Genomic DNA, 41,513 nt, shown 5'->3' with positions numbered 1-41,513 from the left:
TTTTGATGCAAAACAGAATTGGAAGCGGTTCGTCGAGAAATATGGAAAACGGATTCGACCTGTTGTTCGCAAAGAGGTAAAAAAATTTGAACATTGTGGAGATCCCAAACAGGGATTTAAGCTTTTTGTTTGTGAAGGTTGCCATGATGTAAAAATAGTGGCCTACCGATGTCGAAGCCGATTTTGCACAAGCTGTTCAAGCGGAGAAGCAGAAGAATGGAGTCGTGTACTAAGCCATGATGCCTATCAGGTAATGCACCGGCATGTTGTTTTTACGATAGATGAAGAATTGCGACCAATTTTTGCAAAACACCGGTATCTGCTAAAAGAACTAATGGATCGGTCAGTAAAATTGGTGCAAGAATTTTTCCAACGGAAAAGCAAGGTGATGCCAGGAATAATTGCAGGCCTGCACACATTCGGAGCCAAAGCCCAATTCAATCCCCATGTACACATGATGGTGACGATGGGAGGAATGACGGCAAAAGGAGAATGGAAACAATACGACTTTTTGCCGTTTGAAATGCTAAGGAAACAATGGCAGACAGTAGTATTGAAGATGTTGAGAGAGAAATTAAGTCGGGAAGAAATCAAACGGATACAGCCGATATTGCAACAAGCGTGGAATAATCACCAGAATGGTTTTTATGTGTATGCGCCAAAACAAAAAGGGAATATAAAAGAACAATTACGATATATTGGGCGTTATTTAAGGCACCCAGCCATTGGGGTATCTCGTATCATTGCTTACGATGGAGAAAGCGTCAGTTTTCGGTATAAAGATAAAAAAGATGGCCAAGAGAAAGTAGAAACACTTAGTGTAGAAGAATTTATAGGGCGGTTAATCCAACATATACCAGAAGAATACTTTAAACTTATTCGGCATTATGGAATTTATGGACGAAGAATCCGGAGTATATGCAGGAAGATCCTGGGACAGTGGCAAGAGAGAGTAAAGCGATGGATTATAAAAATGAACCGTATAAAACGGAGGAACTGGAGTCAAAGGCAAAAAGAGCAGAATGGTCAAGACCCAGCAATCTGCAGACGATGCGGCAATCATTATGAATACAAGGGAGAAGTCTGCCTGGAGAACGGGCGATTAGTCATCCGATATACAACAGATCTCATGGCAAGAAAATACTTGGAGAGGATGATAGGCTATCAATCGGGGAATGCAAAAAAAGAAGAAAAAGCCAGGAAAACCAACCCCACCGCGCCCCAGTACAGTGCTCTACATTTGTTTGGGTTGTGAAAAACAAGAAGAAATCCCCTACCAAGTGGTAAGGGACTTTGATAAACAAGATGATACAAGGGATTTAAGCTACCCACCGCAGTTTAGCTGTGAATCTTGTGGCGGGGTAATGCATCCACGTTACTATAAAGGGGTCCATGGATTTGAGTACCGACTTTCGGATGTGCTCAATACCAAAGGACCGCGTTAGCGGTTTTTCTTATAGAGCGCGAACATCCGCGATTATCCACTCATGGCCTGAAGTTCGCTCCAATAATACGTTATATAGTTTTCCGGTGTCATAACTGCGCACTTCAACGAGAGCTCTCTGACTGGAAACGGTGAGAAGTGAAAAAGAATCACGGGAAGAATCAAAACCATAGCTAGCAGCGTTATCTTTTACATAATCTACAGGACTACTACTCAAGTAGGCATAGTTATTATCGTACCGCTGATTGTTATTGTCACTCCGATAATAAATCTTCCCGTCCTGGTACCAGGCTTGGTTTTCATCAGGGCTGTTGGTGCCAACCACGGCCTGGTTGGAGAGGATCTTTATTAGCTTGTAGCGACTGTTCGGTTTGCACAGGAGATAGATTTGAGGGTGTTTCCGCAGCAAGGGCTTTAGTGGCTGGGATACCAGATAATACTGCTCCTGTCATGATTGCGGCGCCCATCAAAGCGGCGGTGCGGCGTTTTAATTTGAGTCTTAATTGCCTGCGCTTGACTGCGTTTTTCCCCTCATTTTCCCTCCTTGTGCTACTTAATTATAGTATTTCGGATTTAGCAGATCATAATTCTAGGTAAATATAGCAACAGGCAGACTTCGTTATGCCACTTTTGTAGATAATCAATACTGCGATTTTCTGAGCAATGGTGGAATACACTGAAGATTCTGGTAGACTATCATAAAAAAATGTAATATAATTGGAAAAAAGGTGTATAGATGACTAGTTAACTAATTAACAGTAGAATATTTAGGCATACTTGTCGAAAGGCAAGGACGCAAAGCCATGGGTCTAAAGGCCGTTAACGCCAATGATTGCCAGGTTGCACATTTGATTTTTACAAATCAAAGATGACAGACCTGCTATAGATAGGTCTGTCATCTTTGCATGGGCGCCTTTTATGCCCTACTATGAAATCACTGTCATAGCTGCAATCCAAATACAGAAGAATAGATCTTTACAAAGTGTATTGATGGGGTCAAGGGCGAGAGCGGCGGAGCTCAAGGGGGTATTTGTCTGTAACTATGGTTGAAAAACGTGTGTGCTGTAAGTTTTGACGTAACATTGAATGGAGAGTTGATTGTGAAAAGTTTAAGAGCAAAGCTTTCGGTAATAGTCATTGCTTTATTTGTGGTTTCGCTTGGCGTGCTGGCTGGGTTAAACTATTGGCAATCACAAAAAATGCTAACACAGGATGTTGAAAAAGAAATTGCCCTCGTGGCACAAACCAATGGCGAAGCAGTTGGCATGTGGCTTGCAGGAAAGAAAATCGAATTAGAGGCGATCTCGCGGTCGCCGATTTTGACCAGTGGTAATCGCGAAGCCATGGTGTCTTATATTACCTCAGAAATAAACAATAATAAGTTTTACGAAAACATTTTTTGGACTGATGCTAAAGGTAACTACATTGATACACGCGGTCTAGCCGGGAACTCAGTGAACAGACCCTACTTTGCAAGTGCAATTGCGGGGAATACCTTCATCACAGATCCGATAGTATCTCCGGCTAGCGGCAAGCTCGTCGTAGTTATCGCTACCCCGATCAAGGCTGAGGGGCGCATTATTGGGATTTTAGCAGGAGCAATCAATATAGAAGAGGTGGAAAAACGCGTCCTTGGCATCAAGGTGGCCCAGACGGGTTACGCTTACGTTTTGCGGACTGATGGCACAATAATCGTTCATCCGAATAAAGAATTAATGAACAAAGCCAATTTTAACAACGACCCTAATGCAACCCCTGCTCTGAAGGCAGCCGCTGAAAAGATGCTGAAAGGTGAAAAAGGGATTGCCGATTATCAATATATGGGAGTGGAAAAATATTTAGCGTATGCGCCGATTACAGGAACTTCCTGGTCCATTGGTGTAACTGTGCCTACTAGTGAAGCAAGGGCGCAGCTGCGAACCTTTGCCTGGACTTCATTAATTACTATTGGTGCAGTACTTATTTTAGCTAGTATCGTTATCGTAGTTGTAGCCGCACGTATCGCGAAACCGCTGCAGACACTAGAAGGAGTGGCTGGCCGGATTGCAGGCGGCGATCTGAGCATAACTAACATTAATGTAAACTCACAGGACGAGCTTGGGCGTTTAGCACGGGCCTTTGAAACAATGGTAGGCAATCTACGTAACCTTGTGCGTGAGATTGACACTTCTTCAGAGTTGGTAGCTGCATCGGCCGAGGAATTGACCGCTAGTGCCCACCAGTCATCTCAAGCGGCAAATCAGGTGGCGAGTTCTATTGCCGATGTGTCTAAAGGTATGGAAGAACAATCGACTGTAGCCAATGATACTTCGGCTGTGGTACAACAAATGTCAGCCAGCATCCAGCAGATTGCTGCCAATATTAATGAAGTAGCAGCGCAATCGGCGCAGGCTTCGGTTAAGGCCAATGAAGGTAACAAATCAGTTGATAGAGCGGTAAGTCAAATGGCCAGTATTGAACAGACTGTTATTAGTTCAGCTGGGGTTGTAGCCAATTTAGGCGAACGTTCTAAGGAAATAGGACAGATTGTGGATACTATCTCTGGTATTGCCGGACAAACCAACCTATTGGCGCTCAATGCTGCCATTGAAGCAGCCCGGGCAGGTGAACAGGGACGCGGTTTTGCCGTAGTGGCAGAAGAAGTCCGTAAATTAGCCGAGCAGTCGCAGGAAGCAGCCAAGAAAATCGCAGTATTGATTAGTGAAATTCAGGGTGATACTAATAAAGCTGTAATAGCCATGGACGAAGGAACTAGAGAAGTGAAGCTGGGAGCAGACGTGGTCAATGCTTCTGGACAAGCCTTTCTGGAAATCACTACTCTGGTAACCCAGGTATCAGGTCAGATAAGTGAAATTTCCTCAGCCATTGAGCAGATGGCTATTGGCAGTCAGCAAATTGTTGGTTCAGTAAAGCGGATTGATGATTTGAGTAAAAATGTATCAGGGGAAGCTCAGACGGTGTCGGCGGCGACCGAAGAACAATCAGCATCTATGGAAGAAATCGCATCTTCAAGTCAAGTACTAGCCAAACTGGCAATGGACCTCAGGGAAGCAGTTAATAAATTCGAGGTTTAAAGGAATAATGTAAAAGAAGATAAACAACACTAGTTGCAGTTATTTGGCAATTAGTGTTGTTTATTCTTGGGATTTATTACTATTCAGTAGTCCTGCTTAGTGGCAGGCGGTGCCAGGGGGACGGGGTTGTTGACAACATTGCGTTATACTGGGGGACGTTCCTTACTTGCCGCTCTATCTGTCAGAGTAAACGGACTACTAGTGAGTTTGGGGCTCGCAAGCGACCGCAAGCCCTATGATTTCAGAAAGGAACCATGGTATAACCCCTGTAACTATAACATAATGGTAAGCATATTATGTAATAGTTCTACCATCAAACTCTGAAAGGTGATGCTTCAATGTCTACTTATCGTGAATGGGAATATCCTGAAATAGAAAATTACATGGAAAATGATAATTACCAATGTAAACTACGGCAATATAGTCCTCGCATATGTTTACCTTTTCAATGCGCTCCAAGGAAGTGTTCTCCAGAGTACTGTCGTCCGTTTAGTTGCTATCCTAAAGATTGCTATCCTAATCACCAGTGTTATCCAGTACAATGCTATCCTATATGGCCATGTACCCCAAATATATGTTTTCCACGTTAATGGGACAGGGGGCAGGGACTTTGTGTGTGTCAAGCGCGCATTGTATGGCAAAGACCAGGTTAATTGTCCCGCAAAATAAAGGTTGCTATACTTGATGTAGCAGTGATAAAAAACAACCTGTACCGTTTGGTACAAGTTGTTTTTTATCACCCCCAGAGCATGGGGGCATAACTGAGCTGCCGGTAAAAGTAATTGAAATTAGCAATAGTGTGATTGTGATTAGTATGAAGTAAATGCTTCAGAATTTGAAACTCCTGTCCAGAAGTCATGTATCGCAGGTAGAAGCTCGTTTGTTTCATGAAATCATTAATAGAGATGAGCTTGGATATAATAGGTCACTTTCTTAAGTTACTACTACAATGCCCGAGTCTGTGACCACATACCCTTTTTGTATATCCTCTTCATGATTATAGCCAATTTCCGTGCCATCGGGGATTTTTACGTTCTCATCGATTATTGCTTTTTTGATCTTTACGTGTCTGCCAATTTCAACATTTTCAAACAGGATCGAATCTTCAACCAAGCTATAACTATTAATCTTGCAGCAAGGTCCTAGTATGGAGCGTCGTACTGTACCACCACTGATGATACAACCGCCGCATATATATGAGTTGAGATTTTGTCCACGTCTGCCTTCCTCATCAAAAACCGTTTTTGCAGGAGGTAAGTTACCTTGATTGGTTAGGATTGGCCACCTATAGTTATAGAGATTCAATTGCGGGACCACGTTTATCAGATCCATATTTGCTTCATAATAGGAGTCGATTGTCCCAACATCTTTCCAGTAGCCTTTTTCTCCCGGCCCCATTCTGGGAATCAAATTATCAATAAAATTATAGGCAAAGACTCGATCACCTTTTTCGAGCATCATTGGAATCACATGTTTGCCAAAGTCAAGATCTGCATGTTGCTTCCTGCCTTCTTTCAGTACTTCAATAAGCTTTTTTGTAGAAAAAATATAATTGCCCATTGATGCAAAACAAGTCGAACGATCTGGAATTGTTACCGGATCTCTGGGCTTTTCTGCAAATGCAGTTACCCTACAATTTTCATCTACCGAAAAAATACCAAACCGACTGGCTTCGTCAAGAGGTACCTCGAGAGCCGCCAAAGTAATATCGGCTTTATTCATAATATGATAGCTTATCATCTGACTGACATCCATCTTGTAAATATGGTCGCCGCCGAAGATTGCAATATAATCTGCATCTGTAGATTCAAGAATTCTCATAAACTGAAATATCGCATCAGCAGTCCCCTTAAACCATTCCTCACCTATGTTGGTAGTCTCGGGAGATATCGTGTCATAAAACTCTCCGAGTCCAACCCATTTTGACCATGATTCTTTGATGTGTTTATTTAAGGAATAAGCCCTGTATTGTGTTAGAATGTATACGTTTTTGATGCCTGAATTAAATAGGTTACTCAATACAAAATCTACGATTTTATATTTTCCGCCAAAAGGAACATAAGGTTTGGGTCTGTTTAATGTAATGGGGTTCAGTCGTTCACCCTTGCCACCTGCCAAAACCATTGCGATGGTATTTCTCGCAAAATTACTCAATACAGCAGTATACATTCTGTTCCCTCCCTTATTAAATTTCTCTTAATAAGCCTCTGGTTGATACAATAGCTTAACATTGGACATTATTAAGCATTCAGAGAAAAGATACTATATTATATTTAAATATTCTGACAATAAGTACAGATTTCCTGCTATATTACAATTTTCTTTACTAATTGAAGGGACCTTATAAAAAAAGAAAGGCAACAAAGTGGTGTCACCTTGTTGCAGCGGTCCTCGTATTCATCTCTCTGCATTATTTGTTTTCATCAATGGCAAAATTTAATCTCATACCGCCTATTGATGTGTGCAACGGAATTGTTAACGTTTGCTCTGTACCAAGAGCAGAAGAACTACTCTCCCTAATAACAATTTGCGGTGGCAGTATATCGCAATGATAATTTGCCTGGGAAAGGTATGTAACGGCATTACCGCTAATGATATTAGATACCTCTCCTAACGCCGAAGTTACAAAACTGTCTAATTTATGTAGTTCCATTCCAGACATTATTTTCACGATTTCCAGCGTAGTGCTCTCAGGGAAACTGAAAAGTACAGAACCAGAAATATCTCCAGTCAGCTTAATGGCTACAGTCACTTCGTTTTCCGATACCAAATCCTTCTTTGCGTTTAATGTGTTTTTGGTAATCTCTAAATCCAACATTAGTTTAAATACTTCTTTAAGTGCTTGAAAAAAAGGATTTACATACTCTGCTTTCATGACTTGCCAGCCTCCTGACCGATGTATTGTGCCATTTTTAGATCATCGGCCACTACGTGATTGATTAACCACGCCATTAGTTTCCCACCCAATTGCTGCACTAACTCTTCATTATAGCCTTCTGTTGCAAAGGTTTCAGCATACTTACCGATCTCTCGCTTAAAATCTTCATGGATTTTCCGGTGTCCTTCATGGTTAGGATAGTTAATTTCTTTTTGATATGCTTCCTCATAGTCAAAATGAATAATAACATAACTTTGCATAAATTCCATGGTTTCTTTTATCTGGCTGAGTTTCTCTTGCCACGGATCTTCCTGGTGGAGTAATTTTACAAACTTTGATACCCTGTAAAAAAGTTCTTCATGTTGTTCGTCTATTATTTGAATTCCTATTTTGTACTTTTCTTTCCACATCATTAATTTATTCTCCCTCCTCTAATAAACACTGTTATAATTATTTGTTAATAATTATAACAGTGTTTATTAACAATGTCTAACTGAAATAGTAAATAAAGGATAAATGAGTCATAATATCAAATAATTTAGTAAAGTCCAATGATTTACAAAATTTAGCAGGATAGTTTATGCACTATGGAGAAGATGCCAATATTAAGAAAATAGGTTACTGACATCTTAATTTATGGAGGTGTGCTGTCGTCGTGATGTTATATAAATATCTTGCTCCGGGGAGAATCGACGTTTTACAGAAGTGTTTGCTTCGGTACACACAACCTGGGGCATTCAACGATCCGTTTGAAGTTAAGCCATATATAAGCAAGCTGGCTGATAAAACGGATGCTCAATCTATACTTGAAGATACAGCGCGAGAAGCAATTCGCAAGGTTTATGAGGAGATTCCAGCAGCGCAGCGAGCAGCTGTACCGTACGACCAGTTTCAGGAATTTGCCAAACAAAAAATCGTCGAGAGCTCAGATATCATTTTGGGGATGATGGAATTTGTTACGCCAGCGATTCGGAAAATCTTCGACGATAAGTTTAACGAAACGCTTGGGATCTTATCTTTAGCGGAAAAGCCGGATAATCTGCTCATGTGGGCTCATTACGCGCTTAGCCATGAAGGCTATGTGATTGGCTTTGACTCCATGCATCCCTATTTCCACGAACAGAAGGGTCCAGACGATGAACTTCGTTATCTGCGAAAAGTTGAGTATCGTGAGATTCGGCCTGTTTTCCCAATGGTAGAGATGTCGGGAGTAGAGGTTTTCCTGGTAAAGAGTACTCAGTGGGCATATGAACAGGAATGGAGAATTGCACGTCCTCTCCAAGAGGCGGATAAGATTATTGACGCGCAACCCTTTTCAGTTTATCTTTTTCAGTTTCCTGCTGCAGCAATCCAGGAGGTCATTCTTGGATGTAGAATGCAAGATGAGGTAAAGAAAGAAATTATTGCGACCCTAACAGCTTCACCTCAGTTTCAGCATGTCCGATTATTTCAAGTAGCGCCTGATGAAATGGGCTTTAAATTGCGTTTTAATCAGGTGCGGTAATCGCCAATAAGGCTTCGCCAGTGTCCTGCAAATGGAAGCATTACTGCCTGTATGCAAGGCCTATGCTTCCATTTAGTTTAGGTAAGGTTAAGGCCCCTAAGGGCTGGTGTCTCGACCAGTTATTGACTCTCACTAAGTGATAGAGGGTTCAGCAGGAAAGCGAATCTAAGATAACGAATGGAGAGGTAAAGAAACTGCTATGAACTGGTTTGTTCCTGATTAAGCAAGCAGATAGGCAAGTGAGTCACGGGCAAAGGGGCTGGGTAACTTGTGAAAACAAAGTGTATGAAAGACTTAGAGATTTTCTCGGCGTTAACCTCGGCTGAACGGGAAGAAGTCGGAAAGTTAGCGATTAAAAAAATTTATAAAAAGAATGAGTTTGTTTTCCGGGAGGGCGAAGCGGCAGATAGTATTTATTTAATCAAATCCGGACGAGTGAGGGTGTTTAAAACTTCTGAGGACGGTAAAGAGCTTACTCTGGATTTCTTCAAGTCGGAAGATATTCTAGGTGAATCAATGTTTTTTGAGAACGCTTTACATACTATGAATGCCAGGGCCTTAGAAGATACGTTTATTTGTTGTTGTACTAAAGAACTATTTTCTGTGCTTTTACAAAACCCGGAAGCTTCTTTAACAATTATTCAACATTTGGTCCAAAAAGCAAATAACTATACAGAGCATTTGTCGCGCATTGCCTTTATGGATGTTAGAGGCCGTATTATGGATCTCTTATACAGACTGGCTGAAAAATACGGTACTCCGACACCAGCAGGTTCAACGATTTGTATTGATTTAACTCACCAGGATATTGGCAGTCTTGTTAATGCCTCAAGAGTTATGGTCACTAATGTTTTGAGCGAACTACGCAAGGAGAAGCTGGTGCATATTAATGGACACCGTATTACGATTCTTAATCAAACCTCGGCAATGTAATTACTTGTCTTATATGTAAAACAGTTTACAGAGTTTTGCGTCCTTCTAAGATAAAATGATGGTGAACGGTTCAATATCATTTTATGGGAGGTATTCAGATGTCGGTTCGTCAAATTATTAAAGGTCAGATTCTTTCAGCGTTAACAGACGCCAAGTTTCCCATTAATACTCCTGAACTATTGTTAAATGCCTTTCCCCAAGGGGCAAATACCACCTGCAAAGCAGGCGATCTTGAAGTAACTGCCGGTCAAGCGGGCAATCTGCTGAATGCCAATGACTTTCCATTCAAAAGTGCCGAGGACGTTGCTGAAACTATTGTCAGCAGAGCCGGTTTATCTGATGAATAAGTCGCTCTACAACACCTAACTTCTATTAAAGTGGGGGTTGAGTTCTAAGTCCTGGAAGTTGGTCGACTAAGTAAAGTAGCCTGCCTAACAATGAGGCAGGCTACTTTTAGTTAATCAAGATTAGCGAAAAGCAACTTTTTGAGGTTATCCAGTTCAATGGGGATAATCTCAATGGGCACTTGCGTATACTCAAAAAACTCTAATATCTGTTCATCTTCTAATGGGATTAGGCCAGTATCAAGTAAAAGAATACGGTCGTAAAATCCAAAGTTTTGGCGAGCGTCAATACTATCCCATTTAAGCTGTTCAATAAATATTTTGCGCCAGTTTTCAAGCCAGCCACTTGTAATATAAAATGTCCGTGATTGGGCATCCAACTCTTTTAACTTATCGCCGAGCAGCATTTCGATACAGTTTTTTGCCTGCAACGTGTTTTTGCCATAGTTAGCCGCGAGGAGCTCCATCTCTGGATGACACATTGTTCCGAAACCTAATAATACATCATTATTGTTGCCCATGTTTTCTAAGCCAGTTTTGATAGCGTGCTCCAGTTTTTTTAAATCTGCGTGCAAACCAGCTTCCAGGTATTGAATCTCAACGGTTTTCTCTTTTAAAAGTTGTTCAATTTCAGTGCGTAATATTTCGCAGCACAGAAGTTTATTCGCCATTTAGTTTACCTCCCTACTTTATGCGCAGCTTAGTATCTAGCTTTTAAAAATGACATTACCCTCCTTTTTATAAGATTTTGCAGCTTGTGTAATTTTAAGGAATATTCATTGTTTTCTTTGATTCCAATTATATATTTTGTTTGCAGCTAAGGATGTAAACCATTTAACAGGGCCGAAAAAATAGTTGAATAGATTAATCGACTCGCAATTATGTTGAAAAGAATAGTAAATAGTGAGGTTCGAACGTGTTTTATGAATAACAAGGGATATTTATGTTTACGCGATAATGCACTGTTTTCCGGGTTAAGTATGGAGTTTTTTAGGCATATCTGTTGGGCTGCTAATAAACAACACATGAGAAAAGGGCACATTTTGTTCCAACAAGGAGAAGCTGTAGATAGTGTTTATGTTATCAAAGAAGGACGCTTTAAATTACTGCGGATGACTGAAGACGGCAATGAAACAATTTTGCAGATCGTGGGGCCTGGCGAGATGCTGGGAGAAACAGCATTGTTTCGCCAGGATGCCATTCAAGTGGCAACCGCGATCTCATTGGAAGAAGCTAAAGTCTGCAGTATTGATCGGTGTACATTTGAAAAAGTAGTTAAAAAGGAACCAGACCTGGCGTTAGAAATTATTAGAAATCTTAATGATCGCCTTTATCACGTATGGGAGCAAGTGTCCGAAGCAAACAGGCAGTCAACACAGGAGAAAATACTGGGATTGATGATACGTTTGGCGCGTGAACAGGGTGAGGCTTGTGCTGATGGGTCCCGTATCACGATTCCTTTAACCCAGCAAGAGATTGCTGCATTGGTGGGGGCATCAAGAGTAATGGTTTCGCAGTCGATCAAAGAGCTGACTGCTAAGAACTATCTTTGCCGGGAGAAAAGACACTATATTCTAAAAAATAGATGTTTTTAAATCTGAAAATGTTAAATAGTTAATAGCTTATCCTTATTTTAAGAAGTACGCTAGTATTAGTTCTCCCAGAAAGAAAGTATAACTTTCCCTGGATAAGGGCAACATCGGCTTCCGCTTTCGCCAAAGGCTCGGCGCAAGCCGTGTTTACTTTATAAATAACTTAAAATGAGGAGTGATCAACGTGAGTAATGAGTTGAGAGAAACCAATGGGCTTGCCATACTTACTGCCGAGATGAAGGAGGTAATTTTAGCATCCCCCTTTATTGCCTTAGCATCTGTGTCAAAGAAGGGTGAGCCCCATTTGATCGTAGTGGGAAAAGTAAAGCAGATAACAGATGATAGTCATTTGGTTTTTGGTGTATATAAGATGGAGAAAACGCGAGAGAATCTGGCCGAAACCGGTTGCCTGCAAGTAGTTGTAGTTTCGGGGAAGATTGGATATCGCTTTACCGGCAAAGCTGTGGCTCAAAACGAGGAAGTCAGATTTTCGATTCAGGAAGTGGCGGCACTACTGTAATTTTGCTTTAAAGGAGTAATCATGTTGAAAATCATTGGTATAAACGGTGCTCCAAACAAAGGTGGTACAGTAGATCAGTTGGTAAGCTTCATTATGAATAGTATTGATAGTGAACAGAAAGAAACAGTTTTCTTAAGAGAGCAGCGAATAAATTGCTGTTTAGGCTGTTTAAACTGTATTCAGACCAATCGCTGCGTTCAACAGGATGACTGGGATTCTATCCAAAGCAAATTAATGGATGCTGATGTATTGGTATTAGGAGCACCAACCTATTTTTCAGGAGCTTTAGGTATAAATGCGTTAACCCATCTCTTTTTAGAAAGATGGTTTGCCTTACGGCATCTGGGAGTAAAGCTAAAGTTGAAAAAAATTGTATTGGCTCTAGCTAGCGCTAACGGTGTTGTGGAGCCGGCAGTAAACGGTTTAAGGACCTTCTTCGAGGTTTATCATGGACTGCCAGAGGTAGAAATAGTCATTGCGCAGGGTACGATGCCCTGTATGGTTTGCGGGGTGGGAGAAACTTGCCAAATAAGTGGTTTCATTCGTCATTATGGTGAAGGCGCGAAGATTACATCAGATGTATTGCCTGCTCTTAGCAAGCAGATGGAGGTTATAAGTCAGGCCAGGACCATTGCCACAAACATAATGTAGAAGAAAATGCTTTTACCCAATAAGTGAAAATACATAACTAGGCCCGCTTGGAGCGTTTCCAAGCGGGTCTTTTATTTGCAGACTGCGGAATAAATCAAGCCTGACACTGAAACCAGAATGGGTTATTTTACGAGCTTTATTGGTTGCAAATTTGATATAATAACAGGTGAAAACGAAAGTTTACGATAGTACAACCTAAAGGATGGCGATGGAAGATGCCGGAATACATAATTCAAATTGATTTTGTAGATTGTCCAGGCTTAGGCTATGAAATATTTAAGCTTACGGAAAAAAATAGCATTGATAAAATAGCGATGGAAGTGCTCCCGCAACACGGGATGATCATTCAGTTTCAATGTGATTCGGACAATCAAGCTCAAAAATTAGTGCATGACCTAAAAGCAGTGACGAATGTAAAATCAGTCACATTCCGCAGCCAGATGCCTTATAAAGAAAGAGAACACGAATTACGAACCATCCTTGATTCTGTTAGCGAGGGTGTTCTGGCTATTGATAAAGCTGGTAAGATATCACATATTAATGAAGTTGCTTGTAAAATATTTAGCTGTACCCCTCAAGCAGTCATGGGTCTAGGGGTGGAAGACTTACTGGGGGCAAACCCGCTGCTGCTTGAAACATTACGGAGCGGTCTCATTTACAGACTGAAAGAACAGAAGATCAAAAAAGATGGAAAAACGATTCAGTTTCTAACCAGCAGTCTACCGGTTCGAGATGATACGGGAAAAATCATCGGAGCTGTCTCGACGATTCAAGACTTCCATCAAGTAGAAAAAGCAATATTACAGGCCGATAAAATGCGGCGATTAACTACTTTCTCAGATATTGTTTATCAAAGCCGCGAAATGGCCCGGGTTATAGCAGCTGCCCGAACCGTGGCAAAGAGTAGTTCTACCATTTTACTTCGTGGGGAAAGCGGCACAGGCAAAGAATTATTTGCAACTGCTATTCACACTGAGGGGCTGCGCTATAAAGCTCCCTTTGTTCCAATAAACTGCACTGCCTTGCCTGATACTCTTTTGGAAAGTGAGTTGTTCGGTTATGAGGAAGGTTCTTTTACCGGTGCTGCTAAAGGGGGCAAGAAAGGGCTTTTCGAACAGGCTAACGGTGGTACGTTGTTTCTGGATGAAGTAGGCGATATTCCGCCGCGCCTGCAAGTACAGCTGCTTCGTGTTCTGCAACAGGGGACAATACGCAGAGTGGGAGGAAATAAAGAAATCGGGATAGATGTACGCATTATAGCTGCAACACATCGCAATCTGGAAGTAATGATTCGTAATGGGGAATTCCGGGAGGATTTGTATTATCGGCTTAATGTAATCCCGCTAACTATTTTACCACTACGGGAAAGAAAAGAAGATATTCCATTGCTTGCTCAACATTTAATCCGGAAAATTTGTGCAAAGCTAGAAAAACCCGAGGTTCATTTATCAAGAGAAAGTGTCGAACTTTTAATGGTTCAAGCATGGCCAGGTAATGTCCGACAGTTAGAAAATACCCTGGAGCGCTTGATCAATTTAATTGATACCATTGAAATTACGCCTGCCCATCTTTTTGACTGGACAGACATAATTGACTTTAAAAATAATGTTAAGAATATTTCACGAACTGAGCAAACCTTGCAGGTTGAAATTCCAGTCGATGGTGAATGGCCTCAGTTAAAGGATATTGTTGCCGGGGTAGAAAAAGAAGTGATCTTGAGGGTCTTAGCAAAGTATCCATCATCTAGGTTAGCGGGGCAGGTATTAGGAGTATCCAATACCACTATATTAAATAAAATCCGGGCATATGGAATTTAGTAATCATAGCTGATAAGTATTCTTTTCAACTGACAAGAAAACTTGACAAGATAATTTATCACAACTGCAATTTTTCTTATTTTTCCTCCTTATCGGTTTGGCATGATAGTTGCATCCTATAAGTATATGACTCACTTACTATATACTAGGAGGCATTACTATGTTTAGAAAAGCTGAACCTTATCGCATTAAAATGGTCGAACCACTACGTATGATCTCGAAAGAAGAAAGAATCAGCGCCCTGAAGGAAGCAGGCTATAATCCTTTTGCTCTGAAGGCGGAAGATGTGTATATTGACCTTTTGACTGATAGTGGTACTGGCGCAATGAGTGATCAACAATGGTCTGCTCTGATGCTAGGAGACGAATCATATGCTGGTAGTAAATCTTTTTATAAAGTCAAAGATGCCGTTAAGGATATTTTTGACTACAATTATGTAATCCCTACGCACCAAGGCCGGGGTGCAGAGCAAGTTCTCTTTCCGCACTTAATTAAGCAAAAGGGTCAGTATGTCTTAGGCAATATGCACTTTGATACAACGATGGCCTGGATCGAACTAAATGGAGCGGTGCCTGTAAATTTGGTTATTCAAGAGGCTTTTGATACCGATAAGGAACATCCCTTCAAAGGTAATATTGATCTTGAACAATTAGAGCGTTTTATCATAGATAAGGGTGTAGAGAACATCGCGTTTATTAACATTACTGTCACCTGTAATTCTGCTGGCGGCCAGCCTGTTTCCATGGAAAATGTCCGGGGGGTAAAACAAATTGCCGTAAAATATGGTATCAAAATTAATTTTGATTCAGCCCGCTTTGCGGAAAACGCATACTTCATAAACCAACGTGAAGCAGGGTATGCCAATAAGAGTATTAAAGAGATAGTAAGAGAAATGTACGCAATGGGTGATTTCCTTACAATGAGCGCCAAGAAGGATGCGATTGTCAACATGGGCGGGCTGATTGCCATGAAAGAGGATGCCGATCTTTATGCTGATGCCTGCGCGTCGTGTGTTCCGATGGAAGGGTTCGTTACCTATGGTGGATTATCAGGCCGTGATATGGAATGCTTGGCCGTCGGGCTTCAAGAGGGATTGGATGTTGACTACCTGGAAAGCCGGATTGGTCAAGTTGAATATCTAGGGGAAGAACTGCGTAAGCGCGGAATCTCAATTCAATGGCCGGTAGGTGGGCATGCCGTATTTGTTGATGCCGGCAAGTTTCTTCCCCACATCCCGGCAGAGCAATTCCCTGCTCAAGCACTTTGCAATGAACTTTACATTGAATCAGGGGTTCGCCCGGTAGAAGTTGGTTCATTACTTTTGGGTCGTGACCCTGAGACTGGGATTCAGAAAAAGGCCGATGTCGAATTTATGAGACTAGCAATTCCACGTAGAGTATATACTGACCGCCATATGGATGTGGTGATAGATGCCTTGGCTAAAATTTGGGAGCGCCGCGACCAAATAAAAGGGTTAGAGTTTACCTACGAACCCAAAGTACTTCGTCACTTCCTTTGCCGCTTGAAGCCAATAGGAGAATAACTCAGAATTACCGCTTGTTGGTTAGGAAATATGTTTAAGGCTCAAATCGGCTAAAAGATGCTTGAAAGAAAAAGATATGATAATTTGGCATGTACTAAATATCATATTGAATGTTAGCTAGGTAAAGAGTATAATGTTTGTAATAATTTGATTTATTTCTGCTTGCTCCTCTTAGAGGTGCGAAAATATAAAAAACGTTAAAAAAAGGCTTTATTTGTCAATCGCGGCAAATAGGGCCTTTTGGGTATACATGTATGTAACTGAAAAAAGAACTATGTACTGCAAGCAGAGACTCAACACAAAGGAGCGGGAAATATGCCTATAAAAATTCCTAATAATTTGCCGGCTGTCAACATCCTCGAAAAGGAAAATATTTTTGCAATGGACGAGGATCGCGCCTATGCGCAAGACATACGTCCGCTTCGTATATTGCTATTAAATCTGATGCCCACAAAAATAGTCACAGAAACGCAATTGCTCCGGTTGTTGGGGAATTCTCCGCTGCAGGTAGAGTTTGATTTCATGTACACAGCAACATATGAACCGAAGAATACTCCGCAGGAGCACTTGGTTAAATTTTATGAAACCTTTAATGAAGTGAAAAACCGTAAATATGATGGCATGATTATTACCGGGGCGCCAGTGGAGCAAATCCCTTTTGAAGAAGTCGTTTATTGGAATGAGTTATGTGAAATTATGGAGTGGAGCAGACGAAATGTGTATTCGACGCTCCATATTTGTTGGGGAGCTCAAGCGGCCTTGTATCATCACTACGGTATTCCTAAATATGACATACCGAAGAAAATGTTTGGTGTATTTCCACACACGGTAAATATCAAAGAAAAAATGTTGTTTCGCGGTTTTGATGATGTTTTCTACGTGCCTCACTCCCGTCATACAGAAATAAGACGAGAAGACATTGAGAAGGTATCGCAACTTTGCATACTCTCGGAATCGACAGAAGCGGGTATTTATGCAGTAACAGACAAAAAGTACCGGCATGTATTTATCACTGGTCATTCCGAGTATGATCCACTGACGCTCAAAGCTGAATATGACAGGGATGTTGCGCAAGGGCTGCCAATCAATATTCCGGCTAATTATTACCCTAACGACGATCCGCAGCAAACGCCGGTGGTTCGCTGGCGGAGTGCAGCTAATCTACTGTTTTCTAACTGGCTTAATTATTATGTATATCAAGGAACACCATTTGATCTTGATAAACTGACTGATTCAGATGATTTAAGCGGGCTTTACGGGGATGGAATTTAGAAAAAATTAAATTTTCCCTATTTTCTTATTTATAGTAATATGGTATGCTGATGGTATAATGTATTCAAAAAACATATTTGTACGGAAGGTAAGGGGATACCCTAACCTCAAGTGCTTAAACAAACAATTAAGACTACAGCCATTTGCGAATAACAAATGGTTATAATGGTCTGGATTCCAGGTTTGTTTTGTCGCGAGACAGAATAACCTGGTTTTTTTATTTGTTTGTTGAGCGGTTCGCAGATATGAATTTGAAGAGGAGGCGGTATTGTGGAATGGTCAATGTTATTTAGTGTTGTGACAATTAATCTGCTGCTTTCTAGTGATAACGCGTTAGCCATCGCCATGGCTAGCAGACGTCTTGCACCTGAGTACCGGCAAAGAGCTGTCCGCTGGGGAAGTCTTTGTGCGGTAGTTTTGCAGATCGGTCTTACGTACATGGCTTCTTTACTCCTTAGTATACAATACTTAAAAATTGTCGGTGGAGTTGTGCTAGCTTTGATCGCAGCAAAAATGATCAGCAGTGATGACTGCGGCGACAGCGTTGGTGCAATAGAAAGTCAGTGTGGGAACATATGGTCTGCTATCAGATTAATTGCAGTAGCTAACCTGGTTATGTGCCTGGATAACACGCTGGCCGTTGCCGCTGTTGCCGGTAACAATGCTATACTGTTGAGCCTAGGAATATTGGTGAGTTTCCCCATAATTATGTGGGGTAGCAGCCTTGTTGCCAGTCTGCTTGAGCGGTTTCCGGTCCTTATCTGGATAGGTTCAGTTTTTTTAGGTTGGACAGCAGGTGGCATCATTGCGTCAGATTCAAGCGTAGTACCATTATTAGGATACTTGGGCATCAGCCATACCGGTATATCGGCTTTCATCGCGCTGGGTATTTCTTTCAAGGCTTGGAGAGAAGCGATGACAAAATCCCGCGTTGATGAAAGGGGCCAGAGTGAGCAGTAAGGCCGGAGAGTAAGGCAGAGAACATAGAAAGATTTATAGCACTGAGGCGTTATGCTTCAGTGCTATATCTATGGTCTTTCGGACTTAAATATTTGAAGATGATCCACCCGTGGTTTCCCTTGTGTTCGACTTCCCAATAGTATCCGTCTGGGGATTTTTGATATACCTTAACTACATCGCCTAATCTTAAAACCTCTATAATAGTGCTAGCCGGTCTTGGTTCGGAAAACATTTTTATTTGGTCGGTATTGGTTACTGCTGTAAAGACAAATAAAACAATAATTCCTAACATGAATTTTATTTTTTTCATAATGCCTCCAGACTGCAAAATGGTGATGCTCTATAGAATTCAACAAATTAAACCTTAAGTCCTATCTGAGCTGTCATAGTTTTGTCACATTTAGTGGATAGAATTAACAAAAAGGAGGTCGGTAGCAATGAAAAAAATGGTGCTTTTGCTTCTGGCGATTTTTGTATTGGCGATGTCTTCCACAGCAAGTGCTAAGGAACGTCATCACGACTGGTCAGAATCGCAATTTAATAATGGCAGATGGCAACAATCCTACTCTGTATCAGAGCGGTCTTTGCCGTTTAAATGGCACGAACGCCGTGACAGAGATAGGGCTTCAAGGCATAACATGGAACGCATTTATGATCACAGACTAAGTGATCGCTTTCCCGGATTACACGCTTATAAATGGCGGGATGAAGACGGTAGAGGTTTCTTTTATAATGGCAAACGCGTAAGAAACGCTATATTATTTTACAACGACTCAGATGAGTTAGTGAGTGTCGGCTTTATGCGTAACGGAAAATTTATGTTTATTCGCGATGACTACAGAAGCTATGAAACCCATGACGACTTCTTTGTTTCGTGGTTGAAAGTATTAATAATTAGCGAGATAGTTAGAAGCTAGAATAGATACCCTTACCCTTACAGTCTAAATGATGCTGTAAGGGTATTTTTCTGTCCAATAATTTATTTGTTGGACAGCATAGTATGTAGGGATTTCGTAATTAGGTGCGAATACATAAGTATAAGCAGGCTGAGAAGCTCATTGAGCTATCAATGAGAGAAAGGCAGGGAGCCTATGACAGATCCGATAGAAGATTATAAGTATTTGCTGGCCCTCCATTTGCGAGATATTAGCAAGCGCTATGGAATACTCTATTATGATGTGCTTAGGGGTAAAATGCCGGAGGAGGTTCAGGGGGTGTATGCCGAGGGGCTGGCCCGTGTATTTGACTACATGAGTATTCGGCACGGTTTGGAGATGTCTGATATTATGGCAGTTCATGAGACTGTGATGGAAACCGCGCTTACTGAATTTGTTGCTGTGGCATTACATAATTCTGTGGTGGATAACCCTCAGGCTTTGCATTGATTTATTAGCAAGGGATATTATTAAACGATAAGATGTCATGCTATTAAAATAGATGTAAGGAGGCAGGAATTTGCATACTAACTTGGCCTATACAACACGAATCGCGATTCTAGCCAGTGCTGCCGCGATCTTGATGGTACTAGAGCTTCCGGTTATCTTTATGCCTGGTTTTTTGAAACTCGATTTTAGTGAAATACCGGCCATCATTGGCGCTTTTGCGCTTGGACCGCTCGCTGGCTGCCTGATTGTGCTGCTAAAAAACCTGATTCATTTGAGCAGTACACAGACGGCGGGGATTGGTGAGATGGCAAATTTTTTCGTGGGAACGTTTCTGGTTGTGCCAGCTGCTTTCATTTATAAGGGTAAAAAGAATCGGACAGGGGCGATAATTGCGCTTACGGTTGGAACGATGTCTATGACGCTGGCGGCAGCAGCCCTAAATTACTGGGTGTTAATACCGTTATATCAAGCTGCGCTACACCTTCCGCCTGAGGCCATCGTCAGTATGGGAAGATTGGCGAACCCGCTAATTATTGATTTAAAAACGTTTATCGTTTTTGCCATAGTGCCATTTAACCTATTCAAAGGAATCGTTGTTTCGGCAATTACGATGCTGGTATACAAAAAAGTATCGCCTGTTTTACACTAACAGGGATTTGAGGAGGCTATACTATGACTGAATCAAAGCCGGACAAAATAAAACCCGGTATTTACCGGCATTATAAGGGAAAGCAGTACCAAGTGATTGGTGAGGCTGCGCATAGCGAAAACCTTGAACCGATGGTGGTTTACCGGGCATTGTATGGAGAATATGGTCTGTGGGTAAGACCAAAGGCAATGTTTTGTGAAAGCATTATAGTTGAAGGTAAGGAAGTTCCCCGGTTTGCTCTCGTGCTAGAAATTGACTGATAAATACCGAAAAGAAAGGCCGCCTTGGCGGCCTTTCTTATTTATTAAACAATTTTGGGGTTAGGTGTTAACGTGCCAATAATCGCCAGTATCTGGCGTACGGCTACCTCCAGTGAACCGGTGTTTTTTACTACATAGTTGGCTGTTTGCCAGTTGTTAAACTCGCCAGTACTGTTGGCATACTCTATACGGCGGTTAATCAGGTCGTGATTATCGCCGCGTTCCAGCATACGGCTAAGAACTGTATCATAGTCAACCATAATGAATATCGATTCAACCCGGTTGGCAAGTAGCTTTTTCATCTGGGAAAAGCCTTGTGCTTCAACAGCTACCGTGCTTACCGGGTGCCGATTGACCCTGTCTAATACCTCTGCCTTACTTAGTCCGTACAAACTGCCCGAGTATTCAACCCGTTCGATAATCTCGGTTTTTTGGAATTCCTCTTTACTCACAAAGTAGTAGTGGATGCCATGCTGCTCGCCAGCCCTGGGTTTCCGTGTGGTATGGCTAAGTATTTCGGGAATTCCATATTGTGCAAGCTCTTTCTGGATACTGGTCTTTCCAGAAGCTGGCGGACCTATAAGCGCATATATTTTATTCATAAATCCTGCACTTTCTAAATAGTTAGTTTTGTCGGTGAAAGAGAGTGGGGTACAAAAAAGCTTCTGGTTTATCCAGAAGCTTTCCGGCTCAAGCTACGCAGAAATATCGATACTGTTGCCTAAATGGGGCGGTGAGATACGGGAAGCTGTTGCCGGGAGCAGCTCAATTAGGCCTTGGTTTTGCGTGGTAGCAGTGTCCATGACCTTTTTCATGACCAAAAGACTGGCTTGATTACTAACACTCGCTTGCGAGACTGCTGCGGAAAGCGCTGCAATATCCATATTAGTTGCCTCCGTTACTATTATATGTAAATTATACCCCTGCGGGGGAGCGTAAGTCAATGCCGGAAAAGATGCTGTGACTTTAGGTTACCTGCAGTATGTATATTTTTATTGCTATCATGCCAAAATGAAGCAGGAATATTTAAAAAAATAGCTAATATAAGCAATTATTAGCTTAGTAAACCGGTTTCCTAAACCGATTTACATGAAGGAAGGATGATTCATATGATACCAAAATTAAATGTGCTGCAAAAAATCATGGACTCTGGCGTAGTCGCTGTTGTTCGTGCTGAGACCTCCGAACAGGCTGTAAAAATTGCTGATGCTTGCCTCAAAGGTGGAGTTGCTGCGATTGAGATTACCTTTACTGTACCTGGTGCTGCTGAAGTAATTAAGGATCTTGCCGCTACTTATAAAAATGGTGAAATAATTATTGGTGCAGGCACTGTACTTGATCCAGAGACTGCCCGTGTCGCCATTCTGGCAGGCGCTCAGTATATTGTCAGCCCGTCGTTTAACCTTGAAACCGTTAAACTGTGTAATCGCTACCAAGTTCCCATCATGGCAGGATGCATGACGATTAAAGAAGTCGTTGAAGCCATGGAAGCAGGTACTGATATTATTAAATTATTCCCTGGTGAAGCTTTGGGCGCATCGTTCGTAAAAGCGCTTAAGGGACCGTTGCCTCAGGCTCCGGTTATGCCAACAGGTGGTGTTAGCCTTGACAACGTGCAAGACTGGATTAAAGCAGGTTGTGTAGCTGTCGGTGTTGGCGGCAATCTGACTGCTGGCGCCAAAAAAGGCGATTATGAGTCGATTACTGAGATTGGCAAGCAGTTTATTGAAAAAGTCCGTCAGGCTCGTGGCAAGTAATTATATAACTACATTTTAAGAGGTGTATATTGTGAAGAAAGTAGTATGTTTTGGTGAGATTATGCTCCGTTTGGCTCCTGTTGGCTACCAGCGTTTTGAACAAACCCCCAGTTTTGAAGCCGTTTATGGCGGCGGCGAAGCTAATGTATGCGTATCGTTGGCTAACTATGGCGAAAACGCTGTATTTGTAACCAAGGTTCCTGAGAATCCTATCGGCCAGGCTGCTGTTAACGAAATGCGCCGTTATGGTGTTGACACCCGTCACATGATTAGAGGCGGCGAGCGTCTGGGCATCTACTTCTGCGAAAAAGGAGCTTCCCAACGTCCCTCCAAGGTAGTGTATGATCGTGCGCACTCTTCCATTTCGGGCGCGAAGAAGGAAGACTTCGACTGGAAAAAAATCTTTGAAGGCGCTACCTGGTTCCACTTTACCGGCATTACTCCAGCTCTCGGCGACGATGTTGCTGAATGTGTGTTGGACGCTTGTAAAGCCGCTAAAGAAGCTGGGCTGACTACTAGCTGTGATCTCAACTTCCGCAAAAACCTGTGGACAAGCGAAAAAGCCGGTAAGGTTATGGCTCAGTTCATGCCTTACGTTGACGTGTGCATTGCCAACGAAGAAGACGCTGAAAAAGTGTTTGGCATTAAAGCCGACAATACCGATATTACCGGCGGCAAGCTCAGCCATGAAGGCTATAAAGATGTTGCCAAGAAGCTCAAAGAACGGTTTGGTTTTAAAGCCGTAGCCATTACCCTGCGCGGTAGCATCTCGGCTTCTGACAACAACTGGGCGGCTATGCTGTATAAAGATGACGAATTCTATTTCTCCCGTAATTATGCCATCCACATAGTTGATCGCGTAGGCGGCGGCGACTCGTTCGGCGGCGGCTTAATCTATGCGCTTATGAACAACTACTCTAATGGTGACGCACTTGAGTTTGCTGTAGCTGCTTCCTGCCTCAAGCATACTATCGAAGGCGACCATAACCATGTAACAGTCAGCGAAGTGAAAGCGCTGATGGGTGGCGACGGTTCAGGACGCGTACAGCGGTAACCGGAAATGCCTGTAACTATTGCTGAGGTTGCCAGGAGATCAGGTGTCTCCAAAAGTACGGTATCCAGATATTTAAACGGTTTGTACGACCATATGGGAGTAGACACCCGGGACCGTATTGCCCAGGTTATAGCCGAACTTGATTATCGGCCCAATGCGTTGGCCCGTAGCCTCAAGCAAAAACGTACCCATACAGTAGGAGCGATTGTCGCCAACATCTTAAATCCCTTCTCTACCAGTATCATCCGGGGGATTGAAGATACGCTGCAAGAAGCGGGCTTTAATCTTATCCTGTGCAATGCCGACGACGACCCAGTCAAAGAGCGCGACTATGTCAACATGCTTGTAGATAAGCAGATTGACGGGTTAATTGTGAATACTACCGGCTGCAATAATAGCCTTATCGCTCAAGTAAATCAACACACTCCGGTTGTTCTGATTGACAGGAAGGCTCCGGAAATTGGCGTAGATACTGTGACCGTCGATAGCGCCAGCGGCGTTCGGCAGGCTATCGACCATATGGTTGCATTGGGTCACCGCCGGATTGCCATGTTTACTCTGCCGTACGATCATGTCAGCCCTCGCCTGGAACGGGTGCAAGCGTATCAAGCCGCTTTGGCTGGCCACGGGTTGCCTGTCCGGGAGGAATGGCTGATACGCACTGGTATTGCAGAGGCGGATATTGCAGCTAAACTGCAGGAACTGGTTGGAGCAGGGGACAGCGATGCAAAACCGACAGCAATCTTCTGCGCCAATAATCTGATTACTATGTCAGTGGTTAGAGCCCTGAAAAAGATGGGACTGGCCATACCTGACAAAGTCAGCGTGCTTGGCTTTGATGACTGGGATTGGGCTGAACTTATTGAGCCGCCAATTACTGTTGTTGCCCAGCCAGTGTATGACATGGGCAATAAAGCTGCTACAATGCTGATAAAACGCCTGAAAGCCGCGCGACCGCCTAAAAGGCCGGCAACTGTTATGTTTAAACCGGAGCTAATAAAGCGTAAATCGTGTGGCGAACAAGAAGCAGAATAAGTTAAATGTAAAAGGTAAGGAATAGTTCAGTTGAGCTAGCCCTTACCTTTTTTATTTTTGCCTGGACATTGCACATTGCAAAGAAATTATTAACGTGGTACAATAATTTGTATATAGTTTGTTTCCGACACTAGTACAATTGTGCGGGAGGACTTAAACCGCGACTGGCTAGTGCAGCAAATTGGCGCAGACGGTGAAACATATAGGCTTGTTGCCAGCAAAAATCCTTCATTAGTATATGTGGAACCGTAGAATACGTGAAAGGCTTTCCGGTGCTGTCGGAAGGCTTTTTTTCTACCAAAAATTATCTTGGTCTATTTTTCTCTAATTCTCATATACTGTTTATTGTGGGATTAATTTAGGAGGTGGCAGGATGCTGGTTCATATTCAATGCGGTGCGGTTATGGAAGTCGACCAAGAAGGGATTCATATTTGTCCGAAATGTGGTAAGACGATTAAACCCCGAGTTTCTCGAAAGTAGGCGGTAGCGGCTGTTGACTGGTCTGGGGGATTTTGCTACACTAATAAAATGCAAGACTAATGAATGTAAAGGGTGACAATATGCTGCATGAGTTTTCCCGGACCGAATTGTTAATTGGCGCAGAGGGCCTACAAAAATTGGCGCAAAGCAAAGTCGCCATTTTCGGCATCGGCGGAGTAGGCACATTTGTTGTTGAAGGCTTGGTCCGTTCCGGTGTGGGCAAGTTTGTCCTGGTGGATGACGATTGTATTTGCCTGACTAATATTAACCGGCAGCTACATGCTACCAGAAAAACAATCGGTAAACCTAAAATTGAAGTGATGCGTGATCGCATTCTGGAAATAAACCCCAAGGCTGAGGTAACTATCTTTCAAGAGTTTTATATGCCAGACACGGCAGAAGGACTATTAGCCGATGACTACAGCTACATTGTAGACGCCATCGACACAGTTACCGGAAAACTTGATCTGGTAATGAAGGCCAAAGCCAGAAACATTCCGGTCATCTCCTCTATGGGAGCCGGTAATAAACTGGACCCAACCAAGTTTGAAGTGACCGATATCTTCAACACTTCGGTTTGTCCGCTGGCCAAGGTAATGCGGCAGGAGCTAAGGAAGCGAGGAGTCACTTCACTTAAGGTAGTCTATTCTAAGGAAGAGCCGCTTACGCCTTTTGAAACGGAGAATTCGAGCTGCAGCGTAGGGTGTGTCTGCCCGCAGGGGACAACACGCAAATGTACAACACGCCGCCAGATTCCAGGCAGCATTGCCTTTGTACCGTCAGTAGTCGGTCTGATTATTGCAGGCGAAGTGGTTAAGGATATTGTGTTCGGCAGAGTATAAAAGAAGCTTTATGGGTGTAACTAACCCATAAAGCTTCTTTTTTTGTACTCATTTGCCGATCCGGTTTTGATTGTATACTTCCCACGCGCTCATGACCTTTTGGCGGGAAAACTCGAGGCGTTTGGCTGTTACTTTGCTACCACCTCTCTCGTTTTCAGCCGCTAGGTCATAGAGGGTGTTGTTGAGTGAAGATACGATTGCTGTTAATAGGTCGTGTACTGGATCTTTGTCAGATTCCATTTAGATTAGGCCTCCATCTTATCGGAAATTTTAGATAGTCTGCTGTGGCTGGGGGGAGCAGGTTTTACTCGCCCCTTAATTTTCATATAGGGATTATAGCTGGATATTTACAGAAATGCAATGAAAAGTTTTAGGTTGTCCAAAATTGTAGAAAACTTAATTTTCCAAAATTATTGTAAGCTATTGCAGGGGAGTTTTATCTATGTTATAGTTGTGCTAATCAATATTTGGTTATCAGCAATGGAGCTATGGCGCAGTTTTTCTGCCTATAGCTTTTTATTTTTCAAAAAGAATATGATTCAAAAGCAATGAGGCTTACTGCATTTACTAATGCGGTAAGCCCTTGTCTTTTTTTCAGCAATGTAAGGAGGTGATCGGCTTTCGCGCATAATAAAAGGCTTCACGCGTATTACGAGTACCCGTGAAGCCGGGGGCAAAATCACATTCCCCAAGTGGCGGCAAGGGTTTATTGACATGCCCATCTTCATTATATTCTACACACTAACATTTTTCAACATAAACCCGGAAAGCCAGACTATCTCATTAAGTAAAAATAGGGAGGAATTTTAAATGAGACAGGTTGCTATTTATGGTAAAGGCGGTATAGGTAAATCGACTACTACTCAAAACACCGTGGCCGCATTGGCTGAGGCCGGGAAACAAATAATGGTGGTTGGCTGTGATCCGAAGGCTGACTCAACCCGCTTGCTACTAAACGGACTTTGTCAAAAGACAGTGCTTGATACACTGCGTGATGAAGGCGACGATATTGATCTTGAAGATATTTTAAAGCCTGGATATAAAAATACCCTTTGTGTTGAGTCAGGCGGCCCTGAACCAGGTGTAGGCTGCGCTGGACGCGGCATAATTACTTCCATCAATATGCTTGAATCACTGGGAGCTTATACTGACGAACTTGATTATGTGTTTTATGACGTATTAGGCGACGTTGTCTGCGGCGGATTTGCTATGCCGATCCGTGAAGGCAAAGCCGAAGAGATATATATTGTAGCATCAGGTGAATTGATGGCTCTTTATGCGGCTAATAACATTGCGAAAGGCATTCAGAAGTACGCCGTATCAGGTAAAGTCCGGCTTGGCGGTATCATCTGCAACAGCCGGAAAGTAGATAATGAATTACCACTCTTAAAGGCATTTGCTGAAGAGCTTGGTTCGCAGCTCATTCACTTTGTACCGCGTGATAATGTTGTCCAAAGGGCTGAAATCAATAAAAAGACAGTTATTGACTTTGAACCTGAGGCTGGTCAAGCCGAGGAATACCGTAACCTGGCTAAAGCCATTGATCAAAACAAAATGTTTGTTATCCCTAAACCTATGACCCAGGACCGTCTGGAAGAATTGATGATGCAGCACGGTTTTCTTGATGCCATCGCCTAAATCCGACCGACGATAAAAAGAAGGAGTGAGTGTTGTGATATTAATTAGAGCAATCATCAGACCGGACAAAAAAGACGAGGTATTGGCCGAACTGTCGGCAGCCGGATTTAATGCTGTTACCGTTGTAGACGTTGTCGGACGTGGTAAACAAAAGGGCATCAAAATTGGCGGTGTCGTATATGATGAGATTCCTAAAAGCCTCTTGTTAATGGCTGTAAGGGCAGAGTACAAACAAGAAATTGTTAAAGTCATCATGGAAGCAGCTAAAACAGGGGAAAAGGGAGCTTACGGCGACGGTAAAATTTTCGTCAGCCCAGTTTCCGAGGTATACACCGTATCGAGCGGCATGAAAGAACTGTAAAAGGAGGGGTGATACCATGAAAGAGATCATTGCCATCGTGCGCATGAATAAAACGGGCGCTACGAAGAGAGCTCTGGTAGACGCTGGCGTGGCCGGTTTCACCGCCTTTAAGGTAATGGGCCGTGGCCAATTAATAGATGACCCGGCGATTGTAGCCGAACGGAAAGCCAAGATGATGGCGATGGCCGGCGCTGATGAACAAGATGCAGAGGTGTTGATTGACGGTTTTCTTGACGGGCATCGGTTGTTCCCACGGCGATTATTTACCATCTTGGCCCACGACGAAGACGTCACCACAATTATAGATGCTATTATGTCCGCCAACCGCACCGAAAACGGGGTGGGAGACGGGAAAATCATAGTCGTACCAATGCTGGACGCGATTAGGGTTCGTACTGGCGAATCTGGCGAAGAAGCAGTATAAATAGCAAGGTGTAAAGGGGGTAAAGCAGCATGGCTGTTACTGAAAAAGAATTACAGGAAATTCTAGACCAATATCCATCCAAAGTCCAGAAAAACCGAAAGAAACATATTTTGATCAAGGATGGAGAGCATGCAGCTCAAATCATTGAAGCCAACACCCGAACTGTTCCTGGAATAATCACTAACCGCGGCTGTGCCTACGCCGGTTGTAAAGGCGTAGTGCTTGGCCCGCTGAAAGATATGGTTCATATTACCCATGGCCCAATTGGTTGTGCCTATTATACCTGGGGTACGCGCCGCAATAAAGCCAAAAACGATGATCCCAGCCAATACTTCCTTAACTATAGTTTCTCCACAGATATGCAGGAAAGTGACATCGTATTTGGCGGCGAAAAAAAGCTGGCTAAGGTTATTGATGATGTGGTAGAAATCTTCCATCCGAAAGCCATTACAGTTTCTGCTACTTGTCCGGTAGGCCTTATCGGAGACGATGTGGGGGCGGTAGCCAAAGCGGCTGAGGGCCGGCATGGTATTCCCGTACTATCTTTTAGCTGTGAGGGCTATAAAGGTGTCAGTCAGTCTGCAGGTCACCATATCGCCAATAACATCCTCATGGACAGGGTAATCGGCGCCTCTGATATGGAAGAGGCTCCTGGCAAATATGCAATCAATATCCTGGGGGAGTATAACATCGGTGGCGATAGCTGGGAGATTGAGCGAGTTCTAAAAGAAATCGGCTATACCATCGTTTCGGTTATGACTGGCGATGGCACCTATAAAGATTTAAGGAACGCCCATACGGCTGAACTCAATTTGGTGCAATGCCACCGCTCCATCAACTATATTGCAGAAATGTTGGAGATTAAATACGGAACCCCCTGGCTCAAAGTTAATTTCATTGGTGTCAACGGAACGACTGAGTCCCTCCGGAACATGGCATTGTACTTCGGGGACGAGGCGCTTATCCAAAAAACCGAGGAAGTTATCGCCCGGGAAGTGGCTCGCGTTGAACCCTTGATGGATCAGTACAAAAAGATTTGCGACGGCAAAACAGCCTTCTGCTTTGTGGGTGGTTCCCGCGGTCATCACTATCAGGGTCTTTTTGCTGAATTAGGTATCGAAACCGTGCTGGCCGGCTATGAATTTGCGCATCGGGACGACTATGAGGGGCGCCAAGTAATTCCCACTATCAAAACCGATGCTGATACGAAGAACATTCCTGAACTGCATGTTACCACTGACGAACGGCGTTTTCGTCTGAAGGTATCGCCGGAAAAGATGGAAGAATTGAAGAAGAAGATTCCACTCAGCTATTATGCTGGTATGAATGCAGAAATGAAAGACGGCAGCATTATTGTCGATGATCTCAATCACTTTGAGACAGAAGAGTTTATCAAGCTCTTGAAACCAGATATTTTTGCCTCAGGTATTAAAGATAAATATGTTATTCAAAAGATGGGTATCCCAGCTAAACAGCTCCATTCATACGACTATAGCGGCCCATACGCCGGTTTCAACGGCGCAGTAAATTTCGCCAGGGATGTAAGCATGGGTTTTGCTTCCCCTACTTGGAACTTCATAGTCCCGCCATGGCAGGATGAACCTCTGCTCAGCGGTACTGTAAACGAGGAAGGAGTGGCCTAATATGCTGGACTGTACACCAAAAGAGATAAAACAACGCAACGGCGCAGTAATCAACCCTGCAAAGACTTGCCAGCCCATTGGCGCGATGTACGCTGCGCTCGGGATTCATAGCTGCCTGCCACACAGCCACGGCTCGCAGGGCTGCTGTTCTTTCCATCGTATGCACCTTTCACGGCATTTCCGGGAACCGGCTATGGCATCAACATCTAGCTTCACCGAAGGGGCTTCGGTATTTGGCGGCGGTGCTAACCTAAAAACATCTATTAAAAATGTTTTTTCTATTTATAACCCGGAAGTTATGGCCATTCATACTACTTGCCTCACTGAAACCATCGGCGATGATATCCCCAGTATTATTAAATCTGCAGAGGTTCCTGAGGGTAAGCTGGTCATCCACGCCAACACCCCAAGCTATCAGGGGTCCCATATTACTGGTTTCTCCAATATGACCAAGGGAATGGTTACCTATATTGCCGAGGCTACTTCCCCGGTAAAAAAAGAACAAGTGAACATTATTCCAGGGTTTGTTAACCCTGGCGATATGCGGGAAATTAAACGTATTGTCAAGGCTATGGGTATTAAGTTCATCATGTTCCCAGACACCTCCGGTGTTATGGATGCGCCGATGACAGGCAAGTTTGCCATGTACCCTAAAGGTGGTGCTACTGTAGCCCAAATCAAAGACAGTGGTAATTCCAAAGTAACCCTTGCACTCGGACGGTTTGCGTCCGGCGATGCGGCAGAGGCGCTGGTTAAGAAATGTCAGGTTCCGGCAGCAGTCTTAAAGACTCCGATTGGTATTAAGGCAACAGACTCTTTGTTGTTAGCTTTACGTCGGACCTTTGCCCAGGAAGTTCCGGCAGAGTTGGAAGAAGAGCGGGGTCAGTTAGTAGACATTATGACAGATACCCATTTTCACTTTCATGGTAAAACAGTAGCCATCTTTGGCGATCCTGATGTTGTCACCGGGCTTACTGAATTTGTTCTCAGCTTGGGTATGGTGCCACTGCATGTTCTGACAGGTACTCCGGGGGGAGCTATGGGTTCAGCTGTCGGTAGTTTTGAGGATGACGTTAAGGAACTTTTGACTCAGGCCGGGATTACCGCCAACGTTAAGGCGGGTGGCGATCTGTTTGCACTGCACCAGTGGATCAAGAACCAGCCAGTTGACCTCATTATCGGAAACACCTATGGAAAATATATTGCACGCGCAGAAGATATTCCCTTAGTACGGGTTGGGTTTCCTGTCCTGGACCGCAGTGTTCATTCCTACCTGCCGATTGTCGGCTATCGGGGAGCTATGCGGCTGATTGAAAGTATTAGCGGTGCACTCTTAGAACGGGCTGACCGTGATGCTGCTGACGAAGATTTCGAACTTGTCATGTAAGTAGACTGGAGGTGAAGCAAATGAGCGAGACGACTGTAGCCATTTCGGAACGAGAGCAGTTTATATCCACTAAAGGGCGGCGTAAAAATTCGTTGAAGTGTGATTCTGACAGCATTGCTGGCTGTGTCAGTCAGCGGGCTTGTGTATACTGTGGTGCCAGAGTGGTGCTTAATCCGGTTACCGACGCCATCCATCTGGTTCATGGCCCGGTCGGCTGCGCCAGCTACACCTGGGATATTCGCGGCAGCCTATCCAGCGGCTCAGAACTCTACCGCAATAGTTTTTCTACCGATTTACGTGAACAGGACATCATCTTTGGCGGTGAAAAGAAGCTGGCCAAAACCATTGATGAACTTGTGGCTAAACACCCGACAAAACTGATGTTTGTGTATTCAACCTGTATTGTCGGGGTAATTGGCGATGATTTGGCAGCTATTTGTAAGGCTGCTGCCAGCAGGAACAATATTGAGATTATCCCTGTAGAGTCAAGTGGCTTTATCGGTAACAAATCAGCCGGTTACCGGGCAGCCTGTGAGGCACTTTTGAAACTTATTGACCCGGTTGACCGGTACGAAGCTGCCGCGATCAACTACTTAGGAGACTTTAACCTGGCAGGCGAAGCCTGGATTATCAAAGACTATTTGGCACAAATGGGGATAAAAGTGAATACGGTATTCACTGGTGACTCAACCAGTACGACGCTTAAGGGAGCGGCTAACGTATCACTTAATATCGTCCAGTGTGCAGGGTCGATGAACTACCTGGCCGCCCAATTGCAGGAACTGTACGGCATACCCTATATGCAGGTGTCGTTTCTAGGGGTAGAGGATACAGCAAAATCCCTTCGTAGTATTGCTGATGCTATGGGCGGCGGTGAGATCCGGGCTAGGGCCGAAGTTCTCATTCGCCGGGAGACTGACCGGGTGTTGCCCCTTATTAGCAGATACCGGGAAAAATTTGAAGGCAAAAAAGCAGCCGTCTATGTCGGCGGCGGCTTTAAAGCCATCTCCCTAATCAAACAATTCAGGGAGATTGGTATTGAGGTTGTGATGATTGGTACCCAAACCGGGCGGCGCGAGGAGTACGATACCATCCATGAACTGGTTACTGATGGCACCGTTATTTTGGATGATGCCAATCCGGCCGAACTGGAACGGTTTATGACAAGTCAGGGTGCCCATCTGTTGGTCGGCGGCGTAAAAGAACGACCGCTGGCCTATAAGCTGGGGCTGGCATTTATTGACCATAACCATGATCGCAAACATCCCTTAAGCGGTTATGACGGCGCGGTTAACTTTGCGCAGGAAGTGTACTCTACCTTGTGTTCGCCGGTATGGAAATATACTGCTGCAAAAGGAGGTGGCTGATATGGAAAACCCTTGTCATATGTGTATGCCCATGGGCGGAATTTTGGCGCTCAAAGGGATTGAAAGGGCTATGGTTATTGTTCATGGCTCACAAGGCTGTAGCACCTATATGCGGCGTCATATCGCAGAGCACTTTAACGAGCCTGTTGATGTCGGGTCTTCTTCCCTAAATGAAAAAGGGACGGTATATGGCGGGGAATCCAATCTGCGCAAGGCACTTGATAACATTAACAGGGTATATCAGCCCAAGCTAATCGGCGTTGTTACGACTTGCCTGGCAGAGACCATTGGCGAAGATATTGCCAGGATAGTAAAAGAATACCGTCAGGAAAACAATCTTGATATGTCAATCATTGCTGCCAATACGCCCGGTTATGGCGGTAGCCACAGCGAGGGCTACTGGCTGACAGTAAGGCGGCTTGTTGAGACGCTGGCAACTCCTGCTGAGCGGCATAACAAAGTCAATGTGATTATCCCCAGCATGAGTCCGGCAGACATTCGTGAGCTAAAACGCTTACTGGGCGCTATGGATATTGATTATACCCTGTGCCCGGATATCTCTGACACATTGGACCAGCCGTACCTTCCGGCATATAGTAAGCTGCCGACAGGCGGCACACCTGTTGCCGATATCTGCCGCATGAGTGGAGCACCTGCGACAATCGAATTGGGTGTCACGATAGAAGACAGTGTATCACCAGGGAGGTATCTGCAAGATACCTTTGGAGTACCACTCTACTCTGTGCCTATCCCAATTGGTATTGAAAACACGGACGCCTTTATGGCTGTACTTGAGGCCATCAGTGGTAAAACACGGCCGGCTGCTATCGAACTCGAACGGGGGCGGCTTATTGATGCCATGATTGATTCTCATAAATATAACTTTGCTGGACGATGCGCCATTTTTGGAGATCCGGAACTGGTGTATGCCGTTACTCAGCTCTGTTTGGAAAATGGCATTCGGCCAATCGTGGCAACTGGGGATAAAAGCGGGAATCTGTCCAAGCTACTGCCGCAAAATGAAATGACAACTGAGACCGTCGTACTGTCAGACCCTGATTTTAGTTTAGTACAGGAGCAGGCCAAAGCCGGTAAGGTCAATATTGCAATCGGCCATTCTGACGGGCGGTTTCTTACCGAGCGGGATGGTATTCCGCTGGTGCGGTTAGGGTTTCCCATCCATGACCGGGTAGGGGGACAGCGCCTCTTATCTGTAGGGTATAGCGGCACAGCATTTCTTTTAGACCGGGTTACCAACACGCTGCTGGAAGACAGATACAAAGATTACCGTAAGAATATGTTTAATAAATATTTTGAACAGCCCAAAATTGAACTCCAAAGAAAGGGGGTGGCCGCTCTATGACGAGCGTGCTTACCGACAAACATCCTTGCTTTTCAGCTCAAGCCCAACATCAATATGCTCGCATGCACTTGCCGGTGGCTCCCCGGTGTAACATTAGCTGTAATTACTGCAGCCGCAAGTTTGACTGTGTGAACGAAAGCCGTCCGGGGGTAACCAGCGAAATACTGTCACCCCTGGAAGCGAAAGAGAAGTTTGAACGGGTCAAATTAGAGATTCCTAATCTTAGCGTAGTCGGTATCGCTGGCCCAGGAGATGCCTTGGCCAATTGGGACGAAACCAGGGAGACAATTGAACTTATAAAAAAGGTTGATCCGCGCATTCTGATCTGCTTGTCAACAAATGGTCTGCTATTGCCTGAATACGCTCCGGAGTTAATTAAGCTTGGCGTCAGACACGTAACCGTAACCGCTAACTGCACTGATCCAGTCGTTGGAGCACAAATTTATGGGACGGTGAATTACCAGGGTAAACGTTATGTGGGAACTGAGGGCTCCGAAATTCTCTTAAATAACCAGCAGGAAGGGATTATGTATCTGGCTGGACATGGCGTTACCGTCAAAGTAAACATTGTTATGATAAAACTGGTTAATGACTGGCATGTGCCTGAGGTTGTAAAAAAAGTAAAACAGCTGGGGGCCTGTATGACAAATATCATGCCCTTTATCCCGGCGCCCGGCAGTGTGTTTTCCGGTCTGCCGCAGACAAACATGCGTGATGTTACAGCCGTTCGGGCAGCCTGTGCCAGTGAACTGAGACAAATGAGTCATTGCCGCCAGTGTCGGGCTGATGCTATTGGCCTACTAGGCCAAGATCGCGCCAATGAGTTTAGAAGCTGTGCCAGCCAAGTGGAACCGGTTGAGCCCAAGCCAGTACCGTTTGTTCCTCACTATAAGGTTGCGGTTACCAGCAAATTTGGCAAGTTGGTTGATTTGCATTTCGGTCAGGCTGAAGAGTTTCAGATCTATCAGGTTAATGGCAGCCGCTATGAACTAGTGGAGACTCGCCAGTTAGAAAAATATTGCTCCGGCAATGCTGCCTGTGACACTGAAGATGGGCGGAAAGACGCTCTGCTAATGGCGCTGGCTGACTGTGATGCTGTGTTGACCATGCGCATTGGCTATCAGGCGCAAAAGCGGCTCTTAAAGCGGGGTATCATGTCAGTCGAATATTGCTATACAGTGGAAAGCGGGCTTGGCTATGCCACAGAGCAGCTTGACTTAAAATCAGCCGCCGTTTAGGTGCAAAAGGAGGTAGTAAAATGGCGCGGGAAATAGCAGTGTTTGTTGGTGAAAACGGCAGTACTGCCGCCCTGGAAGAACCGGGAAAAGTAATTGTCTACCGCCGCCAGAAGGGAAAATGGCAGCCGGTCAGCGAGACAAAGTTTCAGCTTGACCGCTCAAGCGGTATGGCCGGAGTGCGGCAACAACTGACTGCGATGATTGAATTAGTAGGTCTATGCCGTGTGTTTGTTGCCCGGACCGTTTCCGGTCTTTTATACAAAGAACTTGAACAGGCCGGTTTTAGTATTTGGGAATTTGATGGCCGTCCTCTAGAATTTCTGGAATATGTGTTAATTCAGGAAGAACTAGCCGCACGCCAGCCAGCGCCTCTGAAGGCTGTAGCCCCGGCTGTTGTTGAGACTGGGCCGGGCTGCTATCAGGTATCGCTCAAAGAGTTGCAGCAAAGCGGCAGTGGACTGACCTCTAAGCAAGTGCTGCAACCACTGTTAAATGGCAGCTTTTATCATGTAGAAGTCTTATGCAGCCATATCCCCCCCTGGTTGGAGGCTGAATGGGTAAGCGGACGATTTGACTGTAATGTAGAGCGGCTTGCCGATGGCGTTAAGCTGGTAATTAAAAAACAAAGTTGCGGGTGATTTACATGAGCAAGCTAACCTGGATTGATCAGACACTAAATGCAGCCGTCAGGCGCCAGTTTACCAGTGACCAACTGGCGGAGGTTGCCAGCTTGCTTTCAAGACTGGGGATTGGGCAGGCTGGTATTTGCATGGTGGATTGGCAGCGGTATCGTCCGGATTTGTCTGGGGCGCAACAGTACCTTGAACTCTGCGGTATGCTGGACATATCGGTTTGTGAACTCGAATGGGTAGAGCAGGCAGGCATCAAACACGTAGTGGTATCTGCTAGCGTTGCTTGCCAGGCTGATTTTACAGTGAAGCTGGAAGCGGTTATAGCTGAAGCCGGCAGGCGGGGATTACAAGTTACGTTGCTTTTAGAAGACTTCGCCAGTCTGGCAGTACCAGAACTATTAGCTGTTGTGCCCAAGATCAGCAGTTATCCGGTAGCTGCCGTTATTTATGGTGATAAGGCAGGAACGGGACATTCGTTTACCACCTTTGATCAAATAACTGCTCTAAATAATAGCCTGAATTGTCCTGTTGGTATCCAGGCCGGCAATGCTTATGGCTTGGCAACTGGTAATACGCTGGCCGCGATGAAAGCCGGCGTCAGGCTGGTAGTAACGGCAGTAGCCGGAATCGATGGCTTTGCTCCCTGGGAAGAGGCCCTTATGGTCGCCAAACAACTAGCAGGAATGGACGTTGAGATACCGCCTAATCTGGCGGCAGGCTGCCAGCAGGTGCTCTCGGCGCTACGACTTACGATACCGGAGAACAAAGCCATTATTGGTCCGGCTATTTTTTCTCACGAGTCCGGGCTGCATGTTGATGGTGTCAATAAAGACCCTTGGTTGTATGAGCCGTTTGCTCCAGAACTGGTAGGGTTAAGCCGGCAGCTTATTATTGGCAAGCATTCAGGGACTACAGCACTGAAAACTAAGTTCGCAGCTTGGGGTATACGACTGGAAGACGCTGAAACTAGAAGGCTGCTTGCCAATGTACGGGCGTTAGCTGTCAGGCAAAAGACGGCGATTAGCGATGACGAATTACGACGCCTGTACCTATCAAGCTGAGAGGAGCAAACATATGCAAGAACTCAATCAGGGTGTCATGATTGATACCACCTTACGAGACGGCGAGCAAGCGGCCGGGATTGTATTTACGGCCATGGAAAAGCTGGCTATTGCCACTGCGCTTGATAAGGCTGGGGTAACCTGGATCGAAGCCGGTACTCCGGTCATGGGGCAGGAAGAAGCCGAAGCTATGCGTTTTATTCTTGATGCCCGCCTAGAAGCAGTGGTATTTGCCTGGAATCGCGCGTGCCGGGAAGATATTGAGGCCTCGCTCGCGTGTGGCTTTGAATTTTTGCATATATCTGTTCCTGTATCAGATCTTCATATCCACCGTAAGCTAAAGAAAAGCCGCGAGTGGGTGCTGAATCAACTGAGGAGTGCTATACTTTTGGCGCAAAGCCATGGCTGCTACGTGTCAGTTGGCGCCGAAGATGCATCAAGGGCCAGTTCCGAACACTTTCTTGAACTTGCTGAACTTAGTGCCAGCCTGGGGGCTGTGCGCATCCGTTATGCTGACACAGTGGGTCTGTTAGATCCGTTTTCCACCACTGCGATCATGGCCGACTTGACTGCTCGCTGCCCGCTGCCAATAGAATTTCATGCTCACAATGATTTTGGTCTTGCTACAACCAATACGTTAGCCGCCTTACAGAACGGGGCAGTATTTGCCAGTGTAACGGCAGCCGGTATTGGGGAGCGGGCAGGTAATGCCTCGCTTGAGGAAGTTGCAGCTGCGCTTATTGAGATATACGGGATACCAAGCACAATCGACTTGGCGTTGGTAAAAAAAATAGGCTGCCAAGTAGCAGCCTTGAGTGGCCGGCGGATTGTTCTGCCACCGGAACTTTAAACGATCCTAGAAATTTGATGTGCCTGTCCGTTTATTAGTCTTTACGGGCGGGCCTTTTTGATGTTTTCCTGGATTTGGTGATTGGTGCGCGGACTCGCCAGCACCGTAACTGAGGACAGGTTCTTACTAAATCCTTTACCGTGAGCGTATTTAATCGTAGTTTTCACGGCAGTACCTCCTGTTGTAGTAGGTTATCTGTCTAAGCGCTGGTAGAGCTCCCGGTACTTTCTTAGTACGGGATCGGCAGCCAAGTCGTTGTCAGGGCTGAGATCAAGCGCGGCTTTAGGGCAGAATTCTGAGGAAAACTCACAGGAGCTGCTTTCAATACAACCATTGCAACCCATGATTTTGCGCATCAGCACAAAATCACCTCCTGAGGGAATTATTGAGCGTTAGAACATGTAACGCTTACTATAGTGTTCCGAAAACAACCGCTAGATTATTACCGGCTCTCTATGCCAATTTTTGATGTATGAGATTCAGCATGCGAACTCCCGCAGGTTGGTTTATTATCCATAAAGACAATGGTATAATATAGTAATCGGGACTACATAGGAAAAGTGGTGGAGCATGGTGCGAACAGGCCAAGTTGGACAACTGTACGAATCAGGCCAGGACAAGCTGGAAGAAAAAATTATGTATCGGTTGGATAGTGACGGACATGGGCTTGTTATTGTCAAAGCAGGAATTATTAACCAGGAAGTAGAAAATATTCAGTACGGTGCCGCTGAGCTAAGTATATACATTGATGGCCCCATTATTTTTTTACTCTTTAAGTTTGGAACCGACAGCTGGAATGATGCACCGTTTTCCTGGCACACTGTGCCGCGGGGGATTCGCGTGTATCCGGAAGAAGTCGCAGATACTGCTACGCTCAAGGTCACCCTTGTGGATGCTGGGGACGGTATTGTCCGGGGCGTACGGGAAGTGGCGATGACTCCGGAATTTGCCGGTAAGCTTAACGAGGTTATAACGATCCAGGCTAATGGTAGCTTTAATGGTCTGTCCTATGCTAAACATTTAAACATCGTGTACAACCAGTATACTGCCGAAGATATGGCAGACATGGCCAGCGTGCATATGATTTCCTAATAACTTATAGGTTGAGAGGAGCATATTTCAATGAGTGAATTTAAAAACTGGCACAACCAGACGATTGCGGCCAAAGTTGTTGAAGCTCTGCAAAAGAACAAATTTACTGCCTCCTATGTCAATACCAGACAAGAAGCGTTAGACAAATTGGCTGCGCTGATCCCTGGTGACGCTACTGTAGGCATAGGCGGCTCTTGGACAATTAAAGAAGTCGGGATTGATACTTTGCTGGAAGAGCGGGGCAACACTGTGTTCAACCATAATAAACCAGGGCTCTCGCCGGAAGAGACTCTGGCACTGCGCCGCAAACAAATGACGTGTGACGTATTCTTAACAAGTACTAATGCCCTGACTTTAAAAGGTGAACTTGTCAATGTCGATGGCGCCGGTAACCGGGTTGCTGCTATGATCTTTGGCCCCAAAAAGGTTATTGTTATTACAGGCATAAATAAGATCGTTACTGATGTTGATGCCGCGATGGACCGGATTGAGCTGTTTGCCGCTCCTATTAACAACAAGCGTCTAAGTCGCCCTAACCCATGTACTGTGACAGGTGAATGCATGGACTGCCAAGGGCCAACCCGGATATGTAATGTTACTACAGTCATGCATAAGAAGCCGGCGGTTACCGATGTAGAGATCATCATTATCGGGGAAGAATTAGGTTTTTAATTAACACTGAATATCCAATTCCAAGGCAGCGCACTACACCGTGCACTGCCTTAATTTTTTTGGGGCTTGTACGAATAATTAACGAATACCAGCGGCTCTCCCCTCATATATGTTATTGTCTTAGGCATTTACAAAAGGGGATGGCTGCATGGGTAAACAGGTATGGAAACAGGCTCTCTTATTGATCTTTGGGTTTATCGCATTTATTTTGCCAGCTCACGCACAGGCTGCGGCACAGGAAGCTTTGCCTCAAATTATCGTTAATCTTCCTAGCCGTACCCTGGAACTGTATAAGGGCAATGCTTTGGTGAAGGAATATCAGGTTGCCATTGGAAAACCTGATACTCCTACGCCTACTGGAGAATTCTCGATAATCGACAAAGAGATCGATCCGGCGTGGTATCCCCCCGGCAAAGGCTATGTCGTGCCATCCGGGCCCAGCAATCCCTTGGGTTATCGTTGGATGGGGATTGGCTCATTGTATGGTATTCATGGCACAAATGCTCCCTGGTCAATAGGACTGGCTGTTTCTAACGGCTGTATACGGATGCAGGAAGCAGATGCTGAAGAAATATTTGAACTTGTTGGCCCTGACACACCGGTCAAGATTGAGTATGAGCGAATTAAAGTACGAATTGATACAAAGGGGCAGGCGTCTATTGGCATTTATCCTGATGTATATAGTCGGCAGAAAGTGACGCTAGCTGGTGTTAAAGCGGCGCTGGGGCAGGCGGGTCTGGATGATTTAGTTGACGATGCGTTTTTACAGACACTCATTAAAACTATTCCTGACCGTCAAGTTATGTTTGCTCAGCTCCATAATCTTAAGATAAACGGGACATTGCGTCCTGAACGGATAATATCCTGGAAAGGTAAAAAGCATGTACCGGTCTTGGCTCTGGCCGATAGTTTACGTACCAACGTAGTCTGGAATGCAGGCAATCAGACAGTAACCCGTCAGAACCAGACGGTTCCTGGTGTTAAACGAGGCAATACCGTATATGTTAATATTGATCATCTGCCAATATTGTTCGGTGGGCGGGAAATCTGGAATGACAGCCAGAACTGCCTAGAGCTGATGCTGCCTATTGCCAAATTTGATGGCCATATACTGTCAGGTGATATTCAACGTATCGGCAATACCTTGGCAATACCGGCCCTTACCGTAGCAAAAGAGTTAGGCGAGCGCGTAACCTGGCGGCCCAATACGGCCGAACTGCTTATACACGGCAAGCCGACACCTGTTAAGCTTATCGGAGGACAGCCGTTTATAACAATAAATGATATCGGTAAAGTCTATAATATGGCAGCCGTCTGGGATGACCAGACGCAGATCATAGATCTGGTCTATCCTCTGTATCCTATTGACTACTCTATGTACCTTGATCCGGGTGAAGAATATTTGTGAAAAGCTAGTACCCTGGGTAAAATTACCTGTATAAAGTAGATTGACATAGGCAATTGAGGCGTGATATTATAAGTAAGTCGCCAATTGGTGCGGCAAAATATTCCAAAACAGGTAACGTACAGTTAGCTTTGGAGTAGAGAAGAAGTAAATATATTATGTTGACACGATGAAATAAACGTGATAACATATAAAAGCTGTCAAATTCAGCAGCAGTGCGAATGCGACAACCAATATGCAAGAACGTTCCCTGAAAACTGAACAATGTAAAGTAATGCATCATAAAATGCCAGATGTGCGTTGTGCTACTTGTAGCACAAACAAAAACATTTTTTTTGATTTAATGAGCCGATAAACGGCTTCAATAAATACACTTTATTGGAGA

At 44.4% G+C, this 41,513-nt stretch carries 44 protein-coding genes and 1 riboswitch; of the genes, 34 read left to right on the top strand and 10 right to left on the bottom strand.

From position 1 onward, the window contains the following. Both VN447_RS17290 and VN447_RS17285 read left to right on the top strand, forming a co-directional pair. A partial coding sequence (locus VN447_RS17290) for an IS91 family transposase (RefSeq protein ID WP_325526595.1) occupies positions 1 to 1,255 on the top strand: 1,255 nt, incomplete at its 5' end. A 949-nt stretch (positions 1,256 to 2,204) separates the two neighbouring features. Then, a riboswitch (cyclic di-GMP riboswitch) is annotated at positions 2,205 to 2,292 on the top strand. A 252-nt stretch (positions 2,293 to 2,544) separates the two neighbouring features. After that, positions 2,545 to 4,518, top strand: a complete 1,974-nt coding sequence (locus VN447_RS17285; protein WP_325526594.1) for a methyl-accepting chemotaxis protein — start codon at positions 2,545 to 2,547, stop codon at positions 4,516 to 4,518. Between the two features lie 933 nt (positions 4,519 to 5,451). Here the strand turns inward: VN447_RS17285 and glgC are convergent. The 3 genes from glgC to VN447_RS17270 form a co-directional block, all read right to left on the bottom strand. After that, on the bottom strand, positions 5,452 to 6,687 hold the full coding sequence (gene glgC, locus VN447_RS17280) for a glucose-1-phosphate adenylyltransferase (RefSeq protein ID WP_325526593.1): 1,236 nt from the start codon (positions 6,685 to 6,687) through the stop codon (positions 5,452 to 5,454). Positions 6,688 to 6,928: 241 nt separating this feature from the next. Continuing rightward, positions 6,929 to 7,393, bottom strand: coding sequence for a chemotaxis protein CheX (locus VN447_RS17275; RefSeq protein WP_325526592.1), 465 nt, complete (start codon positions 7,391 to 7,393; stop codon positions 6,929 to 6,931). After that, a complete protein-coding gene (locus VN447_RS17270; RefSeq protein WP_325526591.1) occupies positions 7,390 to 7,809 on the bottom strand; it encodes a hemerythrin family protein in 420 nt (139 codons plus the stop codon). The genes VN447_RS17275 and VN447_RS17270 overlap by 4 nt, the downstream gene beginning before the upstream one ends. Positions 7,810 to 8,054: 245 nt before the next feature. On the opposite strand from VN447_RS17270, the gene VN447_RS17265 reads away from it, so the two are divergent. From VN447_RS17265 to VN447_RS17255, 3 genes are all read left to right on the top strand, one after another. Further along, entirely contained in the window at positions 8,055 to 8,900 is an 846-nt protein-coding gene (locus tag VN447_RS17265) for a DUF2971 domain-containing protein (protein WP_325526597.1), read from the top strand. A gap of 270 nt (positions 8,901 to 9,170) precedes the next feature. After that, positions 9,171 to 9,833, top strand: coding sequence for a Crp/Fnr family transcriptional regulator (locus VN447_RS17260; protein WP_325526590.1), 663 nt, complete (start codon positions 9,171 to 9,173; stop codon positions 9,831 to 9,833). A 98-nt stretch (positions 9,834 to 9,931) separates the two neighbouring features. Then, positions 9,932 to 10,180: an MTH865 family protein gene (locus tag VN447_RS17255; protein WP_325526589.1), complete on the top strand. Its 249-nt coding sequence runs from the start codon at positions 9,932 to 9,934 to the stop codon at positions 10,178 to 10,180. A gap of 110 nt (positions 10,181 to 10,290) precedes the next feature. Here VN447_RS17255 and VN447_RS17250 read toward each other — a convergent pair whose 3' ends face one another. Further along, positions 10,291 to 10,848: a DUF1638 domain-containing protein gene (locus tag VN447_RS17250; RefSeq protein ID WP_325526588.1), complete on the bottom strand. Its 558-nt coding sequence runs from the start codon at positions 10,846 to 10,848 to the stop codon at positions 10,291 to 10,293. A 210-nt stretch (positions 10,849 to 11,058) separates the two neighbouring features. On the opposite strand from VN447_RS17250, the gene VN447_RS17245 reads away from it, so the two are divergent. The 7 genes from VN447_RS17245 (at position 11,059) to VN447_RS17215 (ending at position 18,532) form a co-directional block, all read left to right on the top strand. After that, positions 11,059 to 11,772 carry a Crp/Fnr family transcriptional regulator gene (locus tag VN447_RS17245; RefSeq protein WP_325526587.1) on the top strand — a complete coding sequence of 238 codons (714 nt, stop codon included), beginning with the start codon at positions 11,059 to 11,061 and terminating at the stop codon, positions 11,770 to 11,772. Between the two features lie 181 nt (positions 11,773 to 11,953). Then, positions 11,954 to 12,289 carry a pyridoxamine 5'-phosphate oxidase family protein gene (locus VN447_RS17240; protein ID WP_325526586.1) on the top strand — a complete coding sequence of 112 codons (336 nt, stop codon included), beginning with the start codon at positions 11,954 to 11,956 and terminating at the stop codon, positions 12,287 to 12,289. Between the two features lie 21 nt (positions 12,290 to 12,310). Continuing rightward, a complete protein-coding gene (locus VN447_RS17235) occupies positions 12,311 to 12,940 on the top strand; it encodes a flavodoxin family protein (protein ID WP_325526585.1) in 630 nt (209 codons plus the stop codon). Between the two features lie 215 nt (positions 12,941 to 13,155). Then, the gene (locus VN447_RS17230) at positions 13,156 to 14,757 is read left to right on the top strand and encodes a sigma-54 interaction domain-containing protein (protein WP_325526584.1); all 1,602 of its coding nucleotides are present in this window, start codon (positions 13,156 to 13,158) and stop codon (positions 14,755 to 14,757) included. A gap of 160 nt (positions 14,758 to 14,917) precedes the next feature. Further along, the gene (locus VN447_RS17225) at positions 14,918 to 16,300 is read left to right on the top strand and encodes a tryptophanase (RefSeq protein WP_325526583.1); all 1,383 of its coding nucleotides are present in this window, start codon (positions 14,918 to 14,920) and stop codon (positions 16,298 to 16,300) included. A gap of 315 nt (positions 16,301 to 16,615) precedes the next feature. Next, complete coding sequence (gene metA / locus VN447_RS17220) at positions 16,616 to 17,572, top strand: homoserine O-acetyltransferase MetA (RefSeq protein WP_325526582.1); 957 nt, start codon at positions 16,616 to 16,618, stop codon at positions 17,570 to 17,572. Positions 17,573 to 17,842: 270 nt separating this feature from the next. Next, positions 17,843 to 18,532 (top strand): YjbE family putative metal transport protein, encoded by a 690-nt coding sequence (locus VN447_RS17215; RefSeq protein WP_325526581.1) that lies wholly within the window; start codon positions 17,843 to 17,845, stop codon positions 18,530 to 18,532. A gap of 49 nt (positions 18,533 to 18,581) precedes the next feature. Here the strand turns inward: VN447_RS17215 and VN447_RS17210 are convergent, their stop codons facing one another. Next, positions 18,582 to 18,842 (bottom strand): SH3 domain-containing protein, encoded by a 261-nt coding sequence (locus tag VN447_RS17210; protein ID WP_325526580.1) that lies wholly within the window; start codon positions 18,840 to 18,842, stop codon positions 18,582 to 18,584. Positions 18,843 to 18,969: 127 nt separating this feature from the next. On the opposite strand from VN447_RS17210, the gene VN447_RS17205 reads away from it, so the two are divergent. The 4 genes from VN447_RS17205 (at position 18,970) to VN447_RS17190 (ending at position 20,826) form a co-directional block, all read left to right on the top strand. Further along, the gene (locus VN447_RS17205) at positions 18,970 to 19,449 is read left to right on the top strand and encodes a hypothetical protein (RefSeq protein WP_325526579.1); all 480 of its coding nucleotides are present in this window, start codon (positions 18,970 to 18,972) and stop codon (positions 19,447 to 19,449) included. Between the two features lie 174 nt (positions 19,450 to 19,623). Beyond that, entirely contained in the window at positions 19,624 to 19,917 is a 294-nt protein-coding gene (locus VN447_RS17200; protein ID WP_325526578.1) for a hypothetical protein, read from the top strand. A gap of 70 nt (positions 19,918 to 19,987) precedes the next feature. After that, positions 19,988 to 20,566 carry an ECF transporter S component gene (locus VN447_RS17195; RefSeq protein WP_325526577.1) on the top strand — a complete coding sequence of 193 codons (579 nt, stop codon included), beginning with the start codon at positions 19,988 to 19,990 and terminating at the stop codon, positions 20,564 to 20,566. A 23-nt stretch (positions 20,567 to 20,589) separates the two neighbouring features. After that, the gene (locus tag VN447_RS17190; protein ID WP_325526576.1) at positions 20,590 to 20,826 is read left to right on the top strand and encodes a DUF1653 domain-containing protein; all 237 of its coding nucleotides are present in this window, start codon (positions 20,590 to 20,592) and stop codon (positions 20,824 to 20,826) included. A gap of 44 nt (positions 20,827 to 20,870) precedes the next feature. Here the strand turns inward: VN447_RS17190 and VN447_RS17185 are convergent, their stop codons facing one another. Next, the gene (locus VN447_RS17185; RefSeq protein ID WP_325526575.1) at positions 20,871 to 21,428 is read right to left on the bottom strand and encodes a guanylate kinase; all 558 of its coding nucleotides are present in this window, start codon (positions 21,426 to 21,428) and stop codon (positions 20,871 to 20,873) included. A gap of 93 nt (positions 21,429 to 21,521) precedes the next feature. Continuing rightward, positions 21,522 to 21,710 carry a YjfB family protein gene (locus VN447_RS17180; RefSeq protein WP_325526574.1) on the bottom strand — a complete coding sequence of 63 codons (189 nt, stop codon included), beginning with the start codon at positions 21,708 to 21,710 and terminating at the stop codon, positions 21,522 to 21,524. 225 nt (positions 21,711 to 21,935) lie between these two features. Between VN447_RS17180 and VN447_RS17175 the strand changes: the two genes are divergently transcribed. The 4 genes from VN447_RS17175 (at position 21,936) to VN447_RS17160 (ending at position 25,995) form a co-directional block, all read left to right on the top strand. Beyond that, positions 21,936 to 22,583, top strand: coding sequence for a bifunctional 4-hydroxy-2-oxoglutarate aldolase/2-dehydro-3-deoxy-phosphogluconate aldolase (locus tag VN447_RS17175; RefSeq protein ID WP_414714926.1), 648 nt, complete (start codon positions 21,936 to 21,938; stop codon positions 22,581 to 22,583). 31 nt (positions 22,584 to 22,614) lie between these two features. Then, a complete protein-coding gene (locus tag VN447_RS17170) occupies positions 22,615 to 23,637 on the top strand; it encodes a sugar kinase (protein ID WP_325526573.1) in 1,023 nt (340 codons plus the stop codon). Positions 23,638 to 23,643: 6 nt separating this feature from the next. Next, on the top strand, positions 23,644 to 24,672 hold the full coding sequence (locus tag VN447_RS17165; RefSeq protein ID WP_325526572.1) for a LacI family DNA-binding transcriptional regulator: 1,029 nt from the start codon (positions 23,644 to 23,646) through the stop codon (positions 24,670 to 24,672). A 561-nt stretch (positions 24,673 to 25,233) separates the two neighbouring features. After that, a complete protein-coding gene (locus VN447_RS17160; RefSeq protein WP_325526571.1) occupies positions 25,234 to 25,995 on the top strand; it encodes a tRNA threonylcarbamoyladenosine dehydratase in 762 nt (253 codons plus the stop codon). A gap of 48 nt (positions 25,996 to 26,043) precedes the next feature. Here the strand turns inward: VN447_RS17160 and VN447_RS17155 are convergent, their stop codons facing one another. Beyond that, complete coding sequence (locus VN447_RS17155) at positions 26,044 to 26,235, bottom strand: hypothetical protein (protein ID WP_325526570.1); 192 nt, start codon at positions 26,233 to 26,235, stop codon at positions 26,044 to 26,046. 570 nt (positions 26,236 to 26,805) lie between these two features. Here VN447_RS17155 and nifH point away from each other — a divergent pair. The 11 genes from nifH to VN447_RS17100 are packed head-to-tail and all read left to right on the top strand — an operon-like array spanning position 26,806 to position 37,959. Beyond that, complete coding sequence (gene nifH / locus VN447_RS17150) at positions 26,806 to 27,633, top strand: nitrogenase iron protein (RefSeq protein WP_325526569.1); 828 nt, start codon at positions 26,806 to 26,808, stop codon at positions 27,631 to 27,633. Between the two features lie 34 nt (positions 27,634 to 27,667). Next, on the top strand, positions 27,668 to 27,994 hold the full coding sequence (locus VN447_RS17145) for a P-II family nitrogen regulator (protein WP_325526568.1): 327 nt from the start codon (positions 27,668 to 27,670) through the stop codon (positions 27,992 to 27,994). 16 nt (positions 27,995 to 28,010) lie between these two features. Beyond that, positions 28,011 to 28,418, top strand: coding sequence for a P-II family nitrogen regulator (locus tag VN447_RS17140; protein ID WP_325526567.1), 408 nt, complete (start codon positions 28,011 to 28,013; stop codon positions 28,416 to 28,418). A gap of 29 nt (positions 28,419 to 28,447) precedes the next feature. Next, entirely contained in the window at positions 28,448 to 30,061 is a 1,614-nt protein-coding gene (gene nifD, locus VN447_RS17135; RefSeq protein WP_325526566.1) for a nitrogenase molybdenum-iron protein alpha chain, read from the top strand. A gap of 1 nt (position 30,062) precedes the next feature. Continuing rightward, the gene (gene nifK, locus VN447_RS17130) at positions 30,063 to 31,448 is read left to right on the top strand and encodes a nitrogenase molybdenum-iron protein subunit beta (protein ID WP_325526565.1); all 1,386 of its coding nucleotides are present in this window, start codon (positions 30,063 to 30,065) and stop codon (positions 31,446 to 31,448) included. 20 nt (positions 31,449 to 31,468) lie between these two features. Further along, positions 31,469 to 32,815 (top strand): nitrogenase iron-molybdenum cofactor biosynthesis protein NifE, encoded by a 1,347-nt coding sequence (nifE, locus tag VN447_RS17125; protein WP_325526564.1) that lies wholly within the window; start codon positions 31,469 to 31,471, stop codon positions 32,813 to 32,815. Between the two features lies 1 nt (position 32,816). Then, the gene (locus VN447_RS17120; protein ID WP_325526563.1) at positions 32,817 to 34,178 is read left to right on the top strand and encodes a nitrogenase component 1; all 1,362 of its coding nucleotides are present in this window, start codon (positions 32,817 to 32,819) and stop codon (positions 34,176 to 34,178) included. Further along, positions 34,175 to 35,416 carry a nitrogenase cofactor biosynthesis protein NifB gene (nifB, locus tag VN447_RS17115; protein WP_325526562.1) on the top strand — a complete coding sequence of 414 codons (1,242 nt, stop codon included), beginning with the start codon at positions 34,175 to 34,177 and terminating at the stop codon, positions 35,414 to 35,416. Before VN447_RS17120 ends, nifB begins: the two co-directional genes overlap by 4 nt. Positions 35,417 to 35,436: 20 nt before the next feature. Further along, positions 35,437 to 36,054, top strand: coding sequence for a Fe-only nitrogenase accessory AnfO family protein (locus VN447_RS17110; protein ID WP_325526561.1), 618 nt, complete (start codon positions 35,437 to 35,439; stop codon positions 36,052 to 36,054). A 5-nt stretch (positions 36,055 to 36,059) separates the two neighbouring features. Beyond that, complete coding sequence (locus tag VN447_RS17105) at positions 36,060 to 37,109, top strand: homocitrate synthase/isopropylmalate synthase family protein (protein WP_325526560.1); 1,050 nt, start codon at positions 36,060 to 36,062, stop codon at positions 37,107 to 37,109. Between the two features lie 13 nt (positions 37,110 to 37,122). Then, positions 37,123 to 37,959, top strand: coding sequence for a homocitrate synthase (locus VN447_RS17100; RefSeq protein WP_325526559.1), 837 nt, complete (start codon positions 37,123 to 37,125; stop codon positions 37,957 to 37,959). A gap of 41 nt (positions 37,960 to 38,000) precedes the next feature. Here VN447_RS17100 and VN447_RS17095 read toward each other — a convergent pair whose 3' ends face one another. Together VN447_RS17095 and VN447_RS17090 are read right to left on the bottom strand one after the other, a co-directional pair. Then, entirely contained in the window at positions 38,001 to 38,126 is a 126-nt protein-coding gene (locus VN447_RS17095) for a hypothetical protein (protein ID WP_325526558.1), read from the bottom strand. 24 nt (positions 38,127 to 38,150) lie between these two features. Next, positions 38,151 to 38,321 (bottom strand): hypothetical protein, encoded by a 171-nt coding sequence (locus VN447_RS17090; RefSeq protein ID WP_325526557.1) that lies wholly within the window; start codon positions 38,319 to 38,321, stop codon positions 38,151 to 38,153. Between the two features lie 208 nt (positions 38,322 to 38,529). On the opposite strand from VN447_RS17090, the gene VN447_RS17085 reads away from it, so the two are divergent. The 3 genes from VN447_RS17085 (at position 38,530) to VN447_RS17075 (ending at position 41,131) form a co-directional block, all read left to right on the top strand. Continuing rightward, entirely contained in the window at positions 38,530 to 39,051 is a 522-nt protein-coding gene (locus VN447_RS17085; RefSeq protein ID WP_325526556.1) for a hypothetical protein, read from the top strand. Between the two features lie 30 nt (positions 39,052 to 39,081). Then, a complete protein-coding gene (locus VN447_RS17080; protein ID WP_325526555.1) occupies positions 39,082 to 39,723 on the top strand; it encodes a lactate utilization protein in 642 nt (213 codons plus the stop codon). Positions 39,724 to 39,871: 148 nt separating this feature from the next. After that, positions 39,872 to 41,131, top strand: coding sequence for a L,D-transpeptidase family protein (locus VN447_RS17075; RefSeq protein WP_325526554.1), 1,260 nt, complete (start codon positions 39,872 to 39,874; stop codon positions 41,129 to 41,131). Positions 41,132 to 41,513: the final 382 nt, after the last annotated feature.

Source organism: Sporomusa sp., from assembly GCF_035561155.1.
Classification (GTDB): Bacteria; Bacillota; Negativicutes; order Sporomusales; family Sporomusaceae; genus Sporomusa.
Note: the sequence above shows the minus strand (reverse complement) of the source record. Positions and strands in the feature narration are given on the sequence as shown.

What these genes read in the sequence shown, in the direction of transcription:
- VN447_RS17275 (WP_325526592.1), bottom strand. Translation starts at nt 7,393, where the DNA reads ATGAAAGCAGAGTATGTAAATCCTTTTTTTCAAGCACTTAAAGAAGTA.
- nifB (WP_325526562.1), top strand. Translation starts at nt 34,175, where the DNA reads ATGACGAGCGTGCTTACCGACAAACATCCTTGCTTTTCAGCTCAAGCC.
- VN447_RS17175 (WP_414714926.1), top strand. Translation starts at nt 21,936, where the DNA reads ATGATACCAAAATTAAATGTGCTGCAAAAAATCATGGACTCTGGCGTA.
- VN447_RS17080 (WP_325526555.1), top strand. Translation starts at nt 39,082, where the DNA reads ATGAGTGAATTTAAAAACTGGCACAACCAGACGATTGCGGCCAAAGTT.
- VN447_RS17105 (WP_325526560.1), top strand. Translation starts at nt 36,060, where the DNA reads ATGAGCAAGCTAACCTGGATTGATCAGACACTAAATGCAGCCGTCAGG.
- VN447_RS17190 (WP_325526576.1), top strand. Translation starts at nt 20,590, where the DNA reads ATGACTGAATCAAAGCCGGACAAAATAAAACCCGGTATTTACCGGCAT.
- VN447_RS17245 (WP_325526587.1), top strand. Translation starts at nt 11,059, where the DNA reads ATGTTGAAAAGAATAGTAAATAGTGAGGTTCGAACGTGTTTTATGAAT.
- glgC (WP_325526593.1), bottom strand. Translation starts at nt 6,687, where the DNA reads ATGTATACTGCTGTATTGAGTAATTTTGCGAGAAATACCATCGCAATG.
- VN447_RS17250 (WP_325526588.1), bottom strand. Translation starts at nt 10,848, where the DNA reads ATGGCGAATAAACTTCTGTGCTGCGAAATATTACGCACTGAAATTGAA.
- VN447_RS17270 (WP_325526591.1), bottom strand. Translation starts at nt 7,809, where the DNA reads ATGATGTGGAAAGAAAAGTACAAAATAGGAATTCAAATAATAGACGAA.
- VN447_RS17185 (WP_325526575.1), bottom strand. Translation starts at nt 21,428, where the DNA reads ATGAATAAAATATATGCGCTTATAGGTCCGCCAGCTTCTGGAAAGACC.
- VN447_RS17110 (WP_325526561.1), top strand. Translation starts at nt 35,437, where the DNA reads ATGGCGCGGGAAATAGCAGTGTTTGTTGGTGAAAACGGCAGTACTGCC.
- VN447_RS17265 (WP_325526597.1), top strand. Translation starts at nt 8,055, where the DNA reads ATGTTATATAAATATCTTGCTCCGGGGAGAATCGACGTTTTACAGAAG.
- nifE (WP_325526564.1), top strand. Translation starts at nt 31,469, where the DNA reads ATGAGCGAGACGACTGTAGCCATTTCGGAACGAGAGCAGTTTATATCC.
- VN447_RS17200 (WP_325526578.1), top strand. Translation starts at nt 19,624, where the DNA reads ATGACAGATCCGATAGAAGATTATAAGTATTTGCTGGCCCTCCATTTG.
- VN447_RS17120 (WP_325526563.1), top strand. Translation starts at nt 32,817, where the DNA reads ATGGAAAACCCTTGTCATATGTGTATGCCCATGGGCGGAATTTTGGCG.
- VN447_RS17085 (WP_325526556.1), top strand. Translation starts at nt 38,530, where the DNA reads ATGGTGCGAACAGGCCAAGTTGGACAACTGTACGAATCAGGCCAGGAC.
- VN447_RS17225 (WP_325526583.1), top strand. Translation starts at nt 14,918, where the DNA reads ATGTTTAGAAAAGCTGAACCTTATCGCATTAAAATGGTCGAACCACTA.
- VN447_RS17205 (WP_325526579.1), top strand. Translation starts at nt 18,970, where the DNA reads ATGAAAAAAATGGTGCTTTTGCTTCTGGCGATTTTTGTATTGGCGATG.
- VN447_RS17235 (WP_325526585.1), top strand. Translation starts at nt 12,311, where the DNA reads ATGTTGAAAATCATTGGTATAAACGGTGCTCCAAACAAAGGTGGTACA.
- nifD (WP_325526566.1), top strand. Translation starts at nt 28,448, where the DNA reads ATGGCTGTTACTGAAAAAGAATTACAGGAAATTCTAGACCAATATCCA.
- VN447_RS17140 (WP_325526567.1), top strand. Translation starts at nt 28,011, where the DNA reads ATGAAAGAGATCATTGCCATCGTGCGCATGAATAAAACGGGCGCTACG.
- VN447_RS17210 (WP_325526580.1), bottom strand. Translation starts at nt 18,842, where the DNA reads ATGAAAAAAATAAAATTCATGTTAGGAATTATTGTTTTATTTGTCTTT.
- nifK (WP_325526565.1), top strand. Translation starts at nt 30,063, where the DNA reads ATGCTGGACTGTACACCAAAAGAGATAAAACAACGCAACGGCGCAGTA.
- VN447_RS17255 (WP_325526589.1), top strand. Translation starts at nt 9,932, where the DNA reads ATGTCGGTTCGTCAAATTATTAAAGGTCAGATTCTTTCAGCGTTAACA.
- VN447_RS17160 (WP_325526571.1), top strand. Translation starts at nt 25,234, where the DNA reads ATGCTGCATGAGTTTTCCCGGACCGAATTGTTAATTGGCGCAGAGGGC.
- VN447_RS17075 (WP_325526554.1), top strand. Translation starts at nt 39,872, where the DNA reads ATGGGTAAACAGGTATGGAAACAGGCTCTCTTATTGATCTTTGGGTTT.
- VN447_RS17100 (WP_325526559.1), top strand. Translation starts at nt 37,123, where the DNA reads ATGCAAGAACTCAATCAGGGTGTCATGATTGATACCACCTTACGAGAC.
- VN447_RS17155 (WP_325526570.1), bottom strand. Translation starts at nt 26,235, where the DNA reads ATGGAATCTGACAAAGATCCAGTACACGACCTATTAACAGCAATCGTA.
- VN447_RS17230 (WP_325526584.1), top strand. Translation starts at nt 13,156, where the DNA reads ATGCCGGAATACATAATTCAAATTGATTTTGTAGATTGTCCAGGCTTA.
- metA (WP_325526582.1), top strand. Translation starts at nt 16,616, where the DNA reads ATGCCTATAAAAATTCCTAATAATTTGCCGGCTGTCAACATCCTCGAA.
- VN447_RS17180 (WP_325526574.1), bottom strand. Translation starts at nt 21,710, where the DNA reads ATGGATATTGCAGCGCTTTCCGCAGCAGTCTCGCAAGCGAGTGTTAGT.
- VN447_RS17165 (WP_325526572.1), top strand. Translation starts at nt 23,644, where the DNA reads ATGCCTGTAACTATTGCTGAGGTTGCCAGGAGATCAGGTGTCTCCAAA.
- nifH (WP_325526569.1), top strand. Translation starts at nt 26,806, where the DNA reads ATGAGACAGGTTGCTATTTATGGTAAAGGCGGTATAGGTAAATCGACT.